A 57,671-nucleotide genomic window follows, 5' to 3' on the forward strand; every position below is an offset into this window, starting at 1 on the left:
TTGTACTCACCCTCTCGGGCTTTCCTCCGGGCTTTTCCCTTCGGTCTTGCGTTTCCGACTCTATCAGACCGTTTTCCGATCCGATTTCCTCGGTGTTTTCCAGGTTCCCGCTCTCGCGTTTCCCTTTCCGGCGATCCCGACTTTATCAGAGATTCTGAGTCGGAATTCCCGCCCCCTCCGGGGACTGGTTCCGACACACGAGGTGGTCGGGTTCCCGGTCGGGCGGAGCCGTAAACGTACTGGAGCGGGGGGGGGGGGGGGGGCCCCCCCGGGCCCCCCCCCCGGGGGGGGGGGGCCCCCCGGGGGCCCCCCGGGGGGGGCCCCCCCCCCACCCCCCCCCCAGAGCGCGGGGGGTGTGGGGGGGGGGTTTTTTTGTGGTTTTGGGTTCCCTCGGGGGGGGGGGGGGGGGGGGGGGGGGGGGGGGGGGGGGGGGGGGGGGGGGTGCGGGGGGGGGGGGGGGGGGGGCCGGCCCCCCCCCCCCCCCCCCCCCCCCCCCGCTCCTGGTTCGCTCAGTCGAACGTCCGACAGGCCGTCAGACCTCCACCACCACAGGCAGGATCATCGGCCTGCGGCGATAGGTGTCGGAGACCCACTTGCCGAGCGTCCGGCGCACCAGCTGCTGGAGCTGGTGCGGTTCGACCACACCGTCCTGGGCCGAGCGCTCGAGCACCTCCGTGATCTTCGGGATGACATCCGTGAAGGCGGAGTCCTCGATGCCGGAGCCGCGGGCCTGGACGTGCGGGCCTCCCGTGATCTTGCCGGTGGAGGAGTCCACCACCACGAAGACCGAGATGATGCCCTCGTCGCCGAGGATCTTGCGGTCCTTGAGGGCCGGCTCGCCCACGTCGCCGACCGAGAGGCCGTCGACATAGACGTAGCCCGCCTGGACCTTGCCCGAGATCTTGGCCTTGCCTTCGATGAGGTCGACGGCGACGCCGTCCTCGGCGATGACGATGCGGTCGTGCGGGACGCCGGTCAGGGCGCCCAGTTCGGCGTTGGCGCGCAGGTGGCGCCATTCGCCGTGCACCGGCATCAGGTTCTTCGGACGGCAGATGTTGTAGAAGTACAGCAGCTCGCCGGCCGAGGCGTGGCCCGAGACGTGGACCTTGGCGTTGCCCTTGTGGACGACGTTCGCGCCCCACCGGGTCAGGCCGTTGATGACGCGGTACACCGCGTTCTCGTTGCCGGGGATCAACGACGACGCCAGGATCACCGTGTCGCCCTCGACGATGCGGATCTGGTGGTCGCGGTTGGCCATACGGGACAGGGCCGCCATCGGTTCGCCCTGGGAGCCCGTGCAGACCAGCACGACCTCGTGGTCCGGGAGGTCGTCCAGCGTCTTGATGTCCACGACCAGACCCGGGGGGACCTTCAGGTAGCCCAGGTCCCTGGCGATGCCCATGTTGCGGACCATCGAGCGGCCGACGAAGGCGACCCGGCGGCCGTACTCGTGGGCCGCGTCCAGGATCTGCTGGATGCGGTGGATGTGGCTGGCGAAGCTCGCCACGATGATCCGCTTGCGGGCGTTCGCGAAGACCTGGCGCAGGACGTTGGAGATGTCCCGCTCGGGCGGGACGAAGCCCGGGACCTCCGCGTTCGTGGAGTCGGAGAGGAGGAGGTCGATGCCTTCCTCGCTCAGCCGCGCGAAAGCGTGCAGGTCGGTCAGACGGTTGTCCAGCGGAAGCTGGTCCATCTTGAAGTCGCCGGTGTGGACGACCATGCCGGCCGGGGTGCGGATGGCGACCGCCAGGGCGTCCGGGATGGAGTGGTTGACGGCGACGAACTCGCAGTCGAAGGGGCCGATGCGCTCGCGGTGCCCCTCGGCCACCTCAAGGGTGTAGGGGCGGATGCGGTGCTCCTGGAGCTTGGCCTCGATGAGGGCGAGGGTCAGCTTGGAGCCGATCAGCGGGATGTCCGGCTTCTCCCGGAGAAGGAACGGGACGCCTCCGATGTGGTCCTCGTGACCGTGCGTGAGGACGATGCCCTCGATGTCGTCGAGGCGGTCCCGGATGGACGAGAAGTCCGGCAGGATCAGGTCGATTCCGGGCTGCTCCTCCTCAGGGAAGAGCACTCCGCAGTCGACGATCAGCAGACGGCCGCCGTACTCGAAGACCGTCATGTTTCGGCCGATTTCGCCGAGGCCGCCGAGCGGGGTGACCCGCAGGCCGCCTTCGGGGAGCGGCGGCGGCGAGCCGAGTTCAGGATGCGGATGACTCAAAAGACTCTCCTCACCACGCGCGCCACGTACCGGCCGGGCACGTGGCGCGCGTGACGTTCGTGCAGAAGCAGTTGTCGTTGTGTGTAGTGCGCAGGCACCGGTGGCCCGCTTATTCAGTTGTGAAGTCCGTCTGCGCGCCGTGCGCGCGAAGTCTGGTGTTAGAGCTGTACCCCGCCGGCGGCAAGATCGATCTTGAGCTGCTCGATCTCCTCGGGTGAGCATTCCGCCATCGGTGCGCGCAGCGGTCCGGCGGGCAGGCCCTGGAGCGTGAGCGCCGCCTTGGTGGTCATGACGCCCTGGGTGCGGAACATGCCGGTGTAGACCGGCAGCAGCTTCTGATGGATCTCCGTGGCCTTCTGGACGTCACCGGAGACGTACGCGTCGACGAGCGCGCGCAGGTCGGGGGTGACGACGTGGCCCACGACCGAGACGAAGCCGACCGCGCCCACGGAGAGCAGCGGCAGGTTCAGCATGTCGTCGCCGGAGTACCAGGCGAGGCCGGTGCGCGCGATGGCCCAGCTCGCGCGGCCCAGGTCTCCCTTGGCGTCCTTGTTGGCGACGATCCTCGGATGCTCGGCGAGCCGGACGATCGTCTCGGTGTTGATCGGGACGCCGCTGCGGCCGGGGATGTCGTAGAGCATCACCGGCAGCTCGGTGGCGTCGGCGATGGCGCTGAAGTGGCGGTACAGGCCCTCCTGCGGGGGCTTGTTGTAGTAGGGCGTGACGACCAGCAGGCCGTGTGCGCCCACCCGCTGTGCCGCGCGCGCCAGCTCGAGGCTGTGGTGGGTGTCGTTGGTGCCGACTCCGGCCACGACATGGGCGCGGTCGCCGACGGCCTCCAGTACCGCCCGCACCAGCTCCGATTTCTCCGCATCGCTGGTGGTGGGGGACTCGCCGGTGGTGCCGTTGATGATCAGGCCGTCGTTGCCTGCGTCCACCAGGTGCGTGGCGAGCCGCTGTGCACCGTCGAGGTCGAGTGCGCCGTCCGCCGTGAAGGGCGTGATCATGGCGGTGAGGACCCGCCCGAAGGGGGTCTGCGGAGTGGAGGTCGGAGCCATGGGTTACACGCTACTCGTTGCGCACGGCCGGGTCTGCCCTCGGGGGGTGCGGGAAAGTCAGGACAAATAAGGAGCCCGGCACTGCCTGCTCGGGGGTTCAAGCAGTGCCGGGTCCGTTTGATCAGGCTAGATGAACTTCTCTAAATGCCGCAATACGGACACTTCATGAGGCTGACCCATGGCTCCGTGCCTGGGGTCGCGCTACGGCGCCACCCGGCCGTTCGCATTGAAGGCGGCGTACGTCAGCGGCATGAGCTTGGCCCACTCCGCCTCCATCTTCTCGCCGACCATCTCGATCTCCCGCTGCGGGAAGGACGGCACCTTCGCCAGTTCGTGCTGGGTGCGCAGGCCGAGGAAGTGCATCAGCGAGCGTGCGTTGCAGGTGGCGTACATCGACGAGAACAGGCCGACCGGGAGGACCGCGCGGGCGACCTCGCGGGCGACGCCGGCGGCGAGCATCTCCTGGTAGGAGTCGTACGCCTGCCGGTACGAGTCCTCCATGACGCGGCCGACCAGTTCCTGCTGGGCCTGGGTGCCCTCGACGAAGACGTACTTGCCCGGGCGGCCCTCCTGGACCAGCTTGCGGGACTCGCCGGGGACGTAGAAGACGGGCTGGAGCTCCCTGTACCGCCCGGACTCCTCGTTGTACGACCAGCCCACGCGGTGCCGCATGAACTCGCGGAAGACGAAGATCGGGGCGCTGATGAAGAAGGTCATCGAGTTGTGCTCGAAGGGGCTGCCGTGCCGGTCCCGCATCAGGTAGTTGATCAGGCCCTTGGAGCGCTCCGGGTCCTTCTTCAGCTCGTCCAGGGACTGCTCGCCGGCGGTGGAGACGCGGGCGGCCCACAGCACGTCGGAGTCGGCCGCGCTGTGCTTGACCAGCTCGACGCTGACGTCACTGCGGAAGCTGGGCTTGAGGTCGTCGGCGGGGGTGTCGGTCACGGCTCGGAGGGTCCTTCCATCACTTCGCTGGGCGGCGCCCACTCTACGGGTCGGCACTGACAACGGGGCGTTCGGTGCCGGGTCGCGACATACGACGGCGAATTTCTGTGAATTCGGTGAAACCGGGCACCTTTTGGGGCACTCGCTCGTCTGTGTTGATGACGGTCACTCACACGATCCCGAGAGGAGAAGACCCCCCGATGTTCCGTCGGCGCGAGTCCGTACCCTTCGCCTTCCTCGCCGAAGCCGACCGATTCCGCAGTAATGTCAGTCCCCCGCCCCGCGAGCGGGCCTCCGTCGGCCAGATGGCCGGGCGGTGGCTGCTGGGGCTCACCATCGTCGCCGGGCTGGTCGGGTCGCTGGTCGTCGGCATGCCGGCGCTGTCCACCGACACGTCCACACCGGTTCAGGAGTCACAGGCCTCCCAGGGGCACTGACTCCATCGGACCCCCACAGGTGGTGAGCGGGGACACGGGTCGATAACCTCACCGGGCACCGCCCAAGCATGGATTGAGTGAGGACCAGCCGTGCCCCTGCCCTTCCTGACGGCCGACCGCGCATTCGAGGCAGCCGACGATGTCGCGCTGCCCTTCGACGACCACGACCGCTGGCGGCGTCCCTACCGTCCCGGGCCGTGGCGGGTGGGCTTGGCGGCGTTGGGGCTGCTGCTCGCCTCGTTCGTGCTGTTCGCGGCGGTCATCATCGCCCTGACCGGCACGGTGAACGAGGCCGCGGTGGTCTTCGCCCTCGCGCTGGCCGCCATCGTCGTCGCCCTGCGCCTGCTGCGCGTGGGCGTGTGGGTGAGCGCGCGCGGGCTGCGGCGGGTGGGCTTCCTCCTCACGCGCACGGTGCCCTGGGACCAGGTCGTCGCCGTACGGACGGTGCAGCAGCCGGTCCGCTGGCTGGGGCTGCCGCGCACCGTGCAGGGGCAGGCGCTGATTCTCGTACGGCGTGGTCGGGCGGCGGATGACACGCCGACGCTGATGACCACGCACAACGCGGACTTCCTGGCGCGGGTCGCGGCGTTCGACCGGGCCGCCGACGCGGTCGAGGCCTGGGCGGCTGAGAACACGCGGAGCTGAGCCGAGGACGGCATGGGTGGGCCCGGACCGCACACGCGGTCCGGGCCCACCCTCGTCGAGGGACCGCCTCAGTGAGCGGTGTCGTGCAGCGCGATGGCCTGCTGCATCGCCTTGCGCGCCCGTGGGGTGTCCCGGGCGTCGTGGTAGGCGACCGCGAGGCGGAACCAGCTGCGCCAGTCCTCCGGAGCCGCCTCCGTCTCGGCCCTGCGCTTGGCGAAGACCTCGTCGGCCGAGTCACGGTCGATGCGACCGCCCGGCGTCCGCTTCAGCTCGTCGACGGGCAGTCCGCCCTCGGCGTCGAGTTCGGCGGCGAGGGCGTTGGCCCTGCGGACGAACTGGGTGTTCTTCCACAGGAACCACAGCCCGATCACCGGCAGGATCAGCACCGCCACGCCGAAGGTGACGGTGATGACGGTGCCGGACTGGATGAGCATCACGCCACGGCTGCCGACCAGGACGAAGTAGACGACCAGGACGGCGGCCGTTATGGCGTAGGACAGCTTGGCGCGCATCAGCCGAGGTCCAGGAAGTGTTCCAGGCCGAACGTGAGGCCCGGAGTGGTCACCACGCGGCGCGCGCCGAGCAGGATGCCCGGCATGAAGCTGCTGTGGTGCAGGGAGTCGTGCCGCACGGTGAGCGTCTCGCCCTCGCCGCCGAGCAGGACCTCCTGGTGGGCCAGCAGGCCGCGCAGCCGGACCGCGTGCACCGGCACCCCGTCGACGTCGGCTCCACGGGCGCCGTCCAGGCCGGTCTCCGTGGCGTCCGGCGCGGGGGCCGTACCGGCGGCGCGGCGGGCCTCGGCGATGAGCTGGGCGGTGCGGGTGGCGGTGCCGGACGGGGCGTCGACCTTCTTCGGGTGGTGCAGCTCGACGACTTCGACGGACTCGAAGTAGGGCGCGGCGATCTGCGCGAACTTCATCGTCAGTACGGCCCCGATGGAGAAGTTCGGCGCGATGAGCACACCGGTCTCCGGGGAGGCGGCCAGCCAGCCGTTCAGCTGCGCGAGGCGTTCGTCGGTCCAGCCCGTGGTGCCGACGACCGCGTGGATGCCGTGGTTCACGCAGTAGTCGAGGTTGGCCATGACCGAGTCGGGCGTGGTCAGTTCGACGGCCACCTGGGCGCCCGTCTCCGCGAGCGTCTCCAGCTGGTCGCCCCGGCCGAGGGCGGCGACCAGCTCCATGTCCTCGGCGGCCTCGACCGCCCGTACCGCCTCGGAGCCGATCCGGCCCTTGGCGCCGAGGACCGCCACGCGCAGCTTGCTCATCTCTGTTGCTTCCTTACGTCGGATGTTCCGAGGGCGGACAGGTCAGGCCACGGCGTCGTTCAGCCGGGACGCCTGCTTGTCCTTCAGCGGGCCGATGACCGACAGCGAGGGCCGCCGGCCCAGGATGTCGCGGGCGACCGAGCGGACGTCGTCCGGGGTCACCGCCGCGATCCGGGCCAGCATGTCGTCGACGGACATCTGCTCGCCCCAGCACAGCTCGCTCTTGCCGATGCGGTTCATCAGCGCGCCGGTGTCCTCCAGGCCGAGGACGGTGGAGCCGCGGAGCTGGCCGATGGCGCGGGCGATCTCGTCGTCGGACAGGCCGTGTTCGGCGACCTGGTCGAGCTCGTCACGGCAGATCTTCAGCACGTCGTGGACCTGCGACGGCCGGCAGCCCGCGTACACGCCGAAGAGACCGCAGTCGGCGAAGCCCGAGGTGTACGAGTACACGCTGTAGGCGAGGCCGCGCTTCTCGCGGACCTCCTGGAACAGCCGGGACGACATGCCGCCGCCGAGGGCGGTGTTGAGCACACCCAGGGCCCAGCGGCGCTCGTCCGTGCGGGCCAGGCCGGGCATGCCGAGGACGACATGGGCCTGCTCGGTCTTGCGGCCGAGGAGTTCGACACGGCCGGCGGTGCGCAAGGCGCGGCGCCCGTCGCGCGGGGCGATGGGCGCGGCGTCACCGTTCTTGAAGGCGCCCGCCTTCTCGAAGGCGGCACGAACCTGTCGTACGACCTTGTTGTGGTCGATGTTGCCGGCGGCCGCCACGACCAGGTGGGTCGGGTCGTAGTGCTTCTTGTAGAAGCGGCGGATGCGGTCGGCGGTGAGGGCGTTGACCGTGTCGACCGTGCCGAGGACCGGGCGGCCGAGGGGGTTGTCGCCGAACATCGTGTGCGCGAACAGGTCGTGCACACAGTCGCCCGGGTCGTCCTCGGTCATGGCGATCTCTTCGAGGATGGCGCCCCGCTCGACGTCGACGTCCTCTTCGAGGATGAGCGAGCCGGTCAGCATGTCGCAGACGACGTCTATGGCGAGCGGCAGGTCGGCGTCGAGCACGCGCGCGTAGTAGCACGTGTACTCCTTCGCCGTGAAGGCGTTCATCTCGCCGCCGACGGCGTCCAGCGCGGAGGAGATGTCCAGCGCCGACCTGCGCGTCGTGCCCTTGAAGAGCAGGTGCTCCAGGTAGTGCGTGGCGCCGTTCAGGGCCGGTGTCTCGTCGCGGGAGCCGACGTGTGCCCAGATGCCGAAGGTCGCCGAGCGGACCGAGGGCAGGGTCTCGGTGACGATGCGCAGGCCGCCCGGGAGGGTGGTCTTGCGGACCGTGCCGATGCCGTTCTCGCCCTTGATGAGGGTTTGGGTACGGGCGACGGCCCGCGCCTCCGAGGAGGTGCGGGCCGTCGTCGTGGAGCTACTCGACGTCACTGGTCGGTGTCGTCCTTCTTGTCCTCGTCGGAGCCTTCTTCGCCCTCGATGACCGGGATGAGCGAGAGCTTGCCGCGGGAGTCGATCTCGGCGATCTCGACCTGGACCTTCTGGCCCACACCGAGCACGTCCTCGACGTTCTCCACACGCTTGCCGCCGGCCAGCTTGCGGATCTGCGAGATGTGCAGCAGACCGTCCTTGCCGGGGAGCAGGGAGACGAAGGCGCCGAAGGTGGTCGTCTTCACGACCGTGCCCAAGTAGCGCTCGCCGACCTCGGGCATCGTCGGGTTGGCGATGCCGTTGATCGTGGTGCGGGCGGCCTCGGCGGCGGGGCCGTCGGCGGCACCGATGTAGATGGTGCCGTCGTCCTCGATCGTGATCTCGGCGCCGGTGTCCTCCTGGATCTGGTTGATCATCTTGCCCTTGGGGCCGATGACCTCACCGATCTTGTCGACCGGGATCTTCACGGTGATGATCCGCGGCGCGTTCGGGGACATCTCGTCCGGCGTGTCGATCGCTTCCATCATCACGTCGAGGATGTGGAGGCGGGCGTCACGGGCCTGCTTCAGAGCGGCGGCCAGGACGGAGGCCGGGATGCCGTCCAGCTTGGTGTCGAGCTGGAGGGCGGTCACGAACTCCTTGGTGCCGGCGACCTTGAAGTCCATGTCGCCGAAGGCGTCCTCCGCACCGAGGATGTCGGTGAGGGTGACGTAGTGCGTCTCGCCCTCGATCTCCTGGGAGATCAGGCCCATGGCGATACCGGCGACGGGGGCCTTCAGCGGCACACCGGCGTTCAGCAGCGACATGGTGGAGGCGCAGACCGAGCCCATGGACGTCGAGCCGTTGGAGCTCAGCGCCTCGGAGACCTGGCGGATCGCGTAGGGGAACTCCTCGCGCGTCGGCAGGACCGGCACCAGGGCGCGCTCGGCGAGAGCGCCGTGGCCGATCTCGCGGCGCTTCGGGGAGCCGACGCGGCCGGTCTCACCGGTGGAGTACGGCGGGAAGTTGTAGTTGTGCATGTAGCGCTTGCGCGTCACCGGCGACAGCGTGTCGAGCTGCTGCTCCATGCGGAGCATGTTCAGCGTGGTGACGCCCAGGATCTGGGTCTCGCCACGCTCGAACACGGCGGAGCCGTGCACGCGCGGGATGGCCTCGACCTCGGCGGCGAGCGTACGGATGTCCGTGACGCCACGGCCGTCGATGCGCTTCTTCTCCTTGATGACGCGCTCACGGACCAGGGACTTGGTCAGCGAGCGGTACGCGGCGGAGATCTCCTTCTCGCGGCCCTCGAACTCCGGCAGGAGCTTCTCGGCGGCGAGCGCCTTGACGCGGTCCAGCTCGGACTCGCGCTCCTGCTTGCCGGCGATGGTCAGCGCGGAGGCGAGCTCCGGCTTGACGGCGGCGGTCAGGGCCTCGAGGACGTCGTCCTGGTAGTCCAGGAAGATCGGGAACTCACCGGTCGGCTTGGCGGCCTTCGCGGCGAGGTCGGCCTGGGCCTTGCAGAGCACCTTGATGAAGGGCTTCGCGGCTTCCAGACCGGCGGCGACGACCTCCTCGGTCGGGGCATCGGCGCCACCCTGGACCAGCTTGATGGTGCCCTCGGTGGCCTCGGCCTCGACCATCATGATCGCGACGTCGCCGTCCTCCAGGGTGCGGCCCGCGACGACCATGTCGAAGACGGCGTCCTCGAGCTCGGTGTGCGTCGGGAAGGCCACCCACTGGCCGCGGATCAGCGCGACGCGGACGCCGCCGATCGGGCCGGAGAAGGGCAGACCGGCCAGCTGCGTGGACGCGGACGCGGCGTTGATCGCCACGACGTCGTACAGGTGGTCGGGGTTGAGCGCCATGATCGTGGCGACGACCTGGATCTCGTTGCGCAGGCCCTTCTTGAAGGACGGGCGCAGCGGGCGGTCGATCAGGCGGCAGGTGAGGATGGCGTCCTCGGAGGGACGGCCCTCACGGCGGAAGAAGCTGCCGGGGATCTTGCCGGCGGCGTACATCCGCTCCTCGACGTCCACCGTGAGCGGGAAGAAGTCGAGCTGGTCCTTGGGGTTCTTGGAGGCGGTGGTGGCCGACAGCACCATGGTGTCGTCGTCCAGGTACGCCACGGCGGAACCGGCGGCCTGCTTGGCCAGGCGGCCCGTCTCGAAGCGGATGGTGCGGGTGCCGAAGGAGCCGTTGTCAATGACGGCCTCGGCGTAGTGGGTCTCGTTCTCCACTAGCGTTTTCTCCGTTACTTTCGTCTTTTCGTCTTTGTCCCGATCCGCCCGTGTGGCGGAGGGACGTACGCGGAGAAGCGCTCCATCTGGTGCGGGCCGGTCTTCGATCGAAGCACCCGGGTTCGCAACGCCCGGGGGCCACTACCGAGGACCGGCGGCGGCGAGGTGCACTTCTCCTCGTGGTACTGCGTTGTGCTACCACACTACAAAGTAGGTGTGACACTCCGCACGTTTCCGCACGTACGGCGGGCACGTACGGCAAAGGGAGCGGCTCCCGATCCTCCGGGAACCGCTCCCCTCATGGCGTCCTACTTGGCGCCCGCCGCACCGCGGCGGATGCCGAGGCGGTCGACCAGCGTACGGAAACGCTGGATGTCCTTCTTCGCCAGGTACTGGAGAAGGCGGCGACGCTGACCGACCAGGATCAGCAGACCACGACGGGAGTGGTGGTCGTGCTTGTGGGTCTTGAGGTGCTCGGTGAGGTCCGAGATGCGACGCGAGAGCATGGCGACCTGGACCTCGGGGGAGCCGGTGTCGCCCTCCTTGGTACCGAACTCGGCGATGATCTGCTTCTTCGTGGCGGTGTCGAGCGACACGTGTACTCCTCGTAGTCTCTGCTTGCCACCGAGTGCCCCTGGTCCACTTCTCAGGGGAGCTTCCATGACTCGGGAGGCGGGGATCCGCTGGGCGCAGCCCCCAGATGGTCCGGGGGCGCGTACACAAACGGCCGTCACACAGCGTACCAGCCCGCGGACCCGCCCCCGACCGGCGGGAGGCGCTGGTCAGATGCCGCCGCGCATCTTGGCGTAGACGTCGAGGACGGCCAGGCAGATCGGCACCAGGGAGAGCAGCACCAGCGAGTCCGCGAGGTCCAGCATGCGGCCCCAGAAGGGGGAGAGCCCCTTCTGCGGCACGATCAGGGCGATCGCGATCAGCAGCAGCACACCGGCACCGACCGAGGCGCCGAGCCACAGGGTCCGTACGTCGACCGGGCCAGAGTTGCCCTGGAGCAGGTCGACGATGACGTCGGCCGGCGGCGAGATCGCGAGACCGAGGACGAGCAGGGCGAGCGTGATGACACCGGCCACGAAGAGGCAGGTGACCTGGGCGGTGTAGCGGAACAGCCGGGCCCGCAGCATCGCCGCGAGGCCGGTGCACAGGGCCAGCAGCTGGGCCCAGCCGCTGTCGCTGAAGCCGAGGACCGCGCCGCCCGCGCCGATGATCACCGCGGCGCAGCCGCCGACCAGGCCGAGCAGCAGTTCGTGGCCGCGGCTGGTCTGGGCGACGATGCGCTGGACGTCGACGGCCTCCATGTCGCCCTCGCGGCCCTCGCGGCGGGCGCGGGCCAGGTCCTCGGGGTTGCGGAAGCCGATCGGCAGCTTGGCGAAGCGGGACGACCAGCCGGGCAGGAAGCCGACCACCGCGAGGGCGACGACGGAGGTGCCGGCGGCGATCTCACGGGGCTCCGCCTCGGTGAGCACTCCGCAGAACACGGCGAGCGTGCCGATCGCGGAGGCCAGCGCGGCGGCCACGAACGGCGCGTCGCCCTGGGGCAGCAGCATGATCAGTACGACGGAGAAGAGCAGGACGGCCACACAGCCGACCAGGAACTGGATCCGGCCGGGGCCCTCGCCCGCGTCCTGGGGGATCACGCCGGAGCCGGCGATGAGCGCGTGCGGCAGCGCCGAGATGCCGAGTGCGACGGCGGAGCCGCGGTCGTCGTACACCCGGGCCCGCACACCGGCCAGCGCCGTCAGGGCGAGCGCGGTCACGCCGGCCAGGATGCCCTGGAGGCCGTTCATGTCGTGCCGTACCGGATCCGCGAACCAGAAGACGAAGCCGAGCATGACCAGCAGCAACGAACCGGCGACGAGACCGGCGACCCGCATCAGGTTGTCGTTCCAGCTGCGGGTGTCCTGCTTGACCGCGGCGGCGATGGCGTCGACGACGTCATCGTGCACGGCCGGCGGCAGTGAGTCGGCGAACGTGCGCAGCAGCAGCACGTCACCGTCCCTGACCCGGTGCTCCAGCAACGAGCGGCTGGCGTCGAGCACCTGGCCCTCGCGCGTCACGAGGTGGTAGCCCGAGGGGCTGGTGTCCGACTGGACCATGCCCGAGAGCCTCACGATCTCGGGAAAGAGATCCTGGATCGGCAAGTCCTCGGGCAGCGCGACATCCACACGACTGTCCGGTGCTGCGATGGTGATTCGGCAGAAACCTGTCGAAGTCCCCGTGCTCACCTGGTGTTCCCCCTGCTAGACAAGGCTTCCTCACGCCGCTCGTACGACGCGGAGCGCCACCATATCCGTTGCCGTACCCGGCTCAGGGGCTACCTCCCCCATTCCTCCCAGGACCTGCGCCGCATCTCCATCCGCCACCCTCCCTCGGGCCTCGCGCGCATCAGTAGGATCGTCCTCTACGCGAACGACGCCTACGCGAACGAGAATCACGTCGCGGTACACGGGGGCGTCGGTGCCAGGACGTATCAATCGCGAAGGATGAGTGCATCGGTGAGCGTCGTCATCATCAAACGACCACCGCGGATAGTGCCGCCGGCCGTCCCGGACGGCGAGGTCAAACTGGAGACGCCCCCCGAGATCCCTCGCGAGGGCGACGAAAGCATGCTGATGAACCTGCTGCCCATGATGGGCATGCTGGGTTCCGTCGGCTTCTTCTTCATGCCCAACCTGCCCTCGTACATGCGGGTGGTCGGCGGGCTGATGCTGGCCTCGACACTGGCCATGGCCATCGCCCAGTTCGCCAAGTCCCGTCAGGGCGGCGGCGCGGGGATGGCCCAGGACCGGCGTGACTACTTCCGCTATCTGGAGCAGGTCCGCAAGGACGTGCACAAGACCGCTGAACTCCAGCGGCAGAGCCAGCTCTTCCAGCATCCCGACCCGGAGCAGCTGTGGGCGGTGGCGGCCGACGGCAAGCGGCTGTGGGAGCGGCGTCCGATGGACGCGGACTTCGCCTCCGTACGGATCGGCCGTGGGGTGCAGCAGTTGAACACTCCGCTCGTCGCGCCGGAGACGGCGCCGAAGGAGGAGCTGGAGCCGCTGACCGCGGCGGCCATGAAGGCGTTCCTCGACGCGCACGGCAGTCTGTCCGATCTGCCCGTGTCCATCTCGCTGCGCGCCTTTTACCACGTGACGATCTGCGGCGAGAGCGACACGGTCTACGGCAATGCCCGCGCGTCCCTGTCCCAGTTGGCGACGCTGCACTCGCCCGAGGACCTGATGATCGCCGTGGTGGCCCACCCCTCCGCGGCGGCGGACTGGGACTGGATCAAGTGGCTGCCGCACAGCCAGCACCCGAAGCAGAAGGACGGGGCGGGCTCGGCCCGGCTCCTCTTCGACGACCTCGGGGAGCTGGAGGAGGCGCTGGCCGACCAGTTGGGCGACCGGCCCCGCTGGAACCGTGAGGCGACGCCCGTCTACGACCAGCCGCACCTGATCGTGGTGCTCGACGGCGGCACCGTGCCGCCGGACTCCGAGCTCGCCAGCGCCGAGGGCCTCCAGGGCGTCACCTTCCTGGAGATCTCCCCCGGCCCGCTGGAGGAGGAGCTGCGCGCCGGTCTGACGATCTACGCGAAGCCGGAGCGGATGCGGCTGTTCGTCGGCCACGAGTCGGCGTACAACGGCAGGCCGGACGTCCTGAACACGGCGCAGGCCGAGTCCCTGGCCCGGCAGCTGGCCCCGTTCCGGGTCGGCTCCGCGGAGGAGGGCGAACCCCTTCTGTCCAACCTGGACTTCACCGACCTCATGGGCATCGGCGACGCCGGCACGGTCGACGTCTCCCGCACCTGGCGTCCGCGCACGCTGCACGAGCGGCTGCGGGTGCCGATCGGTGTCGGCGAGAACGGCGAGCCGGTCATGCTGGACCTCAAGGAGGCCTCGCAGGAGGGCATGGGCCCGCACGGTCTGTGCGTCGGCGCCACCGGTTCCGGCAAGTCCGAGGTGCTGCGTACGCTGGTGCTCGGTCTCGCGGTGACGCACTCCTCGGAGACGCTGAACTTCATCCTCGCGGACTTCAAGGGTGGCGCCACCTTCGCCGGCATGGCGGACATGCCGCACACCGCGGCCGTCATCACCAACCTCGCGGACGACCTCACGCTCGTCGACCGTATGCGTGACTCGATCATGGGTGAGACGCAGCGCCGTCAGGAGCTGCTGCGGTCGGCCGGCAACTACGCCAACCTGCACGACTACGAGAAGGCACGTGCCGCCGGCGCCGCGCTGGAGCCGATGGCCTCGCTGGTGATCGTGCTCGACGAGTTCTCCGAACTCCTCACGGCCAAGCCGGACTTCATCGACATGTTCATCCAGATCGGTCGTATCGGCCGATCGCTGGGTGTGCACCTGCTGCTGGCCTCGCAGCGCCTGGAAGAGGGCAAGCTGCGCGGTCTGGACACCTACCTCTCGTACCGGATCGGTCTGCGGACCTTCTCCGCCGCCGAGTCCCGTACGGCGATCGGTGTCCCGGACGCCTACCACCTGCCGTCGATCCCCGGTTCCGGTTATCTGCGGTACGACACCGACACCATGGTCCGCTTCAAGGCGGCGTACGTGTCGGGGCCGTACCACGGCGAGGGCCCCTCCCGGGTGCACCGCTCGACCCAGCTGCGCCCGGCCCTGTTCTCGGCGGAGCACGTGGCGCTGCCCCCGCAGCCGGTCGTCGAGGAGCCGGAGCCCGACAACCGGGTGGACGACGCGCTCGCCGACACCGTCCTGGACGTCCTGGTCAGCCGGATGATCAACCAGGGACCGCCCGCCCACCAGGTGTGGCTGCCCCCGCTGGAGGAGGCGCCCTCGCTGGAGCAGTTGCTCCCGCAGCTCGCCGTCACCCCGGAACGCGGTCTGACCGCGCCCGACTACACCGCTCTCGGCCGGCTCAACGTGCCGGTCGGCCTGGTGGACAAGCCGTTCGAGCAGCGGCGTGACGTGCTGTACCGGGACTTCGCGGGCGGCGCCGGCCACGGTCTGTTCGTCGGTGGTCCGCAGTCCGGCAAGTCGACGCTGCTGCGCACGCTCATCTCGTCCTTCGCGCTCACGCACACGCCGTCCGAAGTGCAGTTCTACTGCCTGGACTTCGGTGGCGGCTCGCTGATCTCGATGGAGGAGCTGGCGCACGTCGGCGGCGTCGCCAACCGTCTCGACGCCGAGAAGGTGCGCCGTACCGTCAGCGAGGTCGAGGGCATCCTCAACGCGCGTGAGGAGTACTTCCGCACGAAAAACGTCGACTCGGTCACGACCTACCGGCAGCGCCGGGCCGCCGGCCAGCTGCCGGACCAGGTCTGGGGTGACGTCTTCCTCGTCATCGACGGCTGGGCCACGTTCAAGACCGACTACGAGATGCTGGAGGCGACCGTCACGGAGATCGCCACCCGGGGCCTCGGGTTCGGTGTGCACGTGATCCTGACGGCGAGCCGTTACACCGAGGTGCGTCCGGCGCTCAAGGACATGCTCCAGAACCGCATCGAGCTGAGGCTCGGTGACCCGACGGAGTCGGAGATCGACCGCAAGGTCGCGCAGAACGTCCCCGCCACCGTGCCGGGCCGTGGTCTGACGCCGGACAAGCTGCACTTCATGACGGCGCTGCCGCGCGTCGACGGCTCGTCGGCGACGGAGGACCTGTCCGAGGCGACGTCGATCCTCATCGGTGGGATCAACGAGAACTGGCAGGGCAGTCACGCGCCGGCCGTGCGGCTGCTGCCCACGATGTTCCCGGTGGACCGGCTGCCCAAGGGCTTCGAGCACCCGGACCGCGGTGTCGCCGTCGGTATCGACGAGTCGTCGCTCTCGCCGGTGTTCGTGGACTTCGAGACCGACCCGCTGTTCATCGTGTTCGGTGAGAGCGAGTCCGGTAAGTCCGCGCTGCTCAGGCTGCTGGTCAAGCAGATCACCGAGCGCTACACGCCTGACCAGGCGAAGATCGTCATGGGTGACTACCGACGCGCCCACCTGGAGGGTGTGCCCGACTCGCACCTGTCCCGGTACTGCGCCTCGGCGCCCGCTCTGACGGAGACGCTGGAGGGTCTGGCCGGCTCGATGCACCGCCGGATGCCCGGCCCGGACGTCACGCCCGAGCAGCTGCGCAACCGCAGTTGGTACAGCAGCCCGGACGCGTTCGTCATCGTCGACGACTACGACCTGGTGGCGACCGGCGTGAACCCGCTGGCGCCGCTCCTGGAGTACCTGCCGTTCGCCCGTGACATCGGTCTGCGCGTCATCATCTCCCGTGCCTCGGGTGGCGCCAGCCGCTCGCTGTACGAGCCGGTGATGCAGCGGATGCGCGAGCTCGGCGCACAGGGTGTCGTCCTCTCCGGCGAGCGGTCCGAGGGCCAGCTGCTCGGCAACATCACGGCGTCGCAACTGCCGCCGGGGCGTGGGTACTTCCATACGCGTCGGCGTGGTGGGCAGCTGATCCAGACGGGGTGGCTGCCGAACCGGTTCTGATCGTCGGAGGGCGTGGCTTGGGTGGCGGGCCGGGCGTCCGCCGGTCTCGGCCGGCCCGGCTTGGCTGGTCTGCCCAGCTTCGAGGGGCGGTACCCGATGGGGTGCCGCCCCTTCCTGTTGCCCGGCGGGGCTGGGGTCGCTCCGGGCCCGGCGTTAAGGTGGCGGTGCGACAGAAACGACGAGCCACGGGGGGCAGTTGTGCCGTCTGACTTCATGGACTCAGATCCCGCGGTCCTCAAGACCGAGGGCTTCCACATGTTCAACGTCGGCGTGGACTTCGCCAAGGCCGTGACGGCCCTGAGGTCCGGGCTGACCAAGCTCGAGGAGGGCGACACCCCGCCCTGGGGTGACGACGACATCGGCGAGAAGTTCGGCGTCGTCTACGAGGGTCTGCGCGACGGCATGTACGACTCGATGGGCAGCCTGGCGGAGCGGATCGCCGGGATGGGTGTCGCCTTCACCAAGATGGGCGTGGCGCACGAGCTGAACGAGGCCGAGCAGGACGCCATCTGGAAGGAGACGACGGCCCAGTACGACGGCCAGGTGAAGGTGCCGTCCGGAGTCGCCCACGCCAGGCTGCGGCCGCACGACCTCTGATCCGCGACGGGCACATACGGGGCGACCTACGCCAGTAGGGTGATAGGCGTTCGTCGTTCGCACGTCAGGAGAGGCCCAGCAGCATGACCGAGGCACAGGACAACGAGGTCGGGACGCAGGCCGAGGACACCAAGGCGCGCAAGGAACGGGAGCGGGACGAGCTGTACGCCCTCGACATCTCCGGGGTCGAGTGGCACTGCGCGCCCGGCACCGAGCAGGACGAGGAGCGGGTCGAGATCGCGTACCTGCCCGAGGGAGCCGTGGCGATGCGGTCCTCTCTCGATCCCGGGACCGTGCTGCGGTACACCGAGGCCGAGTGGACGGCGTTCGTGCTCGGGGCGCGGGACGGGGAGTTCGATCTGGAGCCGAGTTCGGGGAATGGGGGGTCGGCGGCGGAGTAGGCCGTCTCCCAGTTCTGCCGGGCGCCTAAGATCGGCGTCGTACGCGAACGGATCGGTGCCGTACGCGAAGGCATCCGCGACGGTGGAGGACACGGGGACCCATGACCGGCTCGACCGAGGACTACGCACCGCACCCCCACATAGGCGGCCGGGTTGCCGCCCTGCGCGCGCTCACCGCGTGGCGCGGGGCCGCGCCCGGTGCCCCACGCGTGGTCGTGCTCACCGGTGGCTCCGGCAGCGGGTGTTCGCGCCTGCTCACCGGGTTCCTGATGCTGTGCGAACCGGAGTACCGCAAGCAGCTGCCGTTGGCCGAGATGGATCCGTCGACCGTACCGCCGGATCTGCCGCCCCCCGCCGTACCGGCTCCCGAAGGGCTGACCGCGGCCCAGGTGCTCTGGCTGCTCGCCGACCACTACGAACTCACCGCCACCAGCACCGAGGGAGTGTTCGCCGAACTGGCCGCCCGCGACGAGCCGGTGACCGTCGTCGTCCCGGACGTCGACCGCGCCGGTCCTGTTCGGGCCGCTGACGAGCCCGCCCGCCTCGTACGGGAGGTGCTGGCTCCGCTGGCCGCCACCGGGACGGTGCGGCTGCTGGCCGAGGTGCCGCGTCCGCTGGCCGCCGAGCTGGCCGATGGGCTGCCGCCCGGCACGGTGCAGGTCATCGATCTCGACGAGCCGGAGTGGGCCGACCCCGAGGGCCTGGTGCTGCATGCCCAGGCCGCGCTGAACCCGGAGTTCGGGGCCCCCGAGCTGCCGTTCACGGTGGACCCCGCGGCCCGCCTCGCCCTGGGAGCGGCCATCGGCTCCCGCGCCGGGACCAGTCCCCTGGTCGTTCAACTCGCCGTCCACTGCACCCTGATGGCACCGGAGGGCTTCGACCCGGCCGACGAGAGCCACCTGCCGACGTCGGTCGGCGAGGCCCTCGACCTGCACGCCCGGCGGCTCGGTACCGACCCGCAGACGCTACGGCTGCTGCTGGCGCCCCTCGCCCTGGCGGAGGCGGACGGCATACCGGTCCAGCTGTGGTCGCCGCTGGCGAGCGCGGTCGCGGGGCGGGACATGAGCCAGGTGATCGCGGACGGGATGCTGCTCGCCGGGCCCTTCGTACAGCCCGAGGAGCAGGAAGCGGAGGGGGCGGAAGGCGGACGCACGCTACTGCGGCTGCTGCACACGGCCATCGGTGCCGAGATCCGCGCCGGCCTGCCGAACGTCCGGGCCGCTCAGTCACAGATCGCGATGGCGCTGCTGGAGTCCGTGCCGGAACAGGACTGGAGCAGGGCCGACCCGTATGTGCGCGACCACATCGCCGGCCACACGCTGGAGGCGGGACTGCTGCCCCAACTCCTCACGGACCCGGGGCTGTTCGTCCACGCCGACCCGGTGCCACTGCGCGCCGCCGTCGAGGCCGTGCCGGTCGAGGAGCTCGACGCGCCCGCCCGTACGTATCTGCGTACGGCGCCTGTGCTGACCCGTACCCAGGCACCCGTGGTGTTGCGCGCGGCGCTGCTGGAGACGGCATTCGTCGAGGACGGGCTGCCGGAGTACGCCGAGGCCATCCACGGTCGGCTCGGCATCGAGCTGCCCTGGCAGACACTGTGGAGCCTGCCCGTCCCCGGGATCAGCGCCGTGACCGTCGGCAGTCTGCCTCGTCCGGAGGGGCCGGCCACCCCTGTCGCCGTCCTCGTCGTGCCGGCGAGCACGCCCGGTGCGCGGGCCGTCGAGGAGGGGTCCACTTCCGCGGTGCTCGTTCATGGCCTGGTACAGCCTGATCACCTCGGCGACACCGACCCCGCGGAGATTCTGCGCCCCTCCGAGGACGAGCGGACCGCTGCCCCACTGGGGCTGAGCCGTGGCGGCGACTACCTGCGCGTCTGGGATCGGGCCAGTCAGGAGGTCGTCGCCGCGCTGATCTCCGACACGCCCTTCACCGCGGCCGACCTCTCCCCCGACGGCATCCTGCTCGTCGCCACCGAGCGCGGGGCGAAGGCCCTCCGCATCCCGCCGGCGGCCGCGGGGATAGCCTCGTAGGTACGTCCGTCCCTCCCCCTTGCCTTGCCCCCTCTCCCCCTGATCATTCGAAGGAGCCTCCCCGTGACCAGCCAGGAGCAGGCGCTCGCCATCGCCGACCGTTGGCTCAACCCGGAAGGCTCGACGGAGCCGCGCCGCGAGGTCCGGACGCAGGAGTTCGACCTGGGCTGGGTCGTGTGGGCGGCACCGGCGGAGCCCGAGCGTGACCCGGTGACCGGGGAGCGTCGGCCGCCCGCCGAGATCGGCAACGCGTGCGGGGTCGTGGACCGCCGTACCGGCGAGCTGACCGTCTGGCCGTCGGTGCCGGTCGACGAGGTCGTCCGGATGTACCGGCAGAAGCACGGCGACGCCGGAGCGCAGGAGGGCGCCCGTCCGGTCACCGGCCCCGGCAACACCGCCGTCTTCACCTACGTCGACCCGGCGAACGGCGAGGAGACCACCCTCTTCCGCACGTCCGCCCCGGGCCTGCCGCCCGCCGAGTACCAGGCGTGGGCCGAGTTGCGGCGGATGAACGTGCCCGTCGACAATGTCGTGGCCGTCCACACCGACCTGCGTCCGAGCCTGCTCCCCGGCGGTTACACGGCCGAACTCCTCAATTCCTTCCCCAACGCCCAGCTCTCCTGCTCACAGTCCTACGGAGCCCGTCCCGAGGCGCGCGCGGAGGGCGTAGCGGCGCTGGTCGAGCAGGTCGAGACGATGCACCGGATCGCCGGCCAGCAGCCGCCGCCCCGCCCGCACCGCATGCCGGTCCCCGCGCAGGTGACTCCCGCCGAGCCCCTACGGGACGTGGCCCTCGGCCGGCATCTCGTCGAGGTCTTCGGAGAGGACGGCGTACGTCGCTTCGACGCGGACGACATCGCTCAGAGCACGCTGCCCGAGGCTGCCGGGGCGACGCTCACCTGGGCGGGGCTTCCCGTCGACCTCCCGCTCTTCTTCACCGCCGACCGGCCCGACGCCCCTCCGGCGGGCGGACTGTTCACCGACGTCGCGACGAATCTGCGCGAGCGGCGCAGCCCTGCCGGTGAGGAGAAGATCGGGGCCCTGGCGCACCTGGCCCGGATCGGCTTCGACGGTGTCGCAGTCATCGCGGTGCAGTGCCTGCCGGGGGCGGGGCAGCCCGACGGACTCGGTGCGGTCTGGGCGGTGGATCCGGTCACGGCCACCTCCCGGTACGTCAACGCCTCGGTCGGCGCCTTCGTCCGCTCCCTGGCGCTGCTCGCCGCCGTACGGCAGCGGATGCAGGGCGTGGATCCGGTGGCGGCGGGTGAGGAAGTGGCCGCGCTCCAGGAGCAGTTGGTGGCGATGGACCCGTCGGCGCTGGGGAATGCCGAGACCTGGTGGTCGCTGGTCGTCGAGCAGATGTGGCACGGGTTGTTCTGACCCGGTCCGCTGTGCCGTCATCCCCACCGAGAGATCGAGGAGAGCGAGCCGTGACCTCGGACGACCCGGCACCGCCAACCTCCTCGGAGCAGGCCCTCGCCATCGTGCGCGGCCGGTACGCACAGCCCCGCCTGCCGGACGGCACTCCCGCGGAGATGCGTGTCGAGGAGTTCGACATCGGCTACCTGGTGTACGCGGTGTTCCCGCCCGTCACAGACGCCGCGGGCCGACCGCGGCCCGCCTCGCCCGGGGGCAGCAAGATCGTGGTCGCCAAGGAGACCGGTGAGACCGCGACCGTGCCCAACTACCCGAGCGAGGCGGCCATCGCGCTGTATCGCAGGGAACGCCGGTCGTGAGCCGTATGCCGTACGCGTGATCAGTACAGCGAGAATCCCCCGCTGTGCCGGCCCTGGTTCTTCTTCCCGGACTGCCCACCCTCGCCCTCCGAGCGCCGCGGCTCGGAGGGACCGGAAGCCCGGTCACCGCCGTCGAGCGGCTCCCCGTGCCTGATCTGATCGCGCTCCTCCTCCGAGAGCGACTCCCACTGACCGCGCAGGGAGGCCATGCCTCCGCCCAGGGCTCGGGCCACGGCAGGGTCGTCCAAGGCATCGCGCAGGGCCAGGCGGCCGGAGAGCAGCCTCTTGGCCGCCTCCTGCATGTCCTTGCTGACGCCGTCGGTCTCGGTCAGCTTGCGCAGGGAGGAGTTCAGGGAACGAATCTGCTCCGGTTCGAGTGCCTCGTCCAGCACACCGCGCTCCTGCGAAGCGCCCTGCGGGTTGGGTGAGTTCTCGGGCTTCCTGGTCATGTGCAACCCCTCTTCCGGTGCTTCAGGTGTCGAGAGTGGAGGAGACCCGGGCCGCGGCCCCGTTGAGGTCGGAGGGTAGTCTGCGCCGGTCAACTTCGCGTTGATCTCTCTTCGTTCAGTCAACCACGGGGTCTTGCAGGCATGTCGACGCCTCCACCGCAGTACCAGAATCAGCCGCCTTACGGTCAGCAGCCGCCTCCCTATGGGCAGCAGCAGCCGTACGGTCATCCACAACAGCCGTACGGGTACCCGCAGCAGTCGTACGGAGGGCCGCAGCAGCCGTACGGAGGACCGCAGCCTCCTCGCGGGCCGCAGCGCCCGCAGCCCGGAGCGCTGGGCCGGGCCTTGAAGTCCGCCGTCATCGTGATCGCGGTGTTCGGCGCCGTGGGCTACTGGGTCTGGGACTACAACACCAGCCCGACCGGCGGAAAGGCGAAGGCGGAGGCGTCGGCATCTGCGGCTGCCGAGGAGGCCGAGACGCACGACCCCGAGATCGGCGACTGCGTCAAGGTCGCGGACCCCCAGGGTGAGCCGCTGCCGACGGTCGTCGACTGCGGCTCACCCGAGGCCGAGTACAAGACCGGTGCCCTGCTGCCCGGCCAGGACCAGGAATGCGGGGCGGAGTACGACTACGGCATCCAGTACCGGAACAGCCGGGGCTTCGACTACACGTTGTGCTTCACCAAGGTGTAAGTACTCGAAGGGCCCGTCCGGCCCCCGCGGTTCGCTGACCGGAACCGAGTGAGTCCCGGAATCGCGTGAGTCAGGGCAGCGCATCCGCCAGCGACGCACCCGCCGCCGCCAGAATGATCGCCATCATGGCCCAGCGGGTGCGTGCGCGCCGCGCCAACTCCATGCTGAGGGCGGCGGAAACGAGGCTCACGACGTACAACACGGTCCCCACGCCCGCGAGCTCACCGCTGTTGAGACGTCCCACGAGCACGACGAGACAGACCAGCGCCACCAATGCCCCGGCGGCCATGAGGCCACCACGAGCGCTCCGCGCCTGCTGCGACCGCTGTCTCGCGATCCCCGGATCCGGTTGAGCCGGGAATCTCGCCCTGAGTTCGTCCATGCCGGGTGGGACCGGTTGGTTCTCGCCCTCTCGCACCTGCGTCTGTACCTGTTCCCCGCCGCGTTCCGGGCCGTGCGTCGTCATGAGCAGGCAGCGTAGGTCAATTCGCTAAGCTCACGCACCATGTTGCCTTCGCACACCCCCTCCCCCGCGCCCGACGCCGTGGTCATACGAACCGGCCGCCGCGGCGCCATGACCGGGCTCCCCTGCTCCGTGCTGCTCGTCGCAGTGGGCGCAATCGGCGTCCTCGGTGTCGTTGTGGTTGCTACCGGGAAGGGGGAAGCAGACCCGTCCAAGCTTGTCGGCTTCGTGTTCCTGTTGCTGATCGGTGCACTCGGCGTGTTCCTCTTCATCGTCAACTGGTCGAACCGCCGCACCCGGGTCCTCGTCGACACCACCGGCCTGTGGGTGGACAACGGAAAGCTCCGGAACGTCATCCCCTGGCAGGTTCTCGGCGGCGTCGGCCTGTACTGGAGCAGGTTCGGCCGGAGCCGGAAGGTCTACTCCCTGGAACTGTTTCCCGTCGGCCCCATCGACCGGGACGACCCCGTCCTGTGGACCCTCGTCCGCGACGAGGAGCCGTTGCACCCCGACCTGCCCGGCCTGCGCTACCGCCTGCCCTTCCCGGCACCCTGCCGGCAGGAGTTGGTCACGGCCGTCCAGCAGCACGTCCCGCACATCTGGCTCGGCGAGACCGAGCGTGCGGAGGGCCACGTCGGCCGACCCGACATCAAGGGACACCGAGAGCGCACCCAGGGCCGTACACACTGAACGGCTCTCGTCGCGAGCGGACCCTCCGTGCAACAGCGGCGACCTGCAACGGACTTGTGACAGCAAACACCTGAAGTCGCCGGTAGATGAGTCCGTAAACTTTGCGGACGGCTGTACTCCTGTGTGATTTCCCTTGTCGGGTGAGGGAGCTGTACGGCCGTGCTGTCTGACGGGGGTGCTTTCTGCTGTGGCGATGATGTTGCCGGACGAGCTCGAGTGGGTTCTCGAGATGCTGGGCTACAGGTGGCCGACGGCGAACGAGGACAAGCTCAGAGACTGTGCCACCGTGTGGCGGCAGTTCGGCGAGCAGGTGAACGGGCTGCACACCAAGGCGAACGCGAGCGCCCGCCAGGTGATCGAGCACAACGCCGGTGATTCGATCGACAAGTTCACCAAGACGTACCAGAAGTTCGACGGCGGTGGCGGCGACGGTTACCTCACCAGCGCCGCCGAGGCCGCGTTCCTCATCGCGAACGTGCTGGAGGCCTGCGCCTACCTCGTCGAGTTCGCCAAGTGGGCGGTGATCGCACAGCTGATCGCCCTGGCCATCGAGATCGTCGCCGCCCACGCCGCCGCACCCTTCACCTTCGGCCTGTCCGAGGTCGCCGGCCTCGGCGCCACACAGGTGACCCGGCTGATCGTGCGCCGCCTCCTCGACGAGCTCAAACAGGCGATGATCGAAGCGCTCGTGGAGACGCTCAAAGAGCCCGCGATCTCGGCCATCGAGGCGATCATCACCGACCTCATCCGGCAGACGGTCAACGTCGGCTTCGGCGCCCAGGAGGGCTACAACGTCGGCGCCACCCTCAAGGCCGGCGGCCAGGCAGGCCTCGACGCCCTGAGGCAGAGCCCGCAGACCTTCGCGGAGGGCGTGCGCGACAGCCTGGGACAGAAGGCGGGCAGCCGGGCGCGGAACGCGATCGACAGCCGTATCGACGGGTACGACGGATCGGGGCTGTCCGGAAGCGACATCGGCAGTGAGAGCGGCGGCGACGCCGGCTCGGATGCCTCCAAGTCCTCCTCATCGCCTGACTCTTCGTCGTCGGACTCCTCGTCATCCAGTTCGTCGTCGTCTGATTCGTCGTCTTCGTCTGACTCTTCCTCCTCCAACTCTTCGTCTTCCGATGCGAGTTCGGCGGGATCGGACTCCTCCACCTCGACGCGTTCGGGCAACGGCAGCATCCCCGGCGCGAACATAGGCAGCGGCATATCCGCCGACACCGGCGGCAACGACATCGGCGGCCCCAACGTCGGTGCGGGCCCCGACTCCGGCTCCGGGCCGGGGTCCGATTCCGGGAACCCCTCCTCCTCGGACTCGCCGTACGCGAGGCCGACGCAATCGCCGTCGGGGTCGTCCCTGTCGGACTTCGACGACCCCTCGCCGGGCGGCCCCTCGTCGAACGGTTCCGACTCCAACGGTTCGTCCAGCACTCCGAGCACGTCCGGCCCTTCGCACTCCGGCGGCTCGTCCGTGTCCGGCCTGTCGTCCCCCAGCCCACACGCCACGCCCACGCCGGCATCCGCTTCGTCCGGCGGTACGTCGTCCTCGCCGGGGAGCGGCTCGATCGGCACCCAGATCGACGGCCTGGCCGCGAGCACGCCGACGCAGTCCAACGCGGCACCGACGCCGACGAGCACCGACGCGTCTCCCTCCGGTTCCGGTGGCCGTGCGGACGGCGGCTCGGCCATCCCGACCTCGCCCACGGCGCCGTCCACCGGAGGTGCGGCGGCTCCGGGTGGGGCGGCTCCGGGTGGGCACCACAGCGCGGGTGCCTCCGGCGGCAGTCCGTCGGCCACGAGTCCGAATCCCAGCTCCGGTCCGGCGAGGAATCCTTCCGCCGGTACGCCCTCCGCCACGGGGACTGGCCCCGCGTCCACACCGAGCCCAACTTCGCCGACGGCGCCTCGCAGTACGCCGACGCCGACGGCGGACGGGCGGGTACCCGGTGCGGTGGACGGGCGTACCCCGGGTACACCGGGCGGCCGCCCTTCGGGCACGCCGGACGGTCGAATACCCGGTACGTCGGACGGACGCACACCTGGCACGCCGGACGGTCGAATACCGACGCAGCGCACACCTGGGAGCACGACGCCGGGTGACGGGACCGCAACCCGCAACGCCCCCGGGAACACAAACCCGGGCGACCGCTCCACGCCCGGCAGGACCGCGCCCGGCACGACGCCGGGCAACAGCACGCCTGGCACGACGCCCGGCGACCGTACGCCGCCCCGCAACACCGGGGACCCGACCACCGGGGCCAGGAGCAACGCGCCGGGGCAGAACCCGAGCACGGCCACCCCCGGCCAGAACACGGGTACGGCCAGCCCGAACCAGAACCCGGCCCAGTCGACTGCCCCCAGGACCGCATCGCCGTCCACCAGCACCCCGGCGTCGACTCCCTCTCCCTCGGCCGGCACCGACCCCGGACGCGCCTCGACACCGGGCAGCAGCACCCCGAACTCCTCCCCTCAGCACAGCCCCACCTCGCAGGGCACGGCCGGCACCCCGGGCACTCCCAACCAGCCGAGCGCCGGTTCAACTCCCAACAGGCCGCCCCACCAGCCCCCGGGCAGCACGCCGAACACCCCGAACCAGCCTGGCGCACAGCCCCACACCCAACAGCCCCCGGCGAACACCCCGAACCAGCAACAGCAGCCCCCGGTCACCCCGGTCCCGATCCACCACGTGACCCAGGCGCCGAACAACCAACCCCAGCAGTCCGCCTCACAGCCCCCGGACTCCACCCCCAACCAGCAGAACCCCTCGGACAACCCAAGGCCGAAGGAGACTCCGACCCCGGCCTCGGAGACCCGCAACACCAACCCCCCGGGCGGTGTCACCGACCCCACCAGGGCAGAACAGGACGCCCTGGAGAACTCGGTCCCCCGAGACGAGAACGGCGACCCCACCCGGCCGCCGGACCCGGAGGACGGCCGCTGGGTCGAGCGCATCAACGGCGAAGGCCGAGACGCCCCGGGCCGCAATAACAACTGCGCCGACGTGGCCCTGTCCACGGTGGACACCTACGCGGGCAACCCCACGGCAGCGGCCAGCCGTACGCCGGACCTGGACGCGGACGGCAACCCCTCGGACCGCGGCGAGAAGGGCGGCCGCGACCGCATCGAGAACACGCTGGGCGCCCGCTTCAGCGACATGGGCAACGGTCGCGACGCCTTCACCCGCCTGGAGAACACCCTGCGCGACAGCGGCCACGGCTCACAGGCCGTGATCATCACGCAGGACGCCAACGGACGGGCTCACGCGTGGAACGCCGTCAACCACAACGGCAAGATCACCTACATCGACGCCCAGACGGGGCAGAAGAGCTCGAAGCCGCTGCACAGGGGGGACAACGGGGTTTTCGCGATTCCGTTGGACTCGAATCGGCAGCCGGTGTCACCGAGCACGAATGGCAACACATCCCGTCCCGACAATGCTCGCACTCCTGACCGCGAGGCACCGAACAGCCCTGGTGGAGGCGACCGCCGGCCACCGGATGATCCCGCTGGGACCACCGAGGAAGACCCCCGCCCGCATCCCGAGCGGGAGAGCCCAGACCAGCGGCACAGTCGGCAGCCCCCTGACGAGAAACAGGCCGAGCTGCGCAGGACCAACCCCGTCTACCGCATCGAGCACGACGTCGTCGATCAGCGGATGCGCACCTGGGCCAACGACGGAAACCTCGCCGAGGCGCTCAGGATCGCGGCCGGCGATTCCCCTCACCCCGATGGAAAGGACGCACAGAACCCCAGGGTTCTCACTGACCGGCAGTTGCGGGACGTACTTCCTGGTTTTGATCAGCTGAATCGTGGCGAGCGTATGGCAGTGATCTCCACGCTTGCCCGACTGAGTCACACGTTCCACCAGGAGTACGGCGTTACGTCGAATCCCGTGCAGACGGACGGTAAGTCCCGAGGCGGAGAAATGCACGAGAATCGCGGTCCAGATTTCGCCAAGGCCCTGCTGGCCGAGGTCAGTAACCCCTCGGAGAACGTCGGAAAGCACACTCCTGACCTGACCGGACGCAACTACGCGGTGCTTGAGACCGTCGACTCAAACGGCAATGTCAGGTATGTGGTGGATTCCAGCGAGGGGCAGGGCGGGAGTCACTCCGAGCGAAGTCTCCTCAATTGGATGGATCAGGCAAACAAGGGCGACGAGAAATTTACGGTTACTGGCCTGTACACCGAACGGGAACCTTGCGGTGACAGGAAGGGAGCCCTAGGTGCAGAAAAGAACTGCTCGAAGCTCCTGTCCGACAGACTCAAGGGCGTCCCGGTGTACTACAGCACCACCTACCGAGCTCACGAGGCTGCCATTGATGAGCGGACACGTCGGGGCAACGAGCTACGACGGGAGGAGAAGAAGGAACAAAAGGTAACGAAGCTCGACAGGGCGACGCGGGAAGCGATCAACGCTGAGGTGCGTGAGCTCGTGCAGTCCGACGCCGAGCGTGAGATGGAGGAGCAGTTCCAGGCCCGGACGAAGCTAGCCCAAGAGCTCTGGCTGAAGATCGCCGAACAAGTGTAGGAAACGCGCAGGTAGGCTGCCCGGAGAGGGGACCCCTCCGGCACCTTGAGAGGACGTCATGGCTCCAAACCCCACCGGTTCCGCATCGTCCGCAGACGAGTGTTTTTCCCGAATTCAATCGTGGTGGCACGAGGGTGGCCCTCAGCGATCGGTGGAGATCCTCGGAACTTCCGGGACCGGCAAGACCGATGTCCTGCTGCGACTGCGAGACGCGCTGCCCGACCCCGTGTGGGTTGACGCCACCGGGCTCACCGCCGAGGAGATCCTCGGGAAGATCCTCGATGCCTTTGAGGTACCCGACCAATGGTCCCGGCGGGTGGATTGGGTGTGGGAGCTCAAGCGTGCGGGAGTGGGCAGCAGACCTCTCCTCATCGCCAACTCGCAACGGGCCGGGCGTACTCGTCGGTCCATCCAGCCCAGCCGGGTCATCAAGCGGGTGCTTGGCCCGTTGGTGATGGAGGCGGGAGCCAGGGTGATAGTCGAATCGCGCCCAGAGGACCGTTGGCTGCGGGACTGGCTGACTCTCCATCCGGAAGCCTCCGTGGCCCCGCCCCCAGGCCTCGCTGTTGCACGCAACCAGCCGGCTCTACGTGCGCTCGCGTTCGCCGAGTTGCGTTGGACGCCCTTCCGTGTGTGGTCGGCATTGGTGCGAGCCGTCGACGACGAAGGAATGGATGAGGACGTCCTGACCGCCCTGGTCCAGGAACTGCCTGACCTTGTCGAAGCCGTCGAGGGCCGGGTCCGATTCGTCGATGAGCGGATCGCAGATGCGCTGCGGCAGGAAACCGCACCTTCGGACAGGCGGCAGATTCACACACGTTTGACGAGTCAAGTGCTCTCTCTGACCGAGCAGTTGTCCCCCGTGGAAGGCTGGGCAGCAAGCGGACCCGTTGGGCACTACATCGCTCATGCCCTACCCGTGCATGCACTACAGGCTGACAACCTTGACGAAATCCAAGGTGAAGGAAGCCTGGTCGCACACCTCGACCCGGCAGCGCTCCTAGACGCGGCGAATCAGCAGACACCAGCGATCCCCAACGAAACTCTCGTCGGCGACGCAGCAGCGCTGTGGGTGGGGGGTGTGGGTTCTGTCAGTCAGCCTGAATGGGCGGCCTGGCTCCATCTCATGGCCACCGCGCGCGGTGATGCTCAATCTGCGCAGGCACTGGAGAGCTCAGGCGTCGAATTGCCGTGGCGCACACGATGGGCGCACTGGCGCCCACCATACGGCTGGCGCAAGACGTACCTCCGGGCCTGCTCATTGACGGAGATCACCGAAGTCGAGGTGGGCGGGCGCGCCGCCGTGGCGGGCAAAGGTCGATGGGACCGGCGCTTCCGGCTGTGGGACGCCGAGTCGGGTGCCCTCATCGCCGGGCCGTGGAGCGACGGAGTGCCGGAGGCAGGACAGTCGGAGCCGCTCTGGCCGCGAGGTCGGGACAATCAACTGGCCCAGCCGTGGGCGGAGTTGAACGCGTTCGGCAGCAGTCTCGCCAGCCCTCAGTTCACCGAGGTCCTGCGAGTGGGTGAGGGTGTCGTCCTGGCCGGGATCGGCGGGATGGTGATGGTCGATCCGCGCGAACCGGGCACGTTCGATCAGCCGGAACGCACCTATGGAGCAGCGCTGCTCGGCCACTTCGGACTGGTCGACAACGACGCGCAGGACTTCTGGGAAGAGCCGGATCGCACGGTTCTCGAGGAGCTCTTCGAGCCGCAGGCAGTTCAGCGACTCGGCATGACGGAGCTGCCGCCAGGGCTGCGGAACGAGGGTGCCCGGCACCTGCTCGCGGAAGTCGGCCTGCCCACTTTCACCGGTGCTGAGATGAGTCTCGTGGCCGTTGCCGACGAGGGACTCACCGAGCTGACGGCGGAGGAGGTGTGGGGAGAAGACGACGGCAGCGGCGCGTACTACCAGCTCGGAACCTGGCTGAAGGGCCGCATCGTCCTCGACGGCGACGGTGGCACCGTCTATCGACTCCCCATGGAGGGCGACGAGGAGGACTCCGATCCCGAGGTAGCCGCAAGCCTGGAACAGTTCGTGACCATGCTCCAGAACTACATTCTGGGGCGTTGCCTGCTGCCCATGGCTTCGAGCCGCACGGAACGCGAGGACATCCGGGACGAGATCGAAAACATCCTGACCGCGATCGACGAGGACGGCGGAACGTCTCAAGCCTGGACACACACGCTCTACGACAACGGCTGAAGCTTCGTCGGCTGCTTACGCCTGTGCCCATGCCCAAAAACCCTGTGCGGAATGGACGTGCCGCGTGAGTGCCACCGCACATCTCGAAGAAGTCACAGCAGAACTCGCGCTGAACCGTGCACTGCGGTGGATCGACCGGCCTCGCGACACCAGCGCCTGGCTGTGGATCGGCGGGCGTGCGGGCAGTGGCAGAACGGCGTTGCTGCGCGAGGTCGTTGCCCGCCACCCGGCCGCCGCCCACGTCGACTGCGCCGGCAGGTCCGCGGAAGAGGTGGCCTGGGACGTGGCGACGGCCCTGGGCATCGCCGCCACCGACTCCTTCGACGACGACATCGCCGCCGTAGCAGGCCGGATCAGCGACGACCCCGTGGTCGTACTCGCGAATACACAGTGGGCGGGCCGGTTGCGCACCTCCCGCGAACCGGAGCGTGTGTTCGATCAGGTGGCTCGGGCGCTGATCACGTTCCATCGACGCGGGCTGCGGATGCGCTTGCTGGCCGAAGTCGACGATGCCCCGCGCAGTGCCGAGGAGTTGGGCGGACGGCATCTGACCCTGCGCGGGGGCTTCGAGAGCATGCCGGCCTTCGCGGAGCCGGGCGAGGATGAGGCCTTGTCGTCCGCCCTCCGTGCGCTGGCGTTGGCCGAGCACCGATTCGTTCCCGTGCCCGTGTGGTCCCTCCTCTGCTCCGCCCTCGGTGCGGACGTCCCGGAGCCCAGGCTCGACTCGCTGCTCGGCGGTCCTGCGGCCGCGACCTGGATTCACCGGACGGACGACGGGACAGGCACTCCCCTGGTGTCCTTCAAGCAGGAGGCAGCGGCCCGGCAACTGCGCACGCAGATGCCGGCCGAGGAGGTCAGGACCTGGCACGGGCGCGCGGTCGCCGCGCTGTCGGCGGTAGACGCGTCTGAGGCGACGCGCTGGTACGCCGAGCGCGCCCTGGCCGGTCATGCTGCGGCTGCCGGCCAGTTCGAGGCATTCCTCAATGACACTGCGGCAGTCGCCGGGGTCGGTCACGAGTCGCTCTTCGAGGCGTTCGAGGCCGCGTTCCATGGACAGCCCATTCCGCAGGGGAGTGCCGGGGCCCGCCTTCACTACCTGGCGCGCCGGGGTGTTCGGCCTTCGTCCCAGGGTGAGTGGCTGGCGCTGTTGCACCTGACCCTGATGCAGGCCGGGCCGACGGAGGAAGCAGCCGCCGATCGGCTCCTGTCGGCGGCCGGGCCCATGGTCCTGCCGTGGCGGACGCTCTGGGCCGAAGGCGTCGGTGCAGGCATGTTCAGCACGGACGCACTGGTCAAGCGCGCGATCGTTCGGACGCTCCGGATCGTGCACACCCCGACCGAGGACCTGGTCACAGCCCGCACTCGCCGCGACCATATCGGCACGTGGGACCTGGCCACGGGCGCGCCCCGAACCGAGCCCGGTGAGGCCGCGGACGCATCCGGCACCCCGCAGGCGGATCAGGGGCCCCGAGGGTGGCGCCCTGACGGGGCCGCCGGTGGCGAAGTGGATCTGCCCCGCATGCCCGCGTACATCCGACGGGGCGTGCGCTCGGGTCATCGCATCGCTCTGGCCTCCATGGACGGCGTGTGCGTGGTCGAGATCAATGAGAGCGCCGGACAGGAAGCCGCGCCGGGGCTCCTCAAGCGTCTGGTGGGCACCGGCACCGCGCTCGCGCCAGCGGACTTGCCGGCCCTGGCCCTGGCGCCCACGACCGATTGGCTGACGGACATCTTGGGGGCCTCGGCGGTCAAACAGTTCCCGCGAGAGACCCTGCCGCCCGCCCTGTCCGACTTCGGCGCGCGTGAATTCCTCTCCACAGTTGGCTTCCCCTGTGTCACCGGCTTCCTCGAACTCGACACCACCGGCCTCGCGGACACGGGTCTGCGCCCCGTTGCCGAACCCGTCGGCAAGCCGGCCGAGGCGGAGTCCACGTACTTCTCCCTCGGCAGCTGGCAAGGGGCGCGCCTCCTGCTCGACGGTCGTGACGGGAGGGTCCTTCAGGACGGTTCGTCGGGGATCGGCGACGCGCTGGCCGGAAGCAGTCTCGGCCAGTTCGCGGCGATGGTCCGCCTCTACTACTGGTGGTTCGCCTCCGACTGGTCGATCGAGGACACGGAGTCGGATGTACGTCACTGGCTGAACCTCATCGATCCCCAGGCCTACCAGACACAGGGCTGGCAAAGGGTCTTCGAGGACTACAACTTCGACGACCGAGTCTGACGGAGCGGGGCCGCGATCCGGTAAGTCGTGGACACGGCACGGCCCCCACCAGTGGAACGAGCAGGTCGATGGTGCCGCCGCCGGCCGAGGAGCGCTGCGTGCGGTGGCCGTGATGGATGGGGTTGCGCGGTGCGCGCTGTTGGCCATTCCCCTTGCGGTGCCCAGCACCCGTACGGGTCAAGCCGCTGCCCACGCGCGGCCATTCGCACGTCCCGGCTTCGCGGGACAGGCACCCCGAGCAGCCGCCTTTGCCGATCACCCACCGTCGTAAATGATGATCCACATGCCTGAGAACCCCGACCTCCCCTTCACAGCTGAGCTCCTCGAGACCTGGAGCCGCGTTGGAGCGGATACGACCCCCCTCGAAGCCGACCCTCTCGTGCTCGACTGCGCACACCGCCTCACCGCCGACTCCGGCAGCGACAGGGCGTACGTGTGGATAGCCGGCCTGGCGAGGATGGTGCGGTACCTCGCCGCACAGCCCACGCCCGAAGTCGAACGAGTGGCGGTCGAGGCGCTGCTGGCCACCGCGGCTGCCGTCGGCGAACACAGCTGCGAGCACGAAAGCCACCCGTACGAGGAGGCCTTGGGCGAGCAGGCCGAGGACGACCCGGCGTGGTCAGGGCTGCCCACCGGATATCTGTTCGCCGATTCGCCGGAACGCCCCGACCACGACGCCGATCGGTGCCCCGCCAACATCGCCGGCATCGCCCGTGTCACCGCCGACACGATCCGCCCCTTCTCGGCCGACGGCATACCCGCGGTCGTACCGGAGGACCACACCTCATCGGCGGAGAGCCTCTCCTCGATCCTGTCCGACTACCCCGATTCGGACCCCGACGCCGAGCTAGAGGCGAACGCGGGGGCCGATACCTGGCTCGCCACCAAAGGCGCCCGCGCCGGCTACGTCATCACACAGCACGCGAGTTGCTGGTACGCCGTCTACCGGGTCACGGAACGGTCGGTCTACGACGCGATGATCGACGGCCTCGAGGCGGTGCTGCCGAGGCTGGGGGACTCGGCGACCTGCGCCCACAATGACGACGAGCATCCGGACCCGGAGTTCGAGTCCGCCGACATCGCCGACATCGGTTTCCGGCTGCGCAGCCCAGGAGGCCGCGCGGATCTCCGGTACATGCTCGACGAGTACCCGCCCGAAGCCTGGCTGTGCCCGCGCTACCTGCGGGGCCTCGCCGACGAGGCACTCGCGGAGCTACGTGCCGCCCATGCCTCGAAGTTCGGCAGTCGTGACACCAGCGCCCTGGACGCGGCCTACGTACGTCCCGACGGGCGCCTCGACATCGACAAGCTGACCACTCGGGTCATCAACGGCGACGAATTCGACACGGAGTCGGAGAGCATCGCTGTGTGGGCCGCCCGCAGACACCCAACGACGGACGATCCGCGGGAACGACTCGTACTCCTGCTGCTCGACCTCTGGATCGCCCAAGTCCGCGACCTGCCCTACGGCGTCGGCAGCGAGGTGCGCGGATTGCTCAGCGCTGTCGACCCCGCGCCGCTCGACTCGGACTGTGCGCATGGCGACGACCACCCCGGCGAACGCCTCAGGCGCTGGGACCGGCGAGAGTTCGCAACGCACGTCCGGCACCTGTACGCGGGCGCCACGTTCCCAGCCCCCGAGAGCAACTGGTCGGCCGACGTGTGGGGTTGTCCACGCTTCCTCGCTCTCTGGGCGCGCGATCTCATCCTGGAAATGGACGACGAGTACCAGTGGATGGACGCGGAGGACGACGACGAGGAGAGCGTGTACAGCGGCGAGGAGTGACATGCCTCTGACGCGGCCCGGCACGCACGTTCGGAGCCGGGCCGGACCGGGCTGCTGCTTCTGGCGCTCAACACCTTTCACGCCACCCCCTCCGGCCCCGACACCCCTCTCCCGATCCCACTGATAACTTGCTGTTCTTACTTGTTCACTCAGTGGGAATTCGATGAGCCAACCGCCTTTCCAGCCGCCGCCGTTCCAGCCACCACCGCAGCCGGGGCAGCCGCCCCAGCCAGGGCAACCGCCCGCGCCGCCCCAGTACAGCCCCAACAACCCGTACGCCCAGCCGGCCCCACCGCAACAGCCACCGGGGTTCGGTCCGCCGGCCACCCCTGGGCAGCCGCCGATGCAGCCGATGTACCCGATGCACGGCGCACCACCGTTCCAGGCGCCGCACTTCGGGCAGCGGCCGAGCACCAGTGGTCATCCGGTGGGCGCGGTCTTCCTCGGCTTCTTCGCGTCGCTCATCGTCTCGATGCTGTACAGCGGCCTGATCCTGGCCACGTACAAGGACATGACGGTCACGATGGCCAACTCGTTCTACCTGGGCCACGCGCTGATCAACGGCGCGATAGTCGGCTGCCTGATCGGCCTCGTGGGGCACCGCAACACCGGCGCCCACGTCAGCGGTGCCGTGATCGCCGCGCTCGGCGCCTTCTTCGGCTACACCAACGCCTTCCCGCTGATCATCGCCGACGGTCAATCACCGGCGGCCATCGGCGACATGATGCAGCTCGACCCGTTCATCCCGGCCAAGGCCTGGTGGAACAACGAAACGGAAGGCGGGGTCGACTGGTTCTCCCCGCTCGGGCTCCTGCTCGCAGCGGCAGCCGCGTGGGGACTGGCGTATCTGATCGGCCGGAGCCGTCGCCAGGCGTGACGTGCCAACAGGCCTGACGCACCATCATTCTGTGACGTGCGTGCGTGCCATCGGGTGCGGTCGGTCCCGGGCTCCGGCCTGGTGCCCGGCCGGTCACCTGATTCGGTCCCTACGGCGCGATCGGCTCCGGTCATCCGGAAAGTTCCGACCGCCGGGCTCCCGGCCGCAGCCGGAAACCAGTCACTGCCCGTGCCGGGCCCGGCTCGTACGGATCACGACCCGAACCAGCCCCGGCCCGTTTAGATCAAGTAGCGACCCGAACCAGCCCCGGCCCGGACAGATCAAGTAGCGACCGAACCGATCACGGCCGGACCACTCCCGAAGCAACCCGCCCCGCCTCACCGGAACGCAGGACTGTCGCCAAGTCCCGCCAGCGCGGCCCCGATACAGGCGACCATCATCGCCCACCGCGTGTGACCGATCCGCGCGAGCACAAAGCCCCAGCCGCCGAGGACGAAACCCATGGCATACGTGCCGACCCAGACACCCAACGCGTCGCCCTGACCCAGGCGTACGACTCCGAGGACCAGGCAGACGACGGCGACCAGCCCGGCGAACGCGGCGTAGGCACCGCGCGCCTTCCGCACATCACGCTGCCGGCTCTCCGCGAGCTCCGGCTGTCCCTGCGTCTGGAACTGAGCCCGCAACTCCTCCTGGGGCGCCACCGAAGACCGCGGCCCTCCGTGGGCTCCCCGTGTCTCGTCCGGCCTGTCCTCCGCGTCACCGTAACCCGTAGTCATGGCAGTGGAGCCTATCGGTCACGGCCCCACGACCTCACGGCCGCCCCAGCGGCCGTACGGACAGCGCTACGCGCCCTCGAGTGATGCCAGTACGAATGTCAGCGGCAGCGTGCCGACGGCCAGGGCGAGCGCCGACGCCGCCATCCCGGCGCGGATCTCCTGCTTGCCCCGGACCCCCAAGTACGCCGCGATCAGCGGCAGGACGGCGCACAGCAGGAGGCTGTAGTGCCAGCCCTCTTCCGTGATGAAGAAGACCATGGCGGCCAAGCAGACCGGCACCGAGCTGACGCTCAGCATGCGGGAGCGCGAGAGGAAGAGCTCGAGACCGTCAGCCCCACCGAAGAAACTCATGACCTGGCCACTCCGCTCCGCTCAGACCGCCGCATGGTCGTACCCACCTGTACCCACCTGCGGAAAACCGTCCGCCGCCGAGAACCCGTTCACGGCCGCCGACATGACCACGCCGAGGGCGGCCAGCGCCGACGCGAACGTGTCGAACGCCTTGGCTGCCTCGGCCCACATCTGCATGAGCCGGATGGCCTGCGCCGCGGCCAGCGCGAACATGGCGATCGACGCGGCCTGCCCGCCGACCGGGATCGCGTTCACGGCCTGCGCCGCGAGCAGGTTCACCAGCCAGATGACGAGCAGATCGCAGAACATCACCAGGAACGACTTGAGGAATTCCGCGAACTGGAACGCCATCTGCGCCGCCTGCGCGTAGCAGCTCTGGAGAGACTTGAAGGTCTCCTTGATCTCCTCGAGTTTCTTGGTGAACTCCTCGAAGTACACGGTCGCGGCGTTCGCGGCGTTGCCGTCCCAGCTCAGGCCGACGTTCTGACTGCCCTTGCGCACATTGGCGGAGACGGCGTCGCAGAAGGACGCGAGATTGCCCCATACGTCCGAGCAGTCGTTGTACTTGTTCCAGTCCCCGAACACCCAGTTCGTCACCTCGGCGAAGGGGTCGAAGTCGAAGAGCAGCTTGGACGCCTCCACGGCCATCGCCGAGGGGCTGCCCAGGTCGAGGAAGCTGCCCAGCGTCTTCTGCACGGGGTTCATCTGGTACTCGTCCGCGTGACCGGACGCGTACTTGACAATGGGGTTGGTGGGATCGCCCGGCGGCTTCAGCACGTCCACGGCGTCACTGGCGTCGGAGAAGTCCTGCGGGTCCCCGCCGGAACCGCCGCCCGACACCTTGGAACCCGGGTAGGTGGCGTCGAGCTTGGCCGCCTCGCCGCTGTCGGTCTCCCGGTAGTACTTGGCGGTGCCGGTCAGCTCCTTCTCGGACGCCTCCAGAAGCCCCTTGACCTTGTCCAGGGCCTTCTTGGCCTCGGTGACGTACTTGTCGTGGTCACCCGCGACGAGGTCCCAGGCCTCTCCGCCCGCGGACTTGTCGATCTGGGCGTGATTGCCGGTGTACGAGACCGCCTGCGCACTGCCGTCCGCGGCACGCCCCACGAGCTTCGAGAAGCCGTCGATCGCGCCGGGTTCTACACGAAAGTTCACATCTCCCCCATTGCCTGCTTCGGATCAACGGCCGCCGCATCGACCGCGGCATACCGCGGCATTCGACCGGCCCCACGCCACGGCTCACGACAGCTCAGCGGCCGGCACGCGTGTGCCTCAGTACAAGGACCAGCCACGCCCGTCGTGCCTGGACGGGCCGGACCGGTTCTCGGACTCGGCGCGACGCTCCTCGTCGAGCTGCCGTCGCTGTTCCTCGAGTCGGCGCTCCCCGTCCGCGGCGAGCGCCTCACGCTCGCTGTCGGACATGGCGGCCCACTTCTCGGCGAGCGGAGCCGACTGGGTCACGGCTTCCTCGGCGTAGGCGGACACGTCGGCCGCCTCACGCAGCCCCATGCGACCGGAGAGAACCTCCTGGGCCATCTCCTTCAACGCCGGACCACCCAGCCCTGAGGCGAGATGTTCCAGCGACTGGCGCAGCACCTTGGCCTGGGCCGCGTCCTGCTGGGTCATCTCCAGGAACTCGGAGTCGTCTACGCGCTTGTCCGAACTGTTGGCGGCGCTGTCCAAGGGATTACCTCATTGGGAGGTTCGGTGGGTCTCGACCGGCGTGAACCTACCAACGCACGCGCGAACGCTTCAACACACGGCCGGCGAGGGAAACGTGTGGAGAAGCCGTATCGTCCCTGCTCTCTTGTGAATTGAGCAGGAGGCGAGTGGGCGTGAAGGTTCCGAGGAGAATGGCGCTCCAGGGAGAGAATTCAGCAGATAGCGCGCCAATCCCTCCATATCGAAGAAACAGCCCACTGCGCCGTACGCCTGCCGCGGCACAGCTCCTCGGAGGGAGCTCGCGGAGGCGATCGGAAGGAACGGCGACAGCGTCACCCGAACTCGTTACGAGCCCAGTCGTCCGAGTGAGCCGATGAAGCCGCTGAACCCGATGAAGCCGATGAAGCCGATGAAGCCGATGAAACGGGCGAGCGCGGGCCCGAGCGTGTCGTGGGCGTTACTGTCGCCCCTGGATCGGCCGTGCGGGCGGTGTCCGAGGCGCGGGCGGAACCGGGGGATTCCGCCTCGGAGGCAGCGGCAGTACCCGAGTCGGCTGCTCGCCCGTCACCGGCGCCTGATCCATGCCCGACCAGCCCGTCGACCCCTTGTTGTACGCGATCCCCGACCCTGCTCGTCACGGTCTCCTTCGCGTGATCCACGTACGTGTTCGGATCCGCGTAGCCGGCGAGCGAGGACCCCTCACCACCAGTGACCTCGTTCTTGAGACCGTCCAGATACTCACCCGCCGCCGTCTTGGCGACGCCCGCCGTCTCGCCGAAGTCGATGCCGGACCGTGCGTCGAAGTACGACTCGATGCCCTGCTGACCGATGTTCTGGGCCACACCGACGGCCGCCTCACGCGCCTTGTCCTTGGCGGCGTCGACCACCTTCTCCTGGACGAACTGCTTGACCTGGTCCTTGACCACCTTCTTGGCGACCTTCTTGAGGGCGTCCATGGTGGCGTGCTCCATGGCCTTGGTGATCGCCTCCATGACCTCCTTCTTGAGCCTGTCCAGCAGTTCCCGGACGATCAGCCGAGCGGCCTGCGTCGCGCCCAACGCGCCGACCTCGGACAGCCCGAAGGTGAAGGGTGCGGCGGCCTGGGCCGCGATGATCTCGATGGCAAGGGCGATGAGCTGGGCGATCACGGAGAGTTTCGCCGTGAGGACCGCGATCGCGGCCACGTCGAAGGCGAGGGCGATCACGTCGCAGGCGGTCTTCGCGTCCGGGAGGTAACTGTCCTCGCCGTTCGCGCCCGTGTAGGCGCCCCAGTCCTTGCTGAAACCCTCGATCGCAGTACCGAAGTTGGCGGAGACGACGGTGCGGGCGAAGCCTTCGCCCTGCGACTCGATCTTCTCCAGCTCCGCGCCGAAACTCCGCCAGGTCTCGGCGACCTGGTGCAGCGCCTCTTCGTCGGCCTCGGGCCAGTTGTAACCGAGGAGGTCGAGCACCCAGACCAGTTCGCCGGGCAGTGTGAGCGACATACCGATAACCCCGAATTCGCTTAGAGTCGACCGGCGATGCCGCCCAGCAGCCCGCTGTTCGACGCCTCGGAGGCGTCGTAGTCACGAGCGTTGTCCCGCAGGTTGTGTCCGATCTGCTCGAGTCGTTCCGCCAGGCTGTCCATCGACGTGATGATTCCGTCGCGAACCGGTGTGTAGATCTCGCCGAAGATTTCCCCGAAATCGGCGTCCGCCCACGGCTCGCCAATCCCTTCGAGATCGCTCCGAAGGCGCTTGGAGGCGCTCGCGAAATCGCCTCCGAGATGGGCGAACCGCTGCCCCTGCTGCCGTAGTACGTCCGTGTCCACACCAAAGGCGTCGAACATTGCCGCTCTCCCCCGAACTCCCTTTACAGCACGTCATATTGCACGACAGGCCGATAGCTTAGACTCCTCGAGCACACCCCCGAAACCCCATCGGTCAAGAGATCGTCAAGATATCCAAGGGACCCCCAAGTGGCGCCACCACAGCCGCGTTACAGCAGCTCAGAGAGCCTATGGCGGGGCAGACTCATCGGCTTGGGACTGCTTGTCGCGGCCACCACCATCGCCATCGTGACGATTCCTGAACTCCGCAGCGAACTCGCCGGTGACGGCACGACAGGAACCCTCACGGTTTCTTCATGCGAGACCCACACGACGACCCATTACGGCACGGGCAGACGCTCGACCGAACTCAAGTTCAGCTGCACCGGAAGCTGGACGGCCCGGCCTGGCGGAAACTCTTACCGAAGCATAGAAGTGGACACTTCGGCGCGTTTCGAAACCGGGTCGAAAATTCCCGTGGTGCAAGTAGGGGATGCTTTCGAGCAGCCGCAGAATCGGGAGCCGGGGGAGGATGCCGCGATCCTGGCGCTGTGTTCGTCCGTCCTGGCATGTGGCATCTTCTGCCTCCTCACCGGCTTCGGCTCCCGCAACAGCCCTGGTTTCACGGCCTCCTGGAATTCCCTGCCGGCCTCGACCATCACCGGCCCGCTGGTAGCCGGCCTCTTCACCGTGGGCGTCCTTACGGCACTCGTGTGCGCCGTCGCCCTGTGATGCCCGTATCCGCACTCTGAGGAGTCATCACCACCCATGGCACAAGTACACGGGACCCCCGCGACAACCACGGCCACGCCGACAGGGGGCACAAGCGGCCTCGGCCGCCTGATGGGCGTAGGTCTGCTCCTCGCAGGCGTGGTCCTCCTGGCCCTGGGCGCCTACCTCGGTCCCTACTCCTACGCCGCGTCCATCCCCGGCAAGCTCACGGTGGACACCTGCACGGTCGACTACAAGTACCGCTCGGGCACATCGAACAGTTCGCGCAAGAAGACCAAGACCAAGTGGTGCTACGGCACCTTCACCGCGAGCGACGATTCAGCCAAGGACGTCAACGCCGAGCTCAAGAGCGATGCCCTGCATCAGCGCGGGGAGGTCATCGAGGCCCTCAGGACAGGTGACGCGTCCTATCAGCAGGATCATGGGTGGGGTGGTGCGATTGCGATTGGCTGCGTTTGGTGGTTCGCCGCCCTGATCCCCCTCGCCATTGGCCTCCTCTGCACGGCTACGGGGTTCGCCCTCGGAGGGGTGACCGACTTCCAGCGTGCCCGGCAGAGGGCGGGGCAGGGCCTGATCGGTGCCGTCTACACACTGATGGCGGCGGGTGTGATCGGCTTTGCGATCAGCCTCGCCGTGATGTTCTTTCTGTGATGGCGGTGCTCTGCGGCTGAGCGGACCACGACGGTCTGTTCAGCCGCAGAGCCGGCAGCTATGAAACGTTCGTGGGCAACGCCACGAGAGCATAGGAGTCACTGTTGAGACTCGCGCCGACCGAGGTGACGTACAGGACTCCCTTGTGCCAGAACGGCCAGGCGCCTGCACCCATGTTCTTGTCCACGTCCTCGGGATACTCGGCGACCGTCGTCATCGCGCCGTCCTTGGGAGCGAACTCCACCAGTTTCGGCTTCTCGCCGCCGTCGGTGACGTACGCCAGCAGCCGATCGCTGCCCGTGTCCCGCAAGGGAATGTACTCAATGGTGTTGGAAGCCGGTGCCTTCCAAAGCTCCTTGCCGGTGTCCAGGTCAAAGGCAACGAGCGTCTTCGACTCCCCCTCCGTGCTCTCCTTCTCGCCCATCCCCATGAGAAACACGTTTCCTACGCCCGCGGCCTGGCGCATCGGGCTGCCGTTCTCCTCCGGGAGGAGGTAGTACTTCTCCGCCATCTGCGGAAAGTCGCCGCGGCGCTCACCGGACGTCTCATCGAGCGCGAACACGCCCTTCGACTCGCCGCTGAGCACGACCGGAGAGGTCGACAGCGCGATCTCGGCTTCAGCCTCGCCGAATCGCTTCGTCCACTCCGGCTTCCCGGTGGCCGGATCGACGAGCGACGCCTCGGTCCAGCGCTTCCCCTCGAATTCGTCTCCCTCGAGGCAGGAAGTAGTGCGGATCAGGTTCTTGCCGCCGGTGTACGTGCCGCTCTCGCAAGCACTCGGCACAACCTTCTTCACATCCCAGGCCGTTGCGCCGTCAGCCACCTTCAGCGCCATCTGCTCCCGGTCGGTGGTGATCACGACCGTCTCGCCCGTACGCGCCAGGGCCAGCTTCGTCCCCGTCTTGAACTCGTCCTTGATCTTGAAGCCCCTGTGCCACAACTCCTTGCCGGAGTTCAGGTCGTAAGCCGCGACGTGATCGCACTGGCCGTTGGCTCCCGCCATGCCCGAGGCACCGTAGGCGACGACTCCGACTCCGCCGTCGGAGACGGATGGCGCGACGCAGGCCTGGTTGCCCGCGCCGGGAAGGGGGGTGGCCCACAACTTCCGTCCCGTCTCGCGGTCATAGGCCTTCACGCCACCGGACAAGGTCTGGATCACAGCCTTGTCGGTGAACCATGTGCCGTCCACTTCCTGCTCGCCGAGACCCCATTCCGACTTCGACGGCACGCTCCACAACGGCTTGGTGCCCGAGCCGACGACCAGGTACCAAGCGGCTCCTCCCGCACCGGCCAGCACGACGAGCGCCACGACGAGCAGCACGATCAGTCCGGTCTTCTTCTTCCGAGGCTGCGGAGACGGACCGGGCCCACCAGGAAAGTGCGACGGCTGGCCCGGCTGGCCGTAGCCCGGTTGCGGAGCCATCGGATACTGCGGAGGTACCGGGTGCTGTGGGTAGCCGTATCCCTGCGGCGGCAGGTGTCCCTGCTGGGGCGGCATCGGAGGTTGGTGCGGCGGAGGGGGCTGCTGCCCGTAGGGGCCGGTGCCCGGCACGGGTCCGTTGGCGCTCATCGGCTGTTGCTCCTGACGTACTGGGCCCACGCGGTCTCGAATTCGTCCTCATTCATGCCGACTGCCTTTTGCAGCTGCTGATCGAGGTTCCTGGGCTGCCGGTAGTGATCCACGGCGAACTGGAAGAACGCCGGCTCGCCACCCTTCTCCGCGATGTACCGCATCGCCAGATAGCTCAAGGCGTAGTTCGTGCTGACCGAGTCATACTTGGCTTCGAAATCTTGACCGGGCAGCTGGCCGTCGAACTCCTGACCGGCGAGACCCCCTCGAATCCGCTCCTCGCCCTGGGACCGGTTGAATCGGTGGGACACGTACTCGGCGAATCCCTCGACAGCCCAGGCCCGAATGCTGGTCTCCTCGTCGTTGCCGTATGCACCAGGGTCCTGTGGCTGAATCAGAGCGTGCGCTATTTCGTGCCGGCTGATTTCCCCGACACCCGCCCGCCAAGCGGACGAGGTGAAACGGCTCGTGGACGTATCCATCTTGATACGCGCGCCGCCGTACTGGAGCGCGTCCTCATCTCCGCTGTAGCCAGCGTTGAAGGCAGGCATGGGGACGCTCTCTCCGGCGTCCCACCCCAGGTCGCTGCCGTCGTTGTTGTACAGCTTGGTGTACGTCTTGCGCTCCGGTTCCAGGACCACGAGGAAGCCTTCGGGCGTGTTGGCAACCGAGGACGTGTTCGCCTCCCAGAGCTGAAGGTCCTGCTTCGCACTGTCCTCCACGATGGGTGCGAAGCGATCGGCGTCGGCGGCGTTCTTCTTGGCCGAGATCGTGATGGTGTGCGCCTGCCGCTTGACGTACATGTCGTCGTAGAGGTCCCAAGGTGCCGGATAGTAGACCGCGTTGGCCAAGGCACTGGCTCCCGGCGATCCACCCACCTCGCTGATCCGCGGCTCGGCGGACTCCGACTCCTTCTCCACCGTCCAGCGGTACCACTCGGAGACCGGACGGACGTCAACGCCCTTGATCTGATGCACGAAGGCGACGTCCAGCGTGAGCTTCACGTCGGAGCCGTACTCGTCCGAGCCGTCACCCGTCTGCTTGAGAACCATGTACTTGCTCTCCGCGAAGGGGACCTTCCGGAGGTTCTTGAAGATCTTGCGCTGCTCGTCCTTCGCGGCGCCGACGAAGGGCTCCAGGAACTCGTTCTCGTCGCCACTCTTCAAGGCGTTCGTACGGCCGTTGAGCAACGTGTCGATCTCGTCGGAACTCAGGATCTGCTGTTCGTCGTCGCCACCGCCCTGGGCACCCGGCAGCGAGCCGCCGCCGCTGGCGTTGTAGAGAGCAAGTCCACCGACCGCGAAGACGGCCACCACGGCGAGGACCAGCAGACCGATGACGACGCGCTTCAGCCCCTTGCCCTCACCGGAGTTGTCAGGAGGGGGCGGTGGTGGCGCGTACCACCCTTGCGGCTGGGCCGGTGCCCCGTACGGGCCGGCATTACCTGGCCCTCCTGGTGGCGTCGAATAGGACATGACAACCTCTCACGCGGAAATCCCGATGGGCAGAATGCGGCCGACCGCACGCGGCAGAGGCCTGGGTGAGTTACCCAGGCCTCAATGGGCAAGGTGTGCAGGCTCTTTGAGCGGCACTCACACTGCCCGATTCACTCTCCCCCTAAGTCACGCAACACCCTATGACCTACGCCAAGGCGGCCGCGGCTGACGTCGTGGGGCTCCCGTGCAGGAACTGTGACCGGAAGGTGGAAAGGGTCGCTCGCACACACTCAGACGCTGGGAGGTGCCGGTTCTCCCCCGGGACAACCCCGGTCCAGAGCCACCCTGAGGCAGGGAGATCAGTGCGTGTATGGTGCTGGAAAGGCCTGGGTGATCAGCTGAATCACCTGGGCCCGTTGCGTCCAGAGCCGACCGGGGAGAGACCGGCCCATGGGGGACCACTTCAAGACGGACATCGGGCAACTCGAGCAGTTCCTGACGAATCTCGAGAGATGCGTCGACGAGCTCAACGAAGCGCGAACCGCTCTCGATCACGTGCGAGCCGACCAGATCGGGACCGCCCGGCTCGACGAGGCCTGTGACAAGTTCCAGGCGGAGTGGAAGTACGGGTCCGACAAGACCAAGGAAATGATCGACGCGATCAAAGAGGGCGTGAAGTCCAACAAGAAGGGCTACGAAGAGGTGGAGGAAGCCTTGGAGAAGGCCCTCAAGCAGATCGCGGAAAAGAGCACGTCGGGTGGCAACGGGGGCGGTAAGTAGTGGCCGCAAACCCGTACCCCAACATCGGGTGGAACCCCGTACCGGGCATCCCCGCCGAGGTCACAAAGCTCCAGCAGAAGGTGGCCGCGGCGGCGACAGCGCTGGAGAACACACATCGTCAGCTGACGAAGCTCACCGGCGAGAGCAGCTACTGGGAGGGCGACGCGGCGGACAAGTTCCGCGAGTCCATCGAAGGCGACCTGACGAAGTACATCAAGGACGCCGCCTCCTCTCTGCGCAGTGCAGCGACCCATCTGCACAGGTGGGACGGGCACCTCACCTCCAACCGGGAGTTGGCGAAGAAGTACGACGCCGCGATGGCCGAGAAGCAAGCCGCGGCCGAGAAGGCCAAGGGCGCCTACGACCAAGCCGCCCGGCACCCGGACCTGAAGCTCGCCGACCAGACCTTCCCCTCGCAGGAAGAGGCCGACGCCGCGACCACTCGACTGCGTGCCGCCGAGCGGGACTTGAACGAGGCGAGCGTGGCCGTCACCAAGGCCAACAGTGAGTACGAGTCGCTCGACCGCAAGGTCAAGGAGCTGGAGGTCGAGCACACCAGCGAGGCAGAGACCATTGCCAAGGCACTGGACGGCGCGACGAAGGACGCCCCGGACGAGCCGGGCTTCTGGGACAAGGTCGGCGACGTTCTCCTGTCGGTCGGCGAGTTTCTGGCGGAGCATGCGGGCACCATCGGCGCGATTGCCGGGCTGCTCGCGCTCTTTCCTCCGCTGGCGCCCTTCATGGCGCCTATCGCGCTCGTTGCCAGCGCGGTATCCATGGGCAAGAACGTGATCTATGACGAGGGCTTCCGCCAGAATCTGATGTTCCAGGGCAGCAAGATGGAGATCTTCTCTGCCTATGCCTCTCTCGCCGGCGACGCGGTCGGCATGATTCCGGGTGGCAAGGCATTGGGCCTCGCCGCGAAGGAAGGCTTCGAGAGCGCGGCCGACGGCGCCAACCTCGCTTCGAAGACCTGGGCCGGTGCGAAGGGTGGCCTTCTGGGCATCGGCCGTTCAGCACTGGACGACGCCAACGCCGCATGGAGTGCCGCAGGTGCCTCCACCAAGGGCTCCGCTCTGCTGATGGCGGACATTCACGTCAACGGCCTCAACGTCGCCGCGAACGTCATCTCCTCGTCCGAGAGCCTGGGTGCAGTGGAGAAGGACGGCTCCGAGCACAACACAGCCGAGGGGACCAAGGCCGCCGCGACAGCGCACGGCATCGCCGGATTGCTGGGCCTGGTGTGACCAGCCACAGCGAGAACGGAAACACAGCATCACCCATGAGCGACCCGACCACGGCACCGCGCAACACGCCCAAGCCGTCCTTCTGGTACGGAATGCCGATCGGCTACGTGTCCCTGGATCTCAATCCGCCGGCCGAACGCCTTATGGAAGTCGTCAACCAGCTCCGCGGCTTGCCGGAAGAGGAAAGAGAAGAGGCTGACCGGGCCCTGCGCCTGTACGCAGGCATCGTCACCCAGCTGAACAGCAATCGGGTACAGCAATGCGCGCTCGGCGTCCATCCCGATGACTCCGGTGGTTTCACAACATCGGTCTTCACAGTGTCGACCCTGCCCACCCCGGGAGGCAGCGCCAAGCTCGTCGTCGCTGGGCTCGCGGGTAGTGCCGCGGACAGCCGAGACGAAGGTACGCGCCCGCTGGAGCTGCCGTGCGGCGTCGGTTTTCTCTCCGAGCGTCGCTCACCCGCTCCGCGCTCCTCGCGGCAACCAGAAGCCGGAGTCGTGGCTCCGAGCCACATCTGGCAAGGCACTGTGGCGATCGCGGCTCCGAGCACGCCGGAACTCATCATTCTCCAGATGGTGACACCGGACCTCGACTCCGCCGACGCCTACCGGGACATACTGCTCGGCATCTCCCGCACCTTGACCTTCACTGATCCCGCTCGGGCAGCGGCCGATAACGATGGGCAGGAGTCGAGGGCGGAGGATGGCGCTGCTGCTGCCATACGAAGCGACTTCGGATAGCGCCAGCCTGACTGGGGCGGACTTCAGGAGGATTAGTGATGGACAACACTCAAGATGCGCAGGCAGTAAGAACACTGGATACGGCCGCGCTACGACGGACGCTGACCCGCCGAATGTGGTGGACCAGTATCCGCAAGGGCGGGATCTTCGCAATCATGGCGTTCGGGGGCGTATCCCTGGGTGCGGATCTCACTCGCGCCGGCGTGACCTGGATCTTCATCATCATGGGGCCATGTGTCTTCGTCGGCATCATGGGCCTGCTCTCGACACTTCGCAGCATTCCGGTCGCCGTCGTCGTCACACGCAGTTGCCGAAAGACGCTCGACCAGTATTCCTTCGAGGAGTTCTGGCCTGCGATCACCAAGGTGGATGCTGCCCAAGCAACCAAGGGCCGTCCGAAGAAGATGACGCTTAGGTTGCACAGTGCGAGGAACGAGGAGTCCCCACTGATGCGAGTGGAACCGGTGCCGCCTCGCGCCTTCTGGCGCAGCCCCTGGCCCGAAGGCATCGAGAACGGCGTGTACGTCGCAGGCGACCTGCCCTTCGGCGCTGTCGGGTACGTGCCCAACTCCGGATCGTTCTTCCTCATGCAGCCAGAGGACTGGGAAGCGACCGCGCAGGACCGTAGTAGTGCGCCCCAGGACCGCGTCGCCAAGGCCCAGGATGCCGGCCTCACCGGAAGGGTCATCTAGTAAACGCCACGGCGTTTCAACACTCCGCCCGCCCTGCTGACCCTGGTCCGCGCGTGCTGTTCCTGCATGAGCGGGGATAGGTCCTGACCGGATCCGTGCTGGTACGTCTGTGGCCTTCGATTCTTCCGGCCCATGACTAACCTGCGCGGCCATCGTCCACGGATGACACGTACGCACATCGGTGGATGCAAGAAGACCCGCTACGAGCCCTACTGGTCTACCGGACCTACTGCGGCGGCTGCTGGTTGTAGGGGTTCTGCTGCTGCGGATGCTGACCAGCGCCAGCAGGGTACCCGTAGTTGGCACTTGACGGGTAAGGCTGGTGGGCGTTCGGATAACCCGACTGCGACTGCTGAGGGTGGTATCCCCAGTTCTGAGGGTTCGTTCCGGCGCCGGGGCCGAGGGGGCTCGTGTTGGGGTTACGACGCCTACGCAGTACAGCGAAGACGACAACTCCACCAACCACGGCTCCTAGGCCGATGACACCAACCACCAGGGCAATGACACCCATTTCGACAGTTACCTCTCCTTCTTGACGTCTAACAGTTGTGCGTTCGCGGGGTCGAGATGATAGTCAGCGGCGCGGGGATTTCTAGCGTGTTCACCCACTGGGGGAACACGAATTGGCGTCAGCGGAAACCTCGGCGCGGTGACGAGCCAGAGCCCTTGACTTCAGTTGAGCAACCCGAAGAGCGTTGTGCTGACGATCAGGCAAGCAATCGAACCCGATAGCGCGAGATACAGCTGTCGAGTCTGGTTTCGCCGCCAGGCGCGGATCATGACATAGAACCCCGAATACGCACCAACCAGGTTCAGCACCGGGAGCCAGAGCAGCCCCGGGTTCCTTATCGTCGACACGTAAATGAAGATCCACGGGGACACTGCGCCAAAAATGACCAACGCATTCCGGTAGAAAGAGTACTGACTTAGTCCAGGACCCTCTCGCGGAATCGTGTCTCCCATATCGGGAAGCTCTGGCATAGTTATGAATTTCCCCTCTCATCGAACGCGCCCCGTGCCAGGTGCCGGCCGGACGAGGCAGACACCGACCTGCATAGCGATTAGATGGTCATGGGCTCCCAAGGAGTGTCGCCTGAGGCCACTCCGCGGCGGCGGGTTGAGAATCTGGGTCCGGCAGCCCCCAGTCCACGGCCTCTTCAGTCTTTGCTCCAGTTCGAGGAGAACCGGAAGCCACCGGGTCACTCACTCACACCGCGGCGACTTGGAAAGCGGGACCGGATGACGCTGCACCTGAGGCCACCCGAACCGAGCCAGGGCCGACCTGGACCTCTGCGACAGGCGTATCCAGGACATCGCCCGGATACGCCTGCGACTAGCTCAGAGGCGGGGAAGGGAGTAACTCCTACTGCCCTTGGTGAGGGGGCTGTTGGGCGTACGGGTTGGGATGCTGGGGAGCCTGACCGGGAGGTGCAGGGTAGCCCCCCTGGTTGGGGTACTGCTGGTAGCCCGTCGGAGGCTGGGGCGGGTAGCCCGTGCCGTGGGGAGGCGTTCCGCCACCGGAGCCGGGGCCGCCGTTGCCTCCGTTGCGGCGGCTGCGGAGTACTGCGAAGAGGATTCCGCCGATCACGAGTACTGCGGCTGCGATGCCGACGATGACGAGGGCGCCGCCGGAGGAGGACTTCTTCTTTTTCTTGGCTTGGGTGGTGCTCTCGTTGTCCTCGGAGCCGGCGGCGGAGTTCGTGGAGGTGGACGACGAGCCCTTGGCCAGGGGGTTCTCCTTCGGGCCCTTGGGGATGTTCATGGTCAAGGCCGTGCCCGGTCGGGCGATTCCGTAGCCGAGTTCCTGATCCGGTGCCGTCCTGCCCTTGTTATTCAGGAACGATGCCGACTTGACAAGGCGGTTGATGATCTGGCCAGCCGTCAGGTCGGGGTACTTAGAGCGCAGGAGTGCCACGATCGCTGAGACATAGGCGGTGGATCCGGACGTTCCGTCCGCCACCGCGTAACCACTGGCGGTCGTTGGGTCAGCCTGCGCGACTTGCACTCCTGGCGCTGCGACGATCACGTTGCCGGTGTTGGACCTGGACCAGGGATTCAGGCCCTTGTCCACGGCGGAGACGGCTACCACACCGGGGAGAGCGGCCGGATAGTTAACCGTACCTGCATCGTTTCCCGCAGCTGCTACTACGACGACATCGTGCGATTGCGCGTATTCGATTGCCTCGGCGGCTTTCGAGCCAGGGTAAGCCGAACTGTCATCGAGCGATAGGTTGATTACTGAAGCGCCCTGCTCTACCGCATAGCGAACACCAGCGGTCCAGTCCTCTGTATCAATCTTCCCATCAATCGTTCCCCTGGTCCCATTCACACGTACGGGAAGAATTTTTGCCTTAGGTGCTAGGCCCATCACGCCCGCGGAACTGTTTGCACCATGCCCGTGTCCAGCAATGAGGCTTGCCATCGAAGTGCCATGCCCGACAGTGTCCTTGTGAGCGTCTCCGGCGCCTGTGAAGTCTTTACCGGGAAGCACCTGACCAGTGAGATCCTGGTGACTTGCATCTACACCTGTGTCCACCACAGCAACGGTGACACCAGCCCCCGTGGACGTCTTCCACACCTTCTGAGCGTCATACACCGTTAGCGGCCACTGAGCGTCTCTGACCTCGTCGGCTGACGCCAATGGAGCTGATGTGAGGAGCAAGGCTCCTGTCAATGCCACGACCCCCGTCGTGGACCAGACTCGCTTGACACGCAATTTCCTGCTCCTCACTCAACTAAGACCAGCTATGCCAGCCTTCATAGCGGACCGGCAGCAACTCTGCCGCCTGTCCGCCTACTCGATGGTCCGCGGCACGTTCCGGTTGCGGTCCTCTTCCGAGATCCAGGTCTCTTCGTCCTCGACCAAGTAGTCTGGACGGTCGCCCCTGGTGTTCTCATCCTCGGACCGTCGGCCGTTGCGACCGCCCATACCGCCAGCTCCGCCCGCCATGGCGCCGCGCTGCGTTCCGCCGCGACTGCCGTGCAGGCCTGCACCGCCGCCTGCACCCTTGCCGGTGACACCCTTCGCGGCGCCGACCACACCGCCACGGGACTTCGCCAGTGCTCCGCGACCGCCAGCGCCAGCGCCGCCTCGGCCGGCTGCTGCGCCTGCTCCAGCGCCGCCCATGCCGCCCATGCCAGCTCGGCCTCCGGCGCCGCGACCAGCAGCCGCGCCTCCGCCAGCCAGGCCACCACGACCGCCCGCGGCGCCAATGCCGCCACGGGCCGCAGCACCACCCGCGAGGCCAGATGCTCCACCTGGGGCCACGATGCCGGAACCCTGAGCTCCGCTGGTGCCGAAGTTGCCACCACCGACGCCAGGTCCCCCAACGCCCGCGCTCGGGCCAGTCCCTGTCAAGCCTGGGGAGATACCGTCCACCTTCGTTCCAACTGACGGGAGCTGGGAACCGCCCGTGATACCAGGAGCACGGGGCACAGTAGGAGTCGGCTTAATGTTGGACGTCGGTCCCGCACTCCACGGCTTGGCTGTGGTGCCTCCCATGCTCGGACTCGAGCTGCCGGCAGACGGCATAGAAATGGGGGTAGGCATCGGCGTTTGGGGGTTCGGGGGCTGGAAGGGGTCCGTCGGGTCACCGTCCCGCATTCCGCCGCCAGCGTAGGCCTTGTAGTTAACCGCCAGCTGCTCCATAATCGCCACCCCCTGAAGCTGCGCTTCCTTCCCCGCAGACAGAGAGTCGGCATTCGCCTGACGCGCGGCGTCAGTGCTCACGCCCTTGTTGATGTCGTCCAGGAGCTGCTGGTCGCTACGCTCGTCGTCCCACATCTTGTCCCACGCCTTGTCCCAGAACCCGGGCTCTTCGACCTCGCGCATCTTGGACATGGAGTTGCGCAGGTCGTTCTGGACCCCGTGCATGGCTTCCCCGTAGTGGTTGGCCCACGCAGCGCCGTTGCGGACGTTCTGCATGATCTCGTTGGCCTTCTTACGGAAAGCCTCAGCCGCGTCGCCCTCCCAGTGCTCGAGGACGTTCTCCACAGCGCTCTGGAACATGCCCGCGACGCTGTCCTTCGCCGACACCGAGTCCACAGTGCCGCTCTTACCGTCGCCGTCCCCGCCGGAAAGGATGTTGTGGATCGACTTCCAGTGCTGGCTGACCTCGTAGATCCGCCCGGGGTCCGCGTCCAGGATCATGGCTCGCAGTTCCGGAATGCTCAGCTTCATGAAGGGCGTGTCGAGCTGGCTGCGATCCGGACCGCCCATGCCCCCGTTGGAGAGCGATTCTAGCTTCTCGTCGTGCTTGTCCTGGATGCGCTGCTGCCGCGCCCGCTCCTGAGCCTCGTAGTACTCCGGGCTCTGGTAGTAACCGCCGTAGGCCATGGTTGAAAGTCCCCTCTGTCAGTGACCTGTAGCTGAACCGCTTAGTTGGCTGAGCCCGGAGCGGCGCTCACACCCTGCGCGTTCGCCTGCTCCTGGTTGCTGTACTTGTCCCTGACCTTCGAGGTGCTCTTCCCGAAATCATCGATCAGTTGATGCAGGTCCCTGATGATGTTCTCGATCCTGGTCTTCTGCTTCTGATGTGCACTGTGAAGCTCGTTGGACTCCAAGAACTTCATGCTGCCGAAGGCAGTACTCGGGATGTCCGTCTCGTACTTTGCCTTCGTGTTGGCCTTGTCCATGTCCGACAGAAGGCCATTGAGCTTGCGGATGACGTCATCCAGCTGGCTCAGATCAACCCGCATTCCGTTACTCATACCCCGTTGTCCTCTCCCCTGTTCCTCAAGTTGTCAGCACCCACTCGGTGCCCGCGCCAAGCCATCGCCCGGTTCACCGGACCGACCCGCCGGCCCGCCCGGCACGGTCGACCCGCCGACTACGCCAGTCCCGCACAGCCACCCCACTCCCCGCAACCACAAGGGCCAGCACAAGTCCCGTACCGAGCACGTAAGTCGCGACCCGGCGCTCCCGCTCCGCTTCGGTCTCGCCCATCGTCACTGCCATGGGTACGACCCCGCCGGCCCCGGCCGCGACGGGCGGGTCCGGTGTCGGAGAAGTGCTCGGTGTCGAGTCGTCCGACAGTGCGGCGACCGGGTCGACCACGCCCCAGCCGATGAAGCGGTTGGGGCCGCGGCCGGGGCGTTGGGCTGTTTCCTCGATGCGGGTGGCGATCTGGGCCGCGGACCAGTCGGGGTGCTTGGCCTTCAGCAGAGCCGCGACACCCGCCACGTACGGAGCCGCGAAGCTCGTGCCGTCGGCCGTGCACTGGCCGTTCTTCGGGACCGTGGAGACCATGCCGACGCCGGGCGCCGCCACGTCGACGAAGTCGCCCGCCTGTGAGAAGAAGGCGCGTTCGTCGTTGCGGTCGGAGGCGGCGACCGCCAGGACCCCTTCGTACGAGGCCGGGTACGTGTTCGCGGACTTGCCGTTGGCCCCGTCGTTACCGGCGGCCGCGATGATGAGGGCACCGGCCTTCACGGCGGAGGCGACAGCGCCTCGCAGTTCCTCGTTGTCTTCCTTGTTCGCGGTGTCCGAGGAGATGTTGATGATCTTCGCGCCGGCCGCCACCGCCGCGCTGATCGCCTGGGACATCGTCCGCGAGTTGCCCTGCTTCTCGTTCCCGCCCGTGTAGCGGTAGGACAGGATCTCCGCCTCCGGGGCAATGCCCACGAAGCCCGTGCCCTTCAGCGGGCGGGCCGCGATGATGCCCGCCACCCGGGTGCCGTGGCCCTCGAGGTCCGCCGCGAAGGCGCCGTCGACGAAGGTCTTGCCGCCCGTCACCGCGCTGCTCAGCTGGTCGTTGGACTTGTCCACGCCCGTGTCGATCACCGCGACCTTGACGTCCTTGCCCTTCGCCTGCTCCCACAGCTGGTCCAGCAGGATCCGCTGGAGCGACCAGGGCGTGGACTTGATGACGTCGCCGCCGAAGACGCACTCCGTGCTGGCCGACAGGCCGAAGTCAGGGCCGGAAGAGTCACGGCCGTCCGCGGTGGCGATCGCCGGCGGCGTCGAGGCGAGGCACACCCCGGTTACCGCGAGCACGCCAAAAACCCGCTGCAATGCGCGGGTTCCACCGTTGCGACTGTTGTGGCTGTCGCGGCTGCGCGAGCGGGCTGTGCGGCCCTTCACGTTCAGGCCCCTCCTGTTCAGGCCCCCGGGACTTCCCCTGGGGCTTCCTTGCGGCGCTGCTTCCTTCGAAGCTGGGTCATGTAGATGTCACGCGTGTGGCGATGCGTGTGAATGTTTGCGGGAGTTGTCGTGTGCGCTCCCGCGGAATTCGTGGACGACCCCGAAGCAGAGGTCGGCCCAGCGGTCGCCGTGGCGTCCGCTGGGCCGATTCCCATCATCTCAAGTCCCTCGGGTCGCCGACGGGCTCAGCCCCAGGTCGAGGCGTTGCTCTTCTCGGTGGCCTGGTAGTTCTCGGCGGCGTTCTGGAGCGCCGTGGAGATCTTCAGCAGGGTGGCGTGCAGGTCCGCGGCGGTCTGGTCCCACTCGCGCTGCTTGCGCTGGTAGCCCTCCTGCGCCTCACCCTCCCAGGAGTTGGCGACGCGCTTGACCGCGGCCTCGAGGTCGTCGAGCTGCTGCTTGATGCGACCGGCGGTGGACTTCACGTCCGTGGACGCGTTGGTGATCGTTGCGTAATTGACGAGGATCGACATCGTCATTCCCTTTCAGGAAGATTCGAAGGAAATCGGTGGAAGTGCAATGAGCAGGAGACAGGAGAGCTGAGAGGGGCTGAGCGCCTCAAGCTCGAACAGTCAGATCAGCCGAAGTCCGACATGATCTTGCTGATCTCCGAGTTCTGCTGCTCTTCCGACGCGGAGTAGTTGCTCCGCGTGGAGTCCACGGCTTCCTTGATGTCGTTGAGGATGTCGCTCATCCGCTTCGCGTCGGCGTTCCAACGGTCCTGCAACTGGCGGTACGACTGGGCCGCCTGGCCCTTCCAGCCGCCGGCGATCTGGTCGATCACTCCGTTGAGGCGGCGGATCTCGCCCTGGAGCTGCCCGTTCGCGGTGCTGATGTCGCCGGAGAGCTTGGTGAGTTCGTCCTCTGTTACCCGGAACTGGCCGGCCATGTTGAACCTTCCCCCATGTCGTCGTTTGTCCGGGAAACCTGTTCTTGCCGGTGCCCGGAAGAGCTTCGCACGCTTGAGCGCTGCAAACACTCTATCGTCAGCCTGTCACTCAACCACAGGCAAGGCCAATCAGTTACACGGCTCACACACTTGGGCGATCAACCCGTGACCCGTGCATCGTCCTGCTGTCAAGTGCCTCTGTCCATTGGCCTGTTGGTCGCCGATGCCGATGGGGACCAACAAGGCCGATGGGTAGCCCGCCGTCACTGGCTCTGCGGCTGTGAGGCGCTCGTGGTGTCCAAGGTCGGGCCCTTCGGGATGAAGGTCGCCCACGTTTGCGGCACGATCGCCGGGTTGGACAGGTCCTCGTATCCGAGTCGCGTACGCGCCTTGTCCGTCTCGCTCGCCTCGCCCTGCGACGAGCCTCCCGAGTCGCCCGAACCGCCAGAGTCGCCCGACGCGTCGGCATCGCCCGCGGCCCCCGCGCCGCCCTCCGCCTCGCTGTCGTTGGTCGCCGGCAGCGAGTACCTGAGGCCCGTGTCGGTCAGCAGGTACGTCGCGCCGCCGCCCTCCGCCGTGCCGGCGACCTCCTTGAAGAGGAGGCCCGAGCCGGACGAGACGTAGGCGCTCAGCGAGTCGCTGATGACCTTCTTGGGGTAGTTCGTCCCGGCCCAGGCGCCGAGCTGCGGCTTGCTGTCCGTGCCGAAACCGCCCTTGTAGACACTGCACGAGGTGGTGCGGGCGTCACTGGCGGCCGTGGCAGCGGAGTTGGCCTGCTTCGGGACGTAGTCGGGCCAGCCCTTGTCCTTGTAGAACTTCTCCGCCGGACCGCCGTTGGCCTCGATGATGTCCGGGGTGCTCGCCTTGACGGGGCTGGTCCCGTCGTGGGCGGTCAGCAGAGCGGCGACGAAGGGCGTGATGGAGGCGACCTCGTCCTTGAGGACGACGTAGAACTGGTCGGTCTGGGCGTCCCGCGCCCTGAGTACCTGGCCCACCGTGCTCACGCCGTCGAGTCCCTGGACCGAGGTCGGCGCACCGGCGGACGGCACGGTCGGGAAGTCGATGTCCTCGCCGGGGTTGAGGGTGCTCAGCCACTCCTGGCTCACCGGCTGCGACTTGGCCGTGGTGCTGCTGCCGATCACGGCGGAGCGCAGCTGCTCCATGGTGACGTCGTCGGGGGTGGACTCGCCGCCCAGCAGGAACCGGTTGCCCTTGCCGTCGACGAGGTATTCGCGGCCGGTCTTGGTGTCCTTGACGTACAGGGCTTCCATCGGGTCGACCCTGCCGGAGTTCCCGAGCGACTTGGCGTCTTCCGCGTCGAAGACGAAGACGGCCCGGTCGATGGCGCCCTCCTCACCCGGAGCCGGGCGCTCGCACACCGCCCAGCTCTTCTTCTGCTCCGCGTCCTCCTTGGACGGCAGCCGGTCGGGGGCGTAGGGGATGCCGATGGTGGCGCCGTGCCGGATGCCGCTCTTGTCGATCTCCTTGCCGGGGACCTCGAGGACGCTGCCCTTGCCCTTGTCGAGGAGCAGCTTGGCGGAGGCGTAGTTGAGGACCGGGTGGAGGACCTTCTCCGTCTTGCCGTCCTTGGGGTCCGGGTCGAGGACCACGTAGCGCGTCGTGGAGTCGCTGTCGACGATGATGTACTCGCCCGGGGTGTCCCAGCCCTTGGGCGCGGTGGGCTTGATGACGCCCCACGCGATGAAGCCGATCACCAGCACCACGCCCACCGCCAGGCTGGGCATCACCGTACGGACCGGACGCGGCGCGCCTTCCTCCGAGCCGCCCGGCGACGGCGCCAGGAACGCCGCGACGGTGCGCTTTCGAGCGAAGGTGTAGGCGGCGAGCTCGTCCCGACGCTGCTTTGCCATGGTCCCCGTTTCTCCCGTTAGTGAAGCTCACTCGCGTTTGCGATGTATGTGGCCGCGCTCGAAGGGCCACTTCGGCCACGCAGGCACCTACTATGCCCTGCGCCGCACGGCGACGATTCATCAGGTGTGCGGCCGCCGCCGCATCTTCACAGAGCTTCACGACAGCGCTCCACCAACCGGGTCCGGTTCGTGAAAGGCTGATCACCTGGGGTTTCGGTGTCCCCTGTGTCGCCTCAAGTTCCGCAGCGGGTACCGTGAGCCACTCGCATTGACGATGCCCGACGATGTGGGCCCGGCGAACGGCCACTACTTCGCGAAAGGGATGTCCCGGGGGATGACCAGCGCTACGAGCACCCGGCGCGGACGCCGCGCACAGCAGCAACAGGGAGATCCGAACGGCAGACGTACGTCGGCCGCTCCGGCAGCCCCCGCCGCCGCGTCGCCGCGCACGCTGCCCCGTCCGGGCGGCCTGGGCCCGGTGCGGCTCCAGCAGCTGATCCTGGTGGAAATGGCGGCAGCCGTCCTGCTGGCCGCCTGGGCCGCCGACACGTCCTGGCTGCTGGCTCCGGCCGGCGCCGTGGCGGCGCTGCTGCTCCTCCTGGCGGTTCTGCGCCGCGGGCGTCGGCCGCTGCCCGAGTGGTACGAGACGACGCGCGCGCTGCGCCGGCGGCGACGCGACGCCAAACTGCCGGTCCCGCCGGGCACCGACGCGATGCTGGTTCCCGTCGTGGAGTGCGACCCCGCGCTGCGGACGGACTCCTTCGTCTCCCGTGACGACCGCTCGGTCGGCATGATCGGCGACGGCACCTTCTTGACCGCCGTCCTCTTCGTCCAGCCGGGCGACCAGCCGCTGCGGCCAGGCGCGGCCGGACGTCAACTGCCGCTCCGGCTCATCCAGGACGCGCTGGAGGTCGACGGGATCCGGCTCGCCTCCGTGCAGGTCGTGCAGCACACCCAGCCCGCGCCCGCGCCGCACCTGCCGCAGCAGTCGCTGGCCGCGCGGTCCTACGGCCCCTTGCAGGCGCAGGCC

52 protein-coding genes (1 of these 52 running past the window's edge) are annotated in these 57,671 nt (G+C 68.0%); 23 read left to right on the forward strand and 29 right to left on the reverse strand.

Annotated features, from left to right (window positions below):
- Nucleotides 1-532: 532 nt before the first annotated feature.
- The 3 genes from ACIQWG_RS39825 to thyX form a co-directional block, all read right to left on the reverse strand.
- A complete protein-coding gene (locus ACIQWG_RS39825; RefSeq protein WP_404105744.1) occupies nucleotides 533-2,218 on the reverse strand; it encodes a ribonuclease J in 1,686 nt (561 codons plus the stop codon).
- 158 nt (nucleotides 2,219-2,376) lie between these two features.
- Nucleotides 2,377-3,276 (reverse strand): 4-hydroxy-tetrahydrodipicolinate synthase, encoded by a 900-nt coding sequence (gene dapA, locus ACIQWG_RS39830; RefSeq protein WP_404105746.1) that lies wholly within the window; start codon nucleotides 3,274-3,276, stop codon nucleotides 2,377-2,379.
- A gap of 201 nt (nucleotides 3,277-3,477) precedes the next feature.
- Complete coding sequence (thyX, locus tag ACIQWG_RS39835) at nucleotides 3,478-4,218, reverse strand: FAD-dependent thymidylate synthase (protein ID WP_404105749.1); 741 nt, start codon at nucleotides 4,216-4,218, stop codon at nucleotides 3,478-3,480.
- Between the two features lie 200 nt (nucleotides 4,219-4,418).
- Between thyX and ACIQWG_RS39840 the strand changes: the two genes are divergently transcribed.
- Nucleotides 4,419-4,655, forward strand: a complete 237-nt coding sequence (locus tag ACIQWG_RS39840; RefSeq protein WP_404105751.1) for a hypothetical protein — start codon at nucleotides 4,419-4,421, stop codon at nucleotides 4,653-4,655.
- Between the two features lie 90 nt (nucleotides 4,656-4,745).
- A complete protein-coding gene (locus ACIQWG_RS39845; protein ID WP_404105753.1) occupies nucleotides 4,746-5,300 on the forward strand; it encodes a hypothetical protein in 555 nt (184 codons plus the stop codon).
- Nucleotides 5,301-5,368: 68 nt separating this feature from the next.
- Here the strand turns inward: ACIQWG_RS39845 and ACIQWG_RS39850 are convergent, their stop codons facing one another.
- From ACIQWG_RS39850 to eccD, 6 genes are all read right to left on the reverse strand, one after another.
- Nucleotides 5,369-5,812 carry a hypothetical protein gene (locus ACIQWG_RS39850; RefSeq protein ID WP_404105756.1) on the reverse strand — a complete coding sequence of 148 codons (444 nt, stop codon included), beginning with the start codon at nucleotides 5,810-5,812 and terminating at the stop codon, nucleotides 5,369-5,371.
- The gene (gene dapB / locus ACIQWG_RS39855; protein ID WP_404105759.1) at nucleotides 5,812-6,564 is read right to left on the reverse strand and encodes a 4-hydroxy-tetrahydrodipicolinate reductase; all 753 of its coding nucleotides are present in this window, start codon (nucleotides 6,562-6,564) and stop codon (nucleotides 5,812-5,814) included. Before dapB ends, ACIQWG_RS39850 begins: the two co-directional genes overlap by 1 nt.
- A gap of 42 nt (nucleotides 6,565-6,606) precedes the next feature.
- On the reverse strand, nucleotides 6,607-7,986 hold the full coding sequence (locus ACIQWG_RS39860; protein ID WP_404105762.1) for a M16 family metallopeptidase: 1,380 nt from the start codon (nucleotides 7,984-7,986) through the stop codon (nucleotides 6,607-6,609).
- Nucleotides 7,983-10,205 (reverse strand): polyribonucleotide nucleotidyltransferase, encoded by a 2,223-nt coding sequence (locus tag ACIQWG_RS39865; protein WP_404105764.1) that lies wholly within the window; start codon nucleotides 10,203-10,205, stop codon nucleotides 7,983-7,985. Before ACIQWG_RS39865 ends, ACIQWG_RS39860 begins: the two co-directional genes overlap by 4 nt.
- 308 nt (nucleotides 10,206-10,513) lie before the next feature.
- Nucleotides 10,514-10,801 (reverse strand): 30S ribosomal protein S15, encoded by a 288-nt coding sequence (gene rpsO, locus ACIQWG_RS39870; RefSeq protein ID WP_190076129.1) that lies wholly within the window; start codon nucleotides 10,799-10,801, stop codon nucleotides 10,514-10,516.
- A gap of 186 nt (nucleotides 10,802-10,987) precedes the next feature.
- Entirely contained in the window at nucleotides 10,988-12,445 is a 1,458-nt protein-coding gene (gene eccD / locus ACIQWG_RS39875) for a type VII secretion integral membrane protein EccD (protein ID WP_404105768.1), read from the reverse strand.
- 270 nt (nucleotides 12,446-12,715) lie between these two features.
- Between eccD and eccCa the strand changes: the two genes are divergently transcribed.
- The 6 genes from eccCa to ACIQWG_RS39905 all read left to right on the forward strand — a co-directional run bounded on the left by eccCa (nucleotide 12,716) and on the right by ACIQWG_RS39905 (nucleotide 21,424).
- Nucleotides 12,716-16,660, forward strand: coding sequence for a type VII secretion protein EccCa (gene eccCa / locus ACIQWG_RS39880; RefSeq protein WP_404105771.1), 3,945 nt, complete (start codon nucleotides 12,716-12,718; stop codon nucleotides 16,658-16,660).
- 213 nt (nucleotides 16,661-16,873) lie between these two features.
- A complete protein-coding gene (locus ACIQWG_RS39885; protein ID WP_404105773.1) occupies nucleotides 16,874-17,257 on the forward strand; it encodes a hypothetical protein in 384 nt (127 codons plus the stop codon).
- Nucleotides 17,258-17,340: 83 nt separating this feature from the next.
- Nucleotides 17,341-17,658, forward strand: a complete 318-nt coding sequence (locus tag ACIQWG_RS39890; protein WP_404105775.1) for a DUF397 domain-containing protein — start codon at nucleotides 17,341-17,343, stop codon at nucleotides 17,656-17,658.
- Between the two features lie 101 nt (nucleotides 17,659-17,759).
- On the forward strand, nucleotides 17,760-19,688 hold the full coding sequence (locus ACIQWG_RS39895; protein ID WP_404105776.1) for an ATP-binding protein: 1,929 nt from the start codon (nucleotides 17,760-17,762) through the stop codon (nucleotides 19,686-19,688).
- A 63-nt stretch (nucleotides 19,689-19,751) separates the two neighbouring features.
- Entirely contained in the window at nucleotides 19,752-21,068 is a 1,317-nt protein-coding gene (locus ACIQWG_RS39900; RefSeq protein ID WP_404105779.1) for an SUKH-4 family immunity protein, read from the forward strand.
- Nucleotides 21,069-21,118: 50 nt separating this feature from the next.
- Nucleotides 21,119-21,424 carry a hypothetical protein gene (locus ACIQWG_RS39905; protein WP_404105782.1) on the forward strand — a complete coding sequence of 102 codons (306 nt, stop codon included), beginning with the start codon at nucleotides 21,119-21,121 and terminating at the stop codon, nucleotides 21,422-21,424.
- Nucleotides 21,425-21,444: 20 nt separating this feature from the next.
- Here the strand turns inward: ACIQWG_RS39905 and ACIQWG_RS39910 are convergent, their stop codons facing one another.
- Nucleotides 21,445-21,873: a hypothetical protein gene (locus ACIQWG_RS39910; protein WP_404105784.1), complete on the reverse strand. Its 429-nt coding sequence runs from the start codon at nucleotides 21,871-21,873 to the stop codon at nucleotides 21,445-21,447.
- 202 nt (nucleotides 21,874-22,075) lie between these two features.
- On the opposite strand from ACIQWG_RS39910, the gene ACIQWG_RS39915 reads away from it, so the two are divergent.
- Complete coding sequence (locus tag ACIQWG_RS39915) at nucleotides 22,076-22,222, forward strand: hypothetical protein (protein WP_404105787.1); 147 nt, start codon at nucleotides 22,076-22,078, stop codon at nucleotides 22,220-22,222.
- Complete coding sequence (locus ACIQWG_RS39920; RefSeq protein WP_404105789.1) at nucleotides 22,219-22,566, forward strand: hypothetical protein; 348 nt, start codon at nucleotides 22,219-22,221, stop codon at nucleotides 22,564-22,566. The genes ACIQWG_RS39915 and ACIQWG_RS39920 overlap by 4 nt, the downstream gene beginning before the upstream one ends.
- Before the next feature lie 70 nt (nucleotides 22,567-22,636).
- On the opposite strand, the gene ACIQWG_RS39925 is transcribed toward ACIQWG_RS39920, so the two are convergent.
- On the reverse strand, nucleotides 22,637-23,032 hold the full coding sequence (locus ACIQWG_RS39925; protein WP_404105792.1) for a hypothetical protein: 396 nt from the start codon (nucleotides 23,030-23,032) through the stop codon (nucleotides 22,637-22,639).
- A gap of 39 nt (nucleotides 23,033-23,071) precedes the next feature.
- Between ACIQWG_RS39925 and ACIQWG_RS39930 the strand changes: the two genes are divergently transcribed.
- Nucleotides 23,072-23,719, forward strand: coding sequence for a hypothetical protein (locus ACIQWG_RS39930; protein ID WP_404105795.1), 648 nt, complete (start codon nucleotides 23,072-23,074; stop codon nucleotides 23,717-23,719).
- A gap of 492 nt (nucleotides 23,720-24,211) precedes the next feature.
- Here ACIQWG_RS39930 and ACIQWG_RS39935 read toward each other — a convergent pair whose 3' ends face one another.
- The gene (locus ACIQWG_RS39935; RefSeq protein WP_404105799.1) at nucleotides 24,212-24,466 is read right to left on the reverse strand and encodes a hypothetical protein; all 255 of its coding nucleotides are present in this window, start codon (nucleotides 24,464-24,466) and stop codon (nucleotides 24,212-24,214) included.
- A gap of 39 nt (nucleotides 24,467-24,505) precedes the next feature.
- Nucleotides 24,506-25,357: a hypothetical protein gene (locus ACIQWG_RS39940; RefSeq protein ID WP_404105802.1), complete on the reverse strand. Its 852-nt coding sequence runs from the start codon at nucleotides 25,355-25,357 to the stop codon at nucleotides 24,506-24,508.
- Between the two features lie 1,048 nt (nucleotides 25,358-26,405).
- Between ACIQWG_RS39940 and ACIQWG_RS39945 the strand changes: the two genes are divergently transcribed.
- The 5 genes from ACIQWG_RS39945 to ACIQWG_RS39965 all read left to right on the forward strand — a co-directional run bounded on the left by ACIQWG_RS39945 (nucleotide 26,406) and on the right by ACIQWG_RS39965 (nucleotide 35,337).
- Nucleotides 26,406-28,250: a toxin glutamine deamidase domain-containing protein gene (locus ACIQWG_RS39945; RefSeq protein WP_404105805.1), complete on the forward strand. Its 1,845-nt coding sequence runs from the start codon at nucleotides 26,406-26,408 to the stop codon at nucleotides 28,248-28,250.
- A gap of 151 nt (nucleotides 28,251-28,401) precedes the next feature.
- A complete protein-coding gene (locus tag ACIQWG_RS39950) occupies nucleotides 28,402-30,453 on the forward strand; it encodes an SUKH-4 family immunity protein (protein ID WP_404105809.1) in 2,052 nt (683 codons plus the stop codon).
- Nucleotides 30,454-30,517: 64 nt separating this feature from the next.
- Complete coding sequence (locus ACIQWG_RS39955; protein ID WP_404105812.1) at nucleotides 30,518-32,674, forward strand: SUKH-4 family immunity protein; 2,157 nt, start codon at nucleotides 30,518-30,520, stop codon at nucleotides 32,672-32,674.
- A gap of 283 nt (nucleotides 32,675-32,957) precedes the next feature.
- Nucleotides 32,958-34,460: a hypothetical protein gene (locus tag ACIQWG_RS39960; RefSeq protein ID WP_404105815.1), complete on the forward strand. Its 1,503-nt coding sequence runs from the start codon at nucleotides 32,958-32,960 to the stop codon at nucleotides 34,458-34,460.
- Between the two features lie 343 nt (nucleotides 34,461-34,803).
- Entirely contained in the window at nucleotides 34,804-35,337 is a 534-nt protein-coding gene (locus tag ACIQWG_RS39965; RefSeq protein ID WP_404105817.1) for a hypothetical protein, read from the forward strand.
- A gap of 338 nt (nucleotides 35,338-35,675) precedes the next feature.
- Here ACIQWG_RS39965 and ACIQWG_RS39970 read toward each other — a convergent pair whose 3' ends face one another.
- The 6 genes from ACIQWG_RS39970 to ACIQWG_RS39995 form a co-directional block, all read right to left on the reverse strand.
- Nucleotides 35,676-36,077: a hypothetical protein gene (locus tag ACIQWG_RS39970; RefSeq protein ID WP_404105820.1), complete on the reverse strand. Its 402-nt coding sequence runs from the start codon at nucleotides 36,075-36,077 to the stop codon at nucleotides 35,676-35,678.
- Nucleotides 36,078-36,143: 66 nt separating this feature from the next.
- Nucleotides 36,144-36,428, reverse strand: a complete 285-nt coding sequence (locus ACIQWG_RS39975) for a hypothetical protein (protein WP_404105822.1) — start codon at nucleotides 36,426-36,428, stop codon at nucleotides 36,144-36,146.
- Between the two features lie 21 nt (nucleotides 36,429-36,449).
- On the reverse strand, nucleotides 36,450-37,580 hold the full coding sequence (locus ACIQWG_RS39980) for a hypothetical protein (RefSeq protein WP_404105824.1): 1,131 nt from the start codon (nucleotides 37,578-37,580) through the stop codon (nucleotides 36,450-36,452).
- Nucleotides 37,581-37,697: 117 nt separating this feature from the next.
- Nucleotides 37,698-38,108 (reverse strand): hypothetical protein, encoded by a 411-nt coding sequence (locus ACIQWG_RS39985; protein WP_404105827.1) that lies wholly within the window; start codon nucleotides 38,106-38,108, stop codon nucleotides 37,698-37,700.
- A 311-nt stretch (nucleotides 38,109-38,419) separates the two neighbouring features.
- A complete protein-coding gene (locus tag ACIQWG_RS39990) occupies nucleotides 38,420-39,571 on the reverse strand; it encodes a PE-PGRS family protein (protein ID WP_404105830.1) in 1,152 nt (383 codons plus the stop codon).
- Nucleotides 39,572-39,591: 20 nt separating this feature from the next.
- Nucleotides 39,592-39,915, reverse strand: coding sequence for a WXG100 family type VII secretion target (locus ACIQWG_RS39995; RefSeq protein WP_404105833.1), 324 nt, complete (start codon nucleotides 39,913-39,915; stop codon nucleotides 39,592-39,594).
- 192 nt (nucleotides 39,916-40,107) lie between these two features.
- Here ACIQWG_RS39995 and ACIQWG_RS40000 point away from each other — a divergent pair, with 192 nt between their 5' ends.
- Both ACIQWG_RS40000 and ACIQWG_RS40005 read left to right on the forward strand, forming a co-directional pair.
- A complete protein-coding gene (locus ACIQWG_RS40000) occupies nucleotides 40,108-40,626 on the forward strand; it encodes a hypothetical protein (RefSeq protein WP_404105836.1) in 519 nt (172 codons plus the stop codon).
- A 36-nt stretch (nucleotides 40,627-40,662) separates the two neighbouring features.
- Nucleotides 40,663-41,277: a hypothetical protein gene (locus ACIQWG_RS40005; RefSeq protein WP_404105838.1), complete on the forward strand. Its 615-nt coding sequence runs from the start codon at nucleotides 40,663-40,665 to the stop codon at nucleotides 41,275-41,277.
- Between the two features lie 58 nt (nucleotides 41,278-41,335).
- Here ACIQWG_RS40005 and ACIQWG_RS40010 read toward each other — a convergent pair whose 3' ends face one another.
- Together ACIQWG_RS40010 and ACIQWG_RS40015 are read right to left on the reverse strand one after the other, a co-directional pair.
- On the reverse strand, nucleotides 41,336-42,598 hold the full coding sequence (locus tag ACIQWG_RS40010) for a PQQ-binding-like beta-propeller repeat protein (RefSeq protein ID WP_404105841.1): 1,263 nt from the start codon (nucleotides 42,596-42,598) through the stop codon (nucleotides 41,336-41,338).
- 245 nt (nucleotides 42,599-42,843) lie between these two features.
- On the reverse strand, nucleotides 42,844-44,160 hold the full coding sequence (locus ACIQWG_RS40015; RefSeq protein ID WP_404105844.1) for a hypothetical protein: 1,317 nt from the start codon (nucleotides 44,158-44,160) through the stop codon (nucleotides 42,844-42,846).
- 573 nt (nucleotides 44,161-44,733) lie between these two features.
- Between ACIQWG_RS40015 and ACIQWG_RS40020 the strand changes: the two genes are divergently transcribed.
- The 4 genes from ACIQWG_RS40020 to ACIQWG_RS40035 are packed head-to-tail and all read left to right on the forward strand — an operon-like array spanning nucleotide 44,734 to nucleotide 47,742.
- Nucleotides 44,734-45,063, forward strand: coding sequence for a hypothetical protein (locus tag ACIQWG_RS40020; protein ID WP_404105847.1), 330 nt, complete (start codon nucleotides 44,734-44,736; stop codon nucleotides 45,061-45,063).
- Nucleotides 45,063-46,310, forward strand: a complete 1,248-nt coding sequence (locus ACIQWG_RS40025) for a putative T7SS-secreted protein (RefSeq protein WP_404105850.1) — start codon at nucleotides 45,063-45,065, stop codon at nucleotides 46,308-46,310. The genes ACIQWG_RS40020 and ACIQWG_RS40025 overlap by 1 nt, the downstream gene beginning before the upstream one ends.
- Nucleotides 46,311-46,345: 35 nt before the next feature.
- The gene (locus ACIQWG_RS40030; protein ID WP_404105853.1) at nucleotides 46,346-47,050 is read left to right on the forward strand and encodes a hypothetical protein; all 705 of its coding nucleotides are present in this window, start codon (nucleotides 46,346-46,348) and stop codon (nucleotides 47,048-47,050) included.
- 38 nt (nucleotides 47,051-47,088) lie between these two features.
- On the forward strand, nucleotides 47,089-47,742 hold the full coding sequence (locus tag ACIQWG_RS40035; RefSeq protein ID WP_404105856.1) for a hypothetical protein: 654 nt from the start codon (nucleotides 47,089-47,091) through the stop codon (nucleotides 47,740-47,742).
- A 672-nt stretch (nucleotides 47,743-48,414) separates the two neighbouring features.
- Here the strand turns inward: ACIQWG_RS40035 and ACIQWG_RS40040 are convergent.
- From ACIQWG_RS40040 to eccB, 8 genes are all read right to left on the reverse strand, one after another.
- Complete coding sequence (locus tag ACIQWG_RS40040) at nucleotides 48,415-48,723, reverse strand: hypothetical protein (protein ID WP_404105859.1); 309 nt, start codon at nucleotides 48,721-48,723, stop codon at nucleotides 48,415-48,417.
- Nucleotides 48,724-49,105: 382 nt separating this feature from the next.
- Nucleotides 49,106-50,422, reverse strand: a complete 1,317-nt coding sequence (locus tag ACIQWG_RS40045; RefSeq protein ID WP_404105862.1) for a S8 family serine peptidase — start codon at nucleotides 50,420-50,422, stop codon at nucleotides 49,106-49,108.
- A gap of 114 nt (nucleotides 50,423-50,536) precedes the next feature.
- Nucleotides 50,537-52,078, reverse strand: coding sequence for a hypothetical protein (locus ACIQWG_RS40050; RefSeq protein ID WP_404105864.1), 1,542 nt, complete (start codon nucleotides 52,076-52,078; stop codon nucleotides 50,537-50,539).
- A gap of 41 nt (nucleotides 52,079-52,119) precedes the next feature.
- Entirely contained in the window at nucleotides 52,120-52,452 is a 333-nt protein-coding gene (locus tag ACIQWG_RS40055) for a hypothetical protein (RefSeq protein WP_404105867.1), read from the reverse strand.
- 73 nt (nucleotides 52,453-52,525) lie between these two features.
- Nucleotides 52,526-53,737 carry a type VII secretion-associated serine protease mycosin gene (mycP, locus tag ACIQWG_RS40060; RefSeq protein ID WP_404105870.1) on the reverse strand — a complete coding sequence of 404 codons (1,212 nt, stop codon included), beginning with the start codon at nucleotides 53,735-53,737 and terminating at the stop codon, nucleotides 52,526-52,528.
- 332 nt (nucleotides 53,738-54,069) lie between these two features.
- Nucleotides 54,070-54,360, reverse strand: a complete 291-nt coding sequence (locus ACIQWG_RS40065) for a WXG100 family type VII secretion target (RefSeq protein WP_393520412.1) — start codon at nucleotides 54,358-54,360, stop codon at nucleotides 54,070-54,072.
- Nucleotides 54,361-54,458: 98 nt separating this feature from the next.
- Nucleotides 54,459-54,770, reverse strand: coding sequence for a WXG100 family type VII secretion target (locus ACIQWG_RS40070; protein ID WP_147999007.1), 312 nt, complete (start codon nucleotides 54,768-54,770; stop codon nucleotides 54,459-54,461).
- A 263-nt stretch (nucleotides 54,771-55,033) separates the two neighbouring features.
- The gene (eccB, locus tag ACIQWG_RS40075) at nucleotides 55,034-56,641 is read right to left on the reverse strand and encodes a type VII secretion protein EccB (RefSeq protein ID WP_404105874.1); all 1,608 of its coding nucleotides are present in this window, start codon (nucleotides 56,639-56,641) and stop codon (nucleotides 55,034-55,036) included.
- Between the two features lie 334 nt (nucleotides 56,642-56,975).
- Between eccB and eccE the strand changes: the two genes are divergently transcribed.
- Nucleotides 56,976-57,671: the 5' portion of a type VII secretion protein EccE gene (gene eccE / locus ACIQWG_RS40080; protein ID WP_404105877.1), read on the forward strand. Its footprint extends 624 nt past the window's final position; the window shows 696 of its 1,320 coding nt (coding positions 1-696); its start codon is at nucleotides 56,976-56,978; its stop codon lies beyond the right edge, outside the window.

It is taken from the genome of Streptomyces sp. NPDC098781, assembly GCF_044759995.1.
Taxonomy (GTDB): Bacteria; Actinomycetota; Actinomycetes; order Streptomycetales; family Streptomycetaceae; genus Streptomyces.

Coding starts and splice junctions, on each gene's coding strand:
- dapA (WP_404105746.1), bottom strand. CDS start 3,276: ATGGCTCCGACCTCCACTCCGCAGACCCCCTTCGGGCGGGTCCTCACC.
- ACIQWG_RS39840 (WP_404105751.1), top strand. CDS start 4,419: ATGTTCCGTCGGCGCGAGTCCGTACCCTTCGCCTTCCTCGCCGAAGCC.
- ACIQWG_RS39850 (WP_404105756.1), bottom strand. CDS start 5,812: ATGCGCGCCAAGCTGTCCTACGCCATAACGGCCGCCGTCCTGGTCGTC.
- dapB (WP_404105759.1), bottom strand. CDS start 6,564: ATGAGCAAGCTGCGCGTGGCGGTCCTCGGCGCCAAGGGCCGGATCGGC.
- ACIQWG_RS39885 (WP_404105773.1), top strand. CDS start 16,874: ATGGACTCAGATCCCGCGGTCCTCAAGACCGAGGGCTTCCACATGTTC.
- ACIQWG_RS39890 (WP_404105775.1), top strand. CDS start 17,341: ATGACCGAGGCACAGGACAACGAGGTCGGGACGCAGGCCGAGGACACC.
- ACIQWG_RS39895 (WP_404105776.1), top strand. CDS start 17,760: ATGACCGGCTCGACCGAGGACTACGCACCGCACCCCCACATAGGCGGC.
- ACIQWG_RS39910 (WP_404105784.1), bottom strand. CDS start 21,873: ATGACCAGGAAGCCCGAGAACTCACCCAACCCGCAGGGCGCTTCGCAG.
- ACIQWG_RS39915 (WP_404105787.1), top strand. CDS start 22,076: ATGGGCAGCAGCAGCCGTACGGTCATCCACAACAGCCGTACGGGTACC.
- ACIQWG_RS39925 (WP_404105792.1), bottom strand. CDS start 23,032: ATGACGACGCACGGCCCGGAACGCGGCGGGGAACAGGTACAGACGCAG.
- ACIQWG_RS39930 (WP_404105795.1), top strand. CDS start 23,072: ATGTTGCCTTCGCACACCCCCTCCCCCGCGCCCGACGCCGTGGTCATA.
- ACIQWG_RS39935 (WP_404105799.1), bottom strand. CDS start 24,466: ATGAGGTCGGTGATGATCGCCTCGATGGCCGAGATCGCGGGCTCTTTG.
- ACIQWG_RS39960 (WP_404105815.1), top strand. CDS start 32,958: ATGCCTGAGAACCCCGACCTCCCCTTCACAGCTGAGCTCCTCGAGACC.
- ACIQWG_RS39965 (WP_404105817.1), top strand. CDS start 34,804: ATGCAGCCGATGTACCCGATGCACGGCGCACCACCGTTCCAGGCGCCG.
- ACIQWG_RS39970 (WP_404105820.1), bottom strand. CDS start 36,077: ATGACTACGGGTTACGGTGACGCGGAGGACAGGCCGGACGAGACACGG.
- ACIQWG_RS39975 (WP_404105822.1), bottom strand. CDS start 36,428: ATGAGTTTCTTCGGTGGGGCTGACGGTCTCGAGCTCTTCCTCTCGCGC.
- ACIQWG_RS39990 (WP_404105830.1), bottom strand. CDS start 39,571: ATGTCGCTCACACTGCCCGGCGAACTGGTCTGGGTGCTCGACCTCCTC.
- ACIQWG_RS39995 (WP_404105833.1), bottom strand. CDS start 39,915: ATGTTCGACGCCTTTGGTGTGGACACGGACGTACTACGGCAGCAGGGG.
- ACIQWG_RS40005 (WP_404105838.1), top strand. CDS start 40,663: ATGGCACAAGTACACGGGACCCCCGCGACAACCACGGCCACGCCGACA.
- ACIQWG_RS40020 (WP_404105847.1), top strand. CDS start 44,734: ATGGGGGACCACTTCAAGACGGACATCGGGCAACTCGAGCAGTTCCTG.
- ACIQWG_RS40030 (WP_404105853.1), top strand. CDS start 46,346: ATGAGCGACCCGACCACGGCACCGCGCAACACGCCCAAGCCGTCCTTC.
- ACIQWG_RS40035 (WP_404105856.1), top strand. CDS start 47,089: ATGGACAACACTCAAGATGCGCAGGCAGTAAGAACACTGGATACGGCC.
- ACIQWG_RS40040 (WP_404105859.1), bottom strand. CDS start 48,723: ATGCCAGAGCTTCCCGATATGGGAGACACGATTCCGCGAGAGGGTCCT.
- ACIQWG_RS40050 (WP_404105864.1), bottom strand. CDS start 52,078: ATGGCCTACGGCGGTTACTACCAGAGCCCGGAGTACTACGAGGCTCAG.
- ACIQWG_RS40055 (WP_404105867.1), bottom strand. CDS start 52,452: ATGAGTAACGGAATGCGGGTTGATCTGAGCCAGCTGGATGACGTCATC.
- ACIQWG_RS40065 (WP_393520412.1), bottom strand. CDS start 54,360: ATGACGATGTCGATCCTCGTCAATTACGCAACGATCACCAACGCGTCC.
- ACIQWG_RS40070 (WP_147999007.1), bottom strand. CDS start 54,770: ATGGCCGGCCAGTTCCGGGTAACAGAGGACGAACTCACCAAGCTCTCC.
- eccB (WP_404105874.1), bottom strand. CDS start 56,641: ATGGCAAAGCAGCGTCGGGACGAGCTCGCCGCCTACACCTTCGCTCGA.